At 60.7% G+C, this 48,356-nt stretch carries 38 protein-coding genes and 2 tRNA genes (1 of these 40 cut by a window edge); 28 read left to right on the plus strand and 12 right to left on the minus strand.

Features of this window, described 5'->3' with window-relative positions:
- From AC0Z8Z_RS15735 to AC0Z8Z_RS15750, 4 genes are all read right to left on the minus strand, one after another.
- Positions 1–1,106: the 5' portion of a molecular chaperone gene (locus tag AC0Z8Z_RS15735; protein WP_485619718.1), read on the minus strand. 679 nt of this gene lie to the left of the window's left edge; 1,106 of the gene's 1,785 nt are visible here — the first part of the coding sequence; it begins with the start codon at positions 1,104–1,106; its stop codon lies off the left edge, out of view.
- 280 nt (positions 1,107–1,386) lie between these two features.
- The gene (asd, locus tag AC0Z8Z_RS15740; protein WP_205487205.1) at positions 1,387–2,256 is read right to left on the minus strand and encodes an archaetidylserine decarboxylase; all 870 of its coding nucleotides are present in this window, start codon (positions 2,254–2,256) and stop codon (positions 1,387–1,389) included.
- Positions 2,257–2,309: 53 nt separating this feature from the next.
- The gene (locus tag AC0Z8Z_RS15745) at positions 2,310–3,125 is read right to left on the minus strand and encodes a rhodanese-like domain-containing protein (protein WP_272633090.1); all 816 of its coding nucleotides are present in this window, start codon (positions 3,123–3,125) and stop codon (positions 2,310–2,312) included.
- A gap of 46 nt (positions 3,126–3,171) precedes the next feature.
- Positions 3,172–4,707, minus strand: a complete 1,536-nt coding sequence (locus tag AC0Z8Z_RS15750) for an HDOD domain-containing protein (protein ID WP_485619719.1) — start codon at positions 4,705–4,707, stop codon at positions 3,172–3,174.
- 213 nt (positions 4,708–4,920) lie between these two features.
- On the opposite strand from AC0Z8Z_RS15750, the gene motA reads away from it, so the two are divergent.
- The gene (gene motA, locus AC0Z8Z_RS15755) at positions 4,921–5,772 is read left to right on the plus strand and encodes a flagellar motor stator protein MotA (protein ID WP_037015764.1); all 852 of its coding nucleotides are present in this window, start codon (positions 4,921–4,923) and stop codon (positions 5,770–5,772) included.
- Between the two features lie 3 nt (positions 5,773–5,775).
- Positions 5,776–6,831, plus strand: coding sequence for a flagellar motor protein MotB (motB, locus tag AC0Z8Z_RS15760; RefSeq protein ID WP_485619720.1), 1,056 nt, complete (start codon positions 5,776–5,778; stop codon positions 6,829–6,831).
- A gap of 133 nt (positions 6,832–6,964) precedes the next feature.
- On the opposite strand, the gene rsgA is transcribed toward motB, so the two are convergent.
- Positions 6,965–7,996: a small ribosomal subunit biogenesis GTPase RsgA gene (rsgA, locus tag AC0Z8Z_RS15765; protein WP_485619721.1), complete on the minus strand. Its 1,032-nt coding sequence runs from the start codon at positions 7,994–7,996 to the stop codon at positions 6,965–6,967.
- A gap of 113 nt (positions 7,997–8,109) precedes the next feature.
- Here rsgA and orn point away from each other — a divergent pair, with 113 nt between their 5' ends.
- Together orn and AC0Z8Z_RS15775 are read left to right on the plus strand one after the other, a co-directional pair.
- Positions 8,110–8,646, plus strand: coding sequence for an oligoribonuclease (gene orn / locus AC0Z8Z_RS15770; protein WP_065987811.1), 537 nt, complete (start codon positions 8,110–8,112; stop codon positions 8,644–8,646).
- 117 nt (positions 8,647–8,763) lie between these two features.
- On the plus strand, positions 8,764–9,375 hold the full coding sequence (locus AC0Z8Z_RS15775; protein ID WP_122533826.1) for a trimeric intracellular cation channel family protein: 612 nt from the start codon (positions 8,764–8,766) through the stop codon (positions 9,373–9,375).
- Between the two features lie 9 nt (positions 9,376–9,384).
- Here the strand turns inward: AC0Z8Z_RS15775 and queG are convergent, their stop codons facing one another.
- Complete coding sequence (queG, locus tag AC0Z8Z_RS15780; RefSeq protein ID WP_485619722.1) at positions 9,385–10,506, minus strand: tRNA epoxyqueuosine(34) reductase QueG; 1,122 nt, start codon at positions 10,504–10,506, stop codon at positions 9,385–9,387.
- 62 nt (positions 10,507–10,568) lie between these two features.
- Here queG and AC0Z8Z_RS15785 point away from each other — a divergent pair, with 62 nt between their 5' ends.
- The 12 genes from AC0Z8Z_RS15785 to AC0Z8Z_RS15840 all read left to right on the plus strand — a co-directional run bounded on the left by AC0Z8Z_RS15785 (position 10,569) and on the right by AC0Z8Z_RS15840 (position 25,668).
- Positions 10,569–12,065 carry an NAD(P)H-hydrate dehydratase gene (locus tag AC0Z8Z_RS15785; protein ID WP_485619723.1) on the plus strand — a complete coding sequence of 499 codons (1,497 nt, stop codon included), beginning with the start codon at positions 10,569–10,571 and terminating at the stop codon, positions 12,063–12,065.
- Positions 12,053–12,523, plus strand: a complete 471-nt coding sequence (gene tsaE / locus AC0Z8Z_RS15790) for a tRNA (adenosine(37)-N6)-threonylcarbamoyltransferase complex ATPase subunit type 1 TsaE (RefSeq protein WP_485619724.1) — start codon at positions 12,053–12,055, stop codon at positions 12,521–12,523. The genes AC0Z8Z_RS15785 and tsaE overlap by 13 nt, the downstream gene beginning before the upstream one ends.
- 13 nt (positions 12,524–12,536) lie before the next feature.
- A complete protein-coding gene (locus AC0Z8Z_RS15795) occupies positions 12,537–13,979 on the plus strand; it encodes an N-acetylmuramoyl-L-alanine amidase (RefSeq protein WP_205484910.1) in 1,443 nt (480 codons plus the stop codon).
- A gap of 41 nt (positions 13,980–14,020) precedes the next feature.
- On the plus strand, positions 14,021–15,961 hold the full coding sequence (mutL, locus tag AC0Z8Z_RS15800; RefSeq protein ID WP_485619742.1) for a DNA mismatch repair endonuclease MutL: 1,941 nt from the start codon (positions 14,021–14,023) through the stop codon (positions 15,959–15,961).
- Entirely contained in the window at positions 15,961–16,932 is a 972-nt protein-coding gene (gene miaA / locus AC0Z8Z_RS15805; RefSeq protein WP_485619725.1) for a tRNA (adenosine(37)-N6)-dimethylallyltransferase MiaA, read from the plus strand. The genes mutL and miaA overlap by 1 nt, the downstream gene beginning before the upstream one ends.
- Positions 16,933–17,036: 104 nt before the next feature.
- Positions 17,037–17,297, plus strand: a complete 261-nt coding sequence (hfq, locus tag AC0Z8Z_RS15810) for an RNA chaperone Hfq (protein WP_019691505.1) — start codon at positions 17,037–17,039, stop codon at positions 17,295–17,297.
- Between the two features lie 12 nt (positions 17,298–17,309).
- Entirely contained in the window at positions 17,310–18,611 is a 1,302-nt protein-coding gene (hflX, locus tag AC0Z8Z_RS15815) for a ribosome rescue GTPase HflX (RefSeq protein WP_172610535.1), read from the plus strand.
- 96 nt (positions 18,612–18,707) lie between these two features.
- On the plus strand, positions 18,708–19,889 hold the full coding sequence (gene hflK / locus AC0Z8Z_RS15820) for an FtsH protease activity modulator HflK (protein ID WP_122533819.1): 1,182 nt from the start codon (positions 18,708–18,710) through the stop codon (positions 19,887–19,889).
- On the plus strand, positions 19,889–20,758 hold the full coding sequence (gene hflC / locus AC0Z8Z_RS15825) for a protease modulator HflC (RefSeq protein WP_122533818.1): 870 nt from the start codon (positions 19,889–19,891) through the stop codon (positions 20,756–20,758). The genes hflK and hflC overlap by 1 nt, the downstream gene beginning before the upstream one ends.
- Positions 20,759–21,048: 290 nt before the next feature.
- Positions 21,049–22,236, plus strand: a complete 1,188-nt coding sequence (locus AC0Z8Z_RS15830) for an ATP phosphoribosyltransferase regulatory subunit (RefSeq protein ID WP_122533817.1) — start codon at positions 21,049–21,051, stop codon at positions 22,234–22,236.
- Between the two features lie 54 nt (positions 22,237–22,290).
- Entirely contained in the window at positions 22,291–23,583 is a 1,293-nt protein-coding gene (locus tag AC0Z8Z_RS15835; protein ID WP_485619726.1) for an adenylosuccinate synthase, read from the plus strand.
- A gap of 150 nt (positions 23,584–23,733) precedes the next feature.
- Complete coding sequence (locus AC0Z8Z_RS15840; RefSeq protein ID WP_485619727.1) at positions 23,734–25,668, plus strand: methyl-accepting chemotaxis protein; 1,935 nt, start codon at positions 23,734–23,736, stop codon at positions 25,666–25,668.
- Between the two features lie 75 nt (positions 25,669–25,743).
- Here the strand turns inward: AC0Z8Z_RS15840 and AC0Z8Z_RS15845 are convergent.
- Together AC0Z8Z_RS15845 and AC0Z8Z_RS15850 are read right to left on the minus strand one after the other, a co-directional pair.
- Positions 25,744–25,830: transfer RNA gene (locus AC0Z8Z_RS15845), tRNA-Leu, on the minus strand.
- Positions 25,831–26,024: 194 nt separating this feature from the next.
- Positions 26,025–26,111: transfer RNA gene (locus AC0Z8Z_RS15850), tRNA-Leu, on the minus strand.
- Positions 26,112–26,324: 213 nt separating this feature from the next.
- Here AC0Z8Z_RS15850 and rnr point away from each other — a divergent pair.
- The 11 genes from rnr to AC0Z8Z_RS15905 all read left to right on the plus strand — a co-directional run bounded on the left by rnr (position 26,325) and on the right by AC0Z8Z_RS15905 (position 43,139).
- The gene (gene rnr, locus AC0Z8Z_RS15855; RefSeq protein ID WP_485619728.1) at positions 26,325–28,943 is read left to right on the plus strand and encodes a ribonuclease R; all 2,619 of its coding nucleotides are present in this window, start codon (positions 26,325–26,327) and stop codon (positions 28,941–28,943) included.
- Complete coding sequence (rlmB, locus tag AC0Z8Z_RS15860) at positions 28,940–29,689, plus strand: 23S rRNA (guanosine(2251)-2'-O)-methyltransferase RlmB (protein WP_037015712.1); 750 nt, start codon at positions 28,940–28,942, stop codon at positions 29,687–29,689. The genes rnr and rlmB overlap by 4 nt, the downstream gene beginning before the upstream one ends.
- A 277-nt stretch (positions 29,690–29,966) precedes the next feature.
- Complete coding sequence (rpsF, locus tag AC0Z8Z_RS15865; protein ID WP_037015709.1) at positions 29,967–30,389, plus strand: 30S ribosomal protein S6; 423 nt, start codon at positions 29,967–29,969, stop codon at positions 30,387–30,389.
- A 28-nt stretch (positions 30,390–30,417) separates the two neighbouring features.
- Complete coding sequence (rpsR, locus tag AC0Z8Z_RS15870) at positions 30,418–30,648, plus strand: 30S ribosomal protein S18 (protein WP_037015707.1); 231 nt, start codon at positions 30,418–30,420, stop codon at positions 30,646–30,648.
- A 38-nt stretch (positions 30,649–30,686) separates the two neighbouring features.
- The gene (locus AC0Z8Z_RS15875; RefSeq protein ID WP_172610540.1) at positions 30,687–31,583 is read left to right on the plus strand and encodes a YybS family protein; all 897 of its coding nucleotides are present in this window, start codon (positions 30,687–30,689) and stop codon (positions 31,581–31,583) included.
- Positions 31,584–31,602: 19 nt separating this feature from the next.
- A complete protein-coding gene (gene rplI / locus AC0Z8Z_RS15880) occupies positions 31,603–32,049 on the plus strand; it encodes a 50S ribosomal protein L9 (RefSeq protein WP_122533812.1) in 447 nt (148 codons plus the stop codon).
- 149 nt (positions 32,050–32,198) lie between these two features.
- The gene (gene dnaB / locus AC0Z8Z_RS15885) at positions 32,199–33,596 is read left to right on the plus strand and encodes a replicative DNA helicase (RefSeq protein ID WP_065987793.1); all 1,398 of its coding nucleotides are present in this window, start codon (positions 32,199–32,201) and stop codon (positions 33,594–33,596) included.
- Positions 33,597–33,764: 168 nt separating this feature from the next.
- Positions 33,765–36,065, plus strand: coding sequence for a YgiQ family radical SAM protein (locus AC0Z8Z_RS15890; protein WP_122533811.1), 2,301 nt, complete (start codon positions 33,765–33,767; stop codon positions 36,063–36,065).
- 244 nt (positions 36,066–36,309) lie between these two features.
- A complete protein-coding gene (locus AC0Z8Z_RS15895) occupies positions 36,310–39,603 on the plus strand; it encodes a transglutaminase family protein (RefSeq protein WP_485619729.1) in 3,294 nt (1,097 codons plus the stop codon).
- A gap of 138 nt (positions 39,604–39,741) precedes the next feature.
- Entirely contained in the window at positions 39,742–42,243 is a 2,502-nt protein-coding gene (locus tag AC0Z8Z_RS15900; protein WP_485619730.1) for a circularly permuted type 2 ATP-grasp protein, read from the plus strand.
- Positions 42,243–43,139 (plus strand): transglutaminase family protein, encoded by an 897-nt coding sequence (locus AC0Z8Z_RS15905; protein ID WP_485619731.1) that lies wholly within the window; start codon positions 42,243–42,245, stop codon positions 43,137–43,139. Before AC0Z8Z_RS15900 ends, AC0Z8Z_RS15905 begins: the two co-directional genes overlap by 1 nt.
- Before the next feature lie 146 nt (positions 43,140–43,285).
- Here the strand turns inward: AC0Z8Z_RS15905 and AC0Z8Z_RS15910 are convergent, their stop codons facing one another.
- Entirely contained in the window at positions 43,286–43,498 is a 213-nt protein-coding gene (locus tag AC0Z8Z_RS15910; protein WP_485619732.1) for a hypothetical protein, read from the minus strand.
- Between the two features lie 425 nt (positions 43,499–43,923).
- On the opposite strand from AC0Z8Z_RS15910, the gene azu reads away from it, so the two are divergent.
- Positions 43,924–44,370 (plus strand): azurin, encoded by a 447-nt coding sequence (azu, locus tag AC0Z8Z_RS15915; protein WP_122533806.1) that lies wholly within the window; start codon positions 43,924–43,926, stop codon positions 44,368–44,370.
- Here the strand turns inward: azu and AC0Z8Z_RS15920 are convergent, their stop codons facing one another.
- From AC0Z8Z_RS15920 to pncB, 3 genes are all read right to left on the minus strand, one after another.
- Entirely contained in the window at positions 44,371–45,399 is a 1,029-nt protein-coding gene (locus AC0Z8Z_RS15920) for a 2-oxoadipate dioxygenase/decarboxylase family protein (protein ID WP_485619733.1), read from the minus strand.
- Between the two features lie 164 nt (positions 45,400–45,563).
- Positions 45,564–46,391: an ammonia-dependent NAD(+) synthetase gene (nadE, locus tag AC0Z8Z_RS15925; RefSeq protein ID WP_485619734.1), complete on the minus strand. Its 828-nt coding sequence runs from the start codon at positions 46,389–46,391 to the stop codon at positions 45,564–45,566.
- Positions 46,392–46,451: 60 nt separating this feature from the next.
- On the minus strand, positions 46,452–47,651 hold the full coding sequence (pncB, locus tag AC0Z8Z_RS15930) for a nicotinate phosphoribosyltransferase (protein WP_122533803.1): 1,200 nt from the start codon (positions 47,649–47,651) through the stop codon (positions 46,452–46,454).
- Positions 47,652–48,356: the final 705 nt, after the last annotated feature.

The following is a 48,356-nucleotide window of genomic DNA, read 5'->3' on the forward strand; positions in this document are numbered from 1 at the left end:
TAATCGACGACTCGGGACAGGGTCGACATTTGCAGCAGGTCGCTGAAGGACTGCTGGCCGCCGACGTAATAGTGCAAAGCGCTCATGCCCACGCAAACGGTCAGGGTCCCTTGCCCTGGCGTGCGCTGAAACGCGCGTTCCGACACATCGCCCCAAGCGGCCGCGAGGTGTTGCAAGACGTCGATGGACAACCCTGGCGGCACTTTCAGCGCAGACTTCGATCGCTCTCCGACGGCCGTTTCGGTGTAGCGCTCCAGTGCAGCCGACAGAGGGCGGGGGTCGATGCCGAGCAAATTCGGGCGCTGATTGTCGTCGTACAGTGCGGCGTAGCGCGGCGCCGTGTCCGTGCCGGGCGACACCGCGTACAGGCTGTCGCTGGTCAGCGGCTGCTGCAGCGTGACCATCGCACTCCACGCATCCAGCGCCTCGGCCAGCTTGCCGATGTTGTGCTGGCGCATCTGATTGCAGCGCGAACAGCCCATCAGCAGCGCAACGGTGTACGTCTGTTCAACGCTCATCGCCTGGGTGTTGTGGGCGAGGCTGTCGGCAACCGGCACGTTCTGCAATTGATGCTGGCGGGCGATCTGGTAAATCTGATGCATCTCCAGCCACAGGCCGTCCTGCACCGGGCAGTAAAGCTGGTTGGCGCGGATCAGCGGGCCGTTCAGGCAGCTGAGTGCGCGCTGAAGGGCGGTGGTCAGCAAGCTGATGCGGTCCTTGGTGAGCTTTACGGCGACCCGGGCGATGATCTGTTTGTAGCCAATGGCAAGGTGGTTCTGCAGGGCCTGACACAGGTTCGCGACCTTGCGCGGACGCTCTTCGAGAACGACCGACTGGTTCAGGAAGTGACGCTCCAGGTGCCTGCACACGAAAAAGACTTCCGGGCGAAGCAGTTCAAGGAGCTGCATGCGGTTGTCGCTGGGGGTGAGCAACTGGTTCAGCTCGCCGAGCCCTTGATAGAGCTGGCGTGCCATTTCACCGAGATTGGCCTTGGGCAGCGTAGCGATCCAGCGCTTCATGTCTTTTGGCGTCGCGTCACAGAACGACAGGCTCGACTGCGTCGGCACAGGTGCGCGCAACAACAGTGGGAGGCTTAAATAACTCATGTGACAGGCAAACTCCAACAAACACAGGCCTGAACGGCGGCGTGGAACTCTGGGTCAAGGACCCTCGCCGAGCGAAAAAAGCACGTTTACGTCCACTGAAAGCGAAGTTTCCTACAGCACTGACAGGGGACTCTAGCAGCATCCTGCAACTGTCGCAGTCTGGGGCGGTGTACCCCGGCCAGACGCGTCATCCTGAGTAAGGCGTGAAAACACGACTGTCGATGACAGTTCGCGCCAGAAAAACAGCATCACGCCCCTCAGGTATGAGTTAAGGCAAGAATCAGGCCTGCAATGGCAGCGCGAGGCCCTGACCCATCTGAACGGGCGAACCGGCGGCCAGCAGCTCGGACCATTTCACCTGATTGGGCCCGAACAGCACGATGGCCGTAGAGCCCAGTTTGAAGCGACCCAGCTCGGCGCCTTTTTCCAGGTGAATGGGCGCGCGCGCTGCTTCGTCGTAGCGGAAAGTCTTGAGCTCGCGCTTGTACGGCGTGACCAGGCCCGCCCACACGGTTTCGATCGAGGCAACGATCATGGCGCCGACCAGCACGACGGCCATCGGACCGCGCTCGGTGTCGAACAGGCACACGACGCGCTCGTTACGGGCGAACAGTTCCGGCACGTTTTCCGCCGTGGTCTGGTTCACCGAGAACAAGCGGCCTGGTACGTAGACCATTTCGCGCAGGGTGCCGGCGAGCGGCATGTGAACGCGGTGATAATCCTTCGGCGACAGGTAAACCGTCGCGAACTCGCCACCCATGAACGGCGCGGACAGACGCGCATCGCCGCCCAGCAGCTCCAGCACGCTGTAGCTGTGGCCTTTGGCCTGGAAAATTCGGCCGTGTTCGATCGGGCCCAACTGGCTGACCGCACCGTCCGCAGGGCTGAGGATCGCCCCCGGTGTCGGGTCCAGGGGGCGAGCGCCCGGCTTGAGGGCACGGGTGAAGAAGTCATTGAAGTGCTGATATCCGGTGATGTCCTCGACCTGAGCCTGGGACATGTCGACCTGATAGCGGCGCGCAAACCATTGGGTAAACGCGTTTTTGAACCAGCGAACGCGGCATTCGGCCACGCAGCCCGCCAGTTGCGACAGCAAATGATGGGGAAGCAGATACTGGAAAAGGATAAATAGACGCTGTTTCATCAAAATTCCTAAAACGTTTGAAAAAGGGAATACGAATCGACGCAACATGGGCGCCGATTTTATTTTTCGACCGGGGTGTCCGGATGGTTGCCCCACTCGCCCCACGAGCCTGCATAGCCCTTTACCCTCGGGTAACCCAGCGCCTTGGCCACCAGATAGGTGAAGCCCGAGCGATGATGGGTCTGGCAGTGGGTGATGATTTCTTTCTCCGGGGTAATGCCCAGGTTTTCGAGGATCTGCGGCATGTCCTTGCGGATGCGCAGGTTGCGCGCCTGATCCATGCCGGCGGTCCATTCGAAGTTCACGGCACCGGGAATGTGGCCTCCCTTCGCAGCGACGACTTTTTCGCCTGAGTACTCCGTCGGCGCTCGCGCGTCCCAGATCGCCAGGTCAGCGGCGCCCAGGCGGCTTTGCAGGTATTCGCGAGTGGCGGTGGGCTCGTCGTGCAAGGTCAGCGAAACCGGACCGCCGACGGCTTTTGGCACCTCTGTCGACAGTGGCAGGCCCTCGGCTTGCCAGGCGAGCAGGCCGCCGTCGATATAGTGATACTTTTTGTGTCCGATGACGTCCAGCAGCCAGATGAACCGGCCGGCCCAGCCACCGCCTTCGTCGTCGTAGACCACGTACACAGCGTCGGGATTGTGCCCCAGTTCGCCGAACAGCGCTTCGAGCTGCGTGTGCGAGGGCAGCAGCCCCGGCGCAGGCGGCAGGCCCAGTTGCGTACGTTTCGGATCGACGAATCGCGCGCCGGGAATGTGGCCGGCCTCATAGCGGGCCGGGCTGGTCAGGTCGACCAGGATAAGCTCTGGCGCGCTGAGGCGTGCTTGCAGGTCTGCGGGCTCGATGACCAGCGGCAAGCTTGAAAAGGCAGACATCTAGCGTCTCCGGATCGCGAAAAGGTTGCGAATTGTAGCTCAGCCGTCAGCCATTGCGATGGCTAAAGGTGGTGAGTGCTTTCTCGATGCACTGGCCGGTTTTGCCGAAAGCCTGGACGGAAACTTCGGAAAACGGTCCGCCGCCCTGATCGGCCATCACCATCATCACCACGCGGCCATTGCTGGCGAGCGAGCGGATCAACAGGTTTTCGCCGCTGAACAAATTGCGCAGTTGCGCCGGGAGTAACGCAGAAAACTGGGCGTTGTTGGCCGGCGTCAGACGCAACTGCGTAGGCTGGGCTAACAGACGTTGCAACACAGTGCTGTCCTTGTAGGGGACCAGCAGCGCAGCGGCCGACTTGTTTACACCCGCGATCTGATGCACGCGCAGGCTGTCGGTCTTGCGATCGGTCATCAACAGCACCACCCGCTGCATGCCTGCTGCCACCAGCGCATCCCGGGCGCAGGTGGTCAGGTGCATCGCGTTGATGAAAATGCCGGGTTCTTTCAGCAGATCGGCGCAGTGTTTGCGCCACAGCTGCAAGGCATCGGGCGATGGCGGCGGGGCGGGCAGCAGGCCTTTATGAACCCGACGGCTATTCCACGGCCAGAGCAACGCCTGGGCCGGGTGCCAGATATCCGGGCCGGAATGCTGGCGAGCGCTGGCCGCCGCGTTCTGATGAACCTGCTGCTGAAGCTCATCGAGCGGCTGCTGCAGGTACAGGCTGGTCAATAGCTGCCAGCGCAGGCTGTGCGGCGTGTCCCAGGCCTGGTGCGCTGATAGCGCGAGACCGTTGGCCAGCAGAATTGTATTGGCGGGCTGGTTCAGCCAGCGGCGCAGCGGGAGGTCGGCGTCGAGTTGCTGTTGCTGCTTGAGCGGATCGTCGCTGCTGTGGGCAATGCGCAGCACGCTTACCAGATTGCGTTGCTGTGAGGTCAGCAGTTCGTAACCCTGGGTCACCCAGACCGGCAGGCGCCAATGCTGTGCCAGCCCCAGGCACAAATCCACCAGCCGCACGCCAAACAGCGTGTTTTCCACAGTCTTCGCGCACTCGCCCTTGTGGATAACCCGCAGTTCCCACGCTTCCAGCAATGTGGGGTGCGCCAGCGCCATCGGCCAGAGCGGCGACAGAAACAGCAGGCTGCCGAGATGGATGTCCTGCCACAGCCGGGCCAGTTGGTTTGCGAACAGGCCGTAAGCCTGTTGCATGGCGTGTTGACTGATCAGCTGTATTTGACGCAACGCCACCGGAATATCCCGTGCATCGACGCAGGGTAGCCGCGCCAGCAGCGCTTCAGTGCGCGCCAGACCCAATCGGTTGATGGCGACTTCCAGACTCTCCGCAGGCTGAGCGGTGGCGGGGCTGTTCAAGTTGGCTTCGCGCAATACATTGAGCACCAGCGCCGGGCTGTCCTGCATGAGGTCGGCGATATCGCGCAGCGAGCGGCGGCTATCGGTCAAGGCCGCCTGCACGCGTTTATACGCCACGGCGGGCACCGGCAAGGCGATGCCGTCGAGCTGCTTTATCCAGGTATCGAGGGTGCGCGGAACAGGGAGCGAAGAAGCTTTATCTGATTGCATTCACAACACCCGTACGGCTGGGAGGTTTTGATCAATGTAGGGTACTGGCATCATGCTGGCCCTCATGGGCGCAACGTCCTGGGCCATGCATCGATCAGCATTTTCCTGTGATCTGACTATAGTCTGGCGCATTCATGCCGATAAGCAGGACAAGAGTTTCAAGCGCTTCTCGCACAATGACCATGAACCCGACTCAGTAAGTATTTTCTACCTATGGCAAAAATTATCGGCATCATCGTCGTTTTCGCGAGCGTTCTCGGCGGATACGTACTGTCCCACGGTCAGATCGCTGCGTTGATCCAGCCTTTCGAGGTCATGATCATCGGCGGTGCGGCGTTGGGTGCATTCCTGCAAGCCAACCCGGGCTATATGACCATGCTGGTCATCAAGAAGTCTTTGAAGATGTTCAGCACCCGGTTCACCCATGGCTACTACCTCGAAGTGCTGGGCCTGGTCTACGAGATCCTCAACAAAAGTCGTCGCGAAGGCATGATGGCCATCGAGGGCGACATCGAAGAGCCCGAGAACAGCCCGATCTTCGCTAAATACCCTGGCGTGCTCAAAGATACCCGCATGATCGCCTTCATCTGCGATTACCTGCGCATCATGTCCTCCGGCAACATGGCGCCCCACGAGCTGGAAGGTTTGTTCGACATGGAATTGCTGAGCATGAAAGAAGAGCTCGAGCATCCTTCCCACGCAGTGACCGGTGTAGCCGATGCCATGCCAGGCTTCGGTATCGTTGCTGCAGTATTGGGTATCGTCGTGACCATGGCCTCCCTGGGTTCCGGCGACAAGGCAGCGATCGGCATGCACGTTGGTGCGGCGCTGGTGGGTACGTTCTTCGGTATTCTCGCGGCGTACGGTTTCTTTGGCCCGTTGGCCACTTCCCTGGCCCACGACGCCAAGGAAGAAATGAACGTCTATGAATCGATCAAGGCGTCGCTCGTAGCGTCGGCGTCCGGCGTGCCGCCTTCGCTGGCCGTGGAGTTCGGTCGCAAGGTTCTCTATCCGGCCCATCGCCCCAGCTTCAGCGAGCTGGAACAAGCTGTTCGCGGTCGTTGATCCATGGAAAATAATCAGCCAATCATCATCAAGCGCGTAAAGCGCTACGGCGGAGGGCATCACGGCGGCGCCTGGAAAATCGCATTTGCCGACTTCGCGACGGCGATGATGGCGTTCTTCCTGGTGCTGTGGCTGATGTCGTCGGCCACGCCCGAACAATTGATCGCCATCGCCGGCTATTTCAAGGACCCTGTGGGGTTCTCCGACAGTGGCTCGCCCTATGTGATTGATCTGGGGGGGTCGCCGGAAATGTCCCCTGACCAGACGCTGAACCCGGAGGTGAAATCCACGCCTGCGCCGGATCGCGTGCCGGTCGACGCTGATCAGCAGGACGCCGCCGCCGAGCAGGTTGAGCAGGACCGTCTGGAGATGCTGTTGCAAGAGTTGCAGACCAAGATCAACGAGAATCCGCAACTGGCAAAATTCAAAGACCAGATTCTGTTCGAGATCACTCAGGACGGCTTGCGTATCCAGATCACGGACGCCGAAAACCGCCCGATGTTCGACATCGGCAGTGCGAAGCTCAAACCGTATTTTGAAGACATCTTGCTGGCCATGGCCGACACCATTAAAGCGGTGCCTAACAAAGTCAGCATCAGTGGTCACACCGACGCGACGCCTTTTGTCGGCAACAACGGCTTCGGCAACTGGGAGCTGTCGTCGGGTCGAGCGAACGCCGCTCGCCGGGCGTTGCTCGCGGGAGGGTATCCGGATCAGCAGGTGGCGCGCGTAGTGGGCTATGCGTCTTCGGCACTGTATGACAAGGAGCACCCGCAAAATCCGGTCAATCGTCGCATCGACATTGTGGTGATGACCAAGAAAGCGCAGCAGCGTATCGAGGGTGCGCAGAATTCAGGTGAAGCACCGCAAACGCCGGATGCACCGGGAGCCGCTTCGCCAGCGCCTGTGCCTGGCGCTGCCGGACCGGCCAACCAGCCGGGGGCACCGACCTCCACACCTGCCGTTGATCCGCAGGCTTACGCCCAGCCCCACGAGATTCGGCAGAAGCTGAACATCTTCGATCAGGGCCAGCTGAAGATCGACGAAACAAAGAACTGATACTGGGTTGCAGACACGAAAACGCCGCGATGATCGCGGCGTTTTTGTTTGCGCAGTTCAAGCGCTGGGACTGCAGTCAGTAGGACCGGCTTCAGCCGGGAAGGCCTAAATCGGATTGGCCACTACCGCTGAATCAGTAACTGCTTTCCGGCAAGCTCGCGATGATCGAGCGATAGCTGTTCATGCGCTGCTGTTGCACGCGGCCGTCTGCAAGGCCCTGCAACAAGGCACAACCGGGTTCGCGGTCATGTTTGCAGTCGCGGAAGCGGCACCGGCCGAGCAGGTTGTTGAATTCGATAAAGCCCGCTTCGACGTCGGCACGGCTGACGTGGCCGAGGCCGAATTCACGAATCCCCGGTGAGTCGATCAGGTCGCCGCCGCGCGGGAAGTGGAACAGCCGCGCAGTGGTGGTGGTGTGCGTGCCTTGGCCCGAATATTCCGACAGCGGCCCGACGCGGGTGCCGACTTCTGGCAGCAGGCTGTTGACCAGCGAGGATTTGCCGACGCCAGACTGACCGACGAACACGCTGATGTGGCCATCCAACTGGTCCTGCAATTGCTGCATGCCGTCGCCGTGGTGGGCCGACACTTCCAGCACCGGATAACCCAGCGTGCGATAAACGGCCAGTAGCGCATTCAGCGCAGGCGCGTTTTGATCGTCGATAAGGTCAAACTTGTTCAGCAGCAGCAACGGCCGAATACCCGCGTGCTCAGCGGCAACCAGATAACGATCAATCAGGTTGGCGTGGGGTTCGGGCATCGGTGCGAAAACGATGACGATCAAATCAACGTTGGCGGCGACCGGCTTCAACTGGCCTCGGCTGTCCGGGCGGCTCAGCTCGGTATCGCGGGGCAACTGCGCAACGATGACGCCGATGCCCTGATTGCCGGCGCGCCAGACGACGCGGTCGCCGGTGACCAGCGCCGGCAGGTTGGCGCGCAGGTGGCAGCGGAAAACCTGACCCTGCAGCTCGCCGTCCTGCGCTTCGACTTCTACCTGCACGCCAAAATGCGCGATGACCAGACCCGTTTGCTCGGGACCGAGATCGCCGCCTTCCAGCGTTTCGAGAGCGGTTGATTCACGTTTGGCGGCACGCGCTGCGCGTTCGCCCTGAATCTTTTCGATGCGCCAGTTCTGGCGGCGATTGAGTTGGCGTTTGGCCATGGGTGTTCAGTGTTCCGTTTGAAGACGCATAAAGGTGCTGATTTGATAAAGCGCGGGCGAGTCTAGCACGCCCGGGTGGGCTAAACTGCGCGCCAACGCTGAGGAGCCGACATATGCAGAACAAACAGAATCTGATCTGGATCGACCTGGAAATGACCGGTCTGGACCCTGATAACGACGTCATCATCGAGATGGCAACGATCATCACCGACAGCGAGCTCAACACCCTGGCCGAAGGCCCGGTCATCGCGGTTCACCAGAGCGACGAGCTTCTGAACGGCATGGACGAGTGGAACACCCGTCAGCACGGTGGCTCCGGCCTGACTCAGCGCGTGCGCGAAAGCAAAATCTCCAACGACGAAGCCGAGGCCATGACGCTTGAGTTCATCAAACAGTGGGTGCCCGAGCGCAGTTCGCCCATCTGCGGCAACAGCATCTGTCAGGACCGTCGCTTCTTGTACAAGCGCATGCCGACGCTGGAAAACTACTTTCACTACCGCAACCTCGACGTCTCAACCCTCAAGGAACTGGCCGCACGCTGGTCGCCGGATCTCAAGTTCAAGAAGGGCAGCACGCACCTGGCGCTGGACGATATCCGTGAGTCGATTGCCGAACTGCGCTTTTACCGCGAGCATTTCATCAAGTCCTGATGACAGGCCGTTGGCGGCCGAGCACGGTCGCCTGGAGAGGGCGCAGGGCTAAACGCTCTCTTTTGGTGCCCGGGTCGAGTGGTTAGACTGCGCCCCTTTCTCGCAGGGACTGCCGCCATGTTGTTGATGCTCTACTTGATCGCTATTACGGCCGAAGCCATGACCGGCGCGCTGTCCGCCGGCCGTCGCGGCATGGACTGGTTCGGCGTGGTGCTGATCGCGTGCATCACGGCGTTGGGCGGCGGGTCGGTTCGCGACGTGCTGCTGGGGCATTACCCGCTGACGTGGGTCAAGCACCCGGAGTATCTGATCCTCACCAGCGTCGCGGCGCTGGTGACCATTTTCATCGCTCCGCTGATGCGTCATCTGCGCTCACTGTTTCTGGTGCTCGATGCATTGGGCTTGGTCGCTTTTACGCTAATCGGCTGCATGACCGCCTTGGACATGGGCTTGAGCATGACCGTCGCCGCCGTCAGCGGGGTGATTACGGGCGTGTTTGGCGGGATCCTGCGGGATATCTTCTGCAACGACATCCCCCTCATCTTCCGCCGTGAGCTGTACGCCAGCGTGTCGTTTGCCGCCGCGTGGTGCTTTTTGCTGTGTCAGTACGCCGGCTTGCCGGTGGAGCAGGGCACGCTGATCACGCTGTTTGGTGGGTTGTTGCTGCGGTTGCTGGCGATTCGGTTTCGCTGGGAAATGCCCAAGTTTGTTTACAAGGACGGGCATTGAGCCGGCGCGCTATGACGGCAAACGCGCTGCGGACCTGGCTTCATGTTGCCGCAACGCCCATTCCACATGTTCACGCACCATCTCTGACGGGTGCTCCAGCCGTGCCTTCAGCGCTTCGATCACCGGAATGGTAGACGGCGCGTTGCCCAGTCCCACAGCCAGATTTCTCAACCAACGCTCATACCCGGCACGCCGCAACGGTGAGCCTTCGGTGTTACTGAGAAATGTCGTTTCATCCCACAAAAACAACGTGGTCAGTTCCGCGTTATCAAGGCCGTGGCGGGGTTTGAAGTCTGTTTGATCGGTCGGACGGGCGAAGCGGTTCCACGGACAGACGATCTGACAGTCATCACAGCCGAACACCCGATTGCCGATTAATGCACGCAAGTCTTCGGGGATCGACGTCTTCAGCTCGATGGTCAGGTAGGAAATGCACTTGCGCGCATCCAGCACGTAGGGCCCGACGAACGCATTGGTCGGGCATACGTCCAGGCACGCCGTGCAGCGCCCGCAATGCTCGGTGGCGTGTGGCGCGTCTACCGGCAGCGGCAGGTCGACGAACAGCTCGCTGAGGAAGAAATAACTGCCGGCCTTGCGGTTGAGTACCAGGGTGTTCTTGCCGATCCAGCCCAGCCCGGCCTGCTCGGCAATGGCTTTCTCCAACACCGGTGCGCTGTCGACGAACGCGCGAAACCCGAAGGGCCCGATCGCCTGCTGAATGCGCTCCGCCAGTTGCTGCACGCGCTTGCGAATCAACTTGTGGTAATCACGGCCAAGCGCGTATCGGGACACGTAGGCTTTCTCGGGCTGCCCCAGTAACTGAGCCATCTGCGTGTCGCCGGGCAGATAGTCCATGCGCAACGACACCACACGCAGCGTTCCTGGCACCAGCTCGTCCGGGTGCGAACGTTTGCTGCCATGCGCTGCCATATAGTCCATCTCACCGTGATACCCGGCGTCGAGCCAGCGCTCCAGGTGCTGCTCGTGCTCGGCCAGGTCCAGTCCCGAGATCCCGACTTGCTGAAAGCCGAGCTCGCGCCCCCATGCCTTGATCGATTGGGCAAGGTCTGTCAGCCCGGCTGCCGTTAAAGGCACTGAGGCTGTGGATGGATCTACAGTTATCGCGGACATGCAAAGAGGACACCGGGGCGCAGGTGCGTATAATTCTGCCAGACATCGGAGCCCAAAGACGCATGTTGCACAGCAAACCCTCATTTCCCGACGCACTGTACAGCGCTGCCCAAGTGCGCGACCTCGACGCGCGCCTCATTGCCGCCGGCACGCCCGGCTTCGAGCTGATGCAACGTGCCGCCCATGCGGCATGGCGGGCAATACGTCGCCGCTGGCCCGAGGGTAAACAACTGACGGTGATGGCCGGTCGCGGCAACAACGCCGGCGATGGCTATCTCATCGCTGCGCTGGCCCGGCGCGCCGGTTGGCAGGCTAACGTGCTGGCCGTGGGTGATAGCGGCGCGCTGGCCGGCGATGCCCGATCCGCCTATGAAGAAGCGGTTGCCGCCAACGTCGATATTCAGCCCTGGCAACAGCAGGCGCTGGTTGGCATCGTTGTCGACGCGCTACTGGGCACAGGGCTGACCGGTGACGTGCGCGCGCCTTACGCGGCGGCCATTGACGCCATCAACGACAGTGGATTGCCCGTCGTGGCCGTCGATCTACCTTCGGGACTGTGCGCAGATACGGGGCGAACCCTCGGCTGTGCAGTCCGCGCTGATCTGACCGTCACCTTCATCGGCCTCAAGATCGGGCTGTTCACCGGCGATGCGCCCGAGCGGGTGGGCGAGTTGGTGTTCGATGACTTGCAGGCGGACGCCGAGCTCATTCGGCAGACCCCCATCAGCGTCAAACGGCTGGACATCTTCAACCTGCCCACTCTGGCTCCTCGCTCACGCACGGCGCACAAGGGCATGTTCGGCCGCGTGCTGGTGGTGGGCGGCGATCGGGGCTTCGGCGGCGCTGCGTTGCTTGCCACCGAAAGCACGCTGCGCACCGGCGCCGGTATGGTCACGCTGGCCACGCGGCCGGAACATGTCAGCGCCGCGCTGACGCGATTCCCTGAAGTCATGAGCGCCGGCATCAGCTCGGCCAATCAGCTCCGCGCGTTGATCGAGCCCGCGTCGGTACTGGTCGTCGGTCCGGGCCTCGGCCAGCACAGTTGGGGGAAAAGCCTGTTGTCCGCGGCTGCCAACGCACCGTTGCCGCAGGTATGGGATGCCGACGCGTTGAATGAGCTGGCGACCGGCGCGGTGCAATTGCCCGAGGGCTGCGTGATCACCCCGCATCCTGGCGAGGCCGCGCGGCTGCTGGGCTCCGACACCAAGCACATTCAGGCCGATCGTCCGGCCGCAGCGCGGGCGCTGGCTACAAAATTCAATGCCGTGTGCGTTTTAAAAGGCAGCGGCAGCCTGATCGCCAACCCTGCCGGTGACCTCGCACTGGCCGATCACGGCCATCCGGCGATGGCAACCGGTGGGCTGGGCGATGTGCTGTCCGGTGTCATCGGCGCGCTGATGGCGCAAAAGATGAGTGCCTACGACGCCGCCTGTCTGGGTGTCTGGCTGCACGCCCTCGCCGGTGAGCAATGCGGCGCCAGCGGGCGAGGGCTCGCTGCCGCTGATCTGATTCCTGTTATTCGCCAGCTTCTGGAGGAACACCAACCGTGTCTGAGCTAACCCTGGAGCTCATGGGTGAAGAGGCCATGACCCACTTCGGCGCACGCATAGCCCAAGTAACTGAAAGCAATGGAATTATTTTTCTGGAGGGCGATTTGGGGGCAGGTAAGACCACGCTGTCCCGAGGGATCATTCGCGGCCTTGGGCATACCGGCGCGGTAAAAAGTCCGACGTTTACGCTGGTAGAACCTTACGAAATTGGGAGAAACCGCGCGTATCACTTTGATCTCTACCGACTTGTTGACCCAGAAGAGCTAGAATTCCTCGGCATCCGGGACTATTTCGAAGGCGATGCCCTTTGTCTCATCGAATGGCCCAATCTGGGTGCAGGCTTTTTGCCAAAGCCTGACCTGATCATTACCATAAGGCCGCTCGATGAAGGTCGAGCGTTGACGCTGAGCCCAAAAAGCTCGCGTGGCGAGATGTGGTGTGCAGCGTTGGCGCCTTCGTTTAAATAGACATTCAATAGATATGGGGTTTGGTATGCGCATGCGCGCGCTGGTTACTGTGATTGGACTGCTGCTGGCGACACTGGCTGTCGACGCGTTGGCCGCTTCACAGGTACGAAGTGTCCGCTTATGGCGTGCTCCGGATAACACTCGACTGGTTTTCGACCTGTCTGGCCCCGTTCAGCACAGTGTCTTCACGCTGCAGTCCCCTGATCGTCTGGTCATCGACATCAACGGCGCCACCCTGGGCGGCGCATTGAATGTTCCGACGGCCAACACGCCGATCACCAGCATGCGCTCGGCGCAACGCACGCCTGACGACCTGCGCGTGGTCATCGACCTGAAAAAGGCGGTGACGCCCAAGAGCTTCACCCTCGCGCCGAACCAGCAATACGGCAACCGCCTGGTGGTCGACCTGTACGACAACGCTGCCGATGCCAACCCGCCGCCGTCTGTTGCCGATACCCCGGCCACCGCCGCGCCTGCGACGCCCGCGGTGGTGCCGATCAGCCCGTCCAAGCCTGAGATCAAACTCACCCCTGTGCCAAACGGCAAGCGCGACATCGTCGTCGTTATTGATGCCGGTCACGGCGGTGAAGACCCGGGTGCGTCCGGCGGCCGTGGTGAGAAAGAAAAGAACGTGGTGCTCGCGATTGCCAAAGAGCTGCAGCGCCAGATCAACGGCGAGAAGGGCTATCGCGCTGAATTGACCCGTACCGGCGATTACTTCATTCCGCTGCGTAAGCGCACGGAAATCGCGCGCGCCAAGGGTGCTGACCTGTTCGTGTCCATCCATGCCGACGCCGCGCCTTCATCGGCGGCCTTCGGGGCTTCTGTGTTTGCCTTGTCCGAGCGCGGCGCAACCTCGGAGACTGCACGCTGGCTGGCGGACAGTGAAAACCGTTCCGACTTGATCGGTGGCGCCGGGGCCGTGAGCCTTGATGACAAAGACCGCATGCTCGCTGGCGTACTGCTTGATCTGTCGATGACTGCGTCGCTGACCTCAAGCCTGAACGTCGGCCAGAAGGTGCTGACCAACATCGGCCGCGTGACCTCGCTGCACAAGTCTCGCGTCGAGCAAGCGGGCTTTATGGTGCTGAAGTCGCCGGATATTCCGTCGATTCTGGTTGAGACCGGTTTTATCTCCAACGCGGCGGAAGCGAACAAGCTGGAAGGCGCAAGTCACCAGCAGGCGTTGGCGCGCTCCATCACCGCGGGCGTGAAGCAGTTCTTCCAGCAGAATCCCCCCCAAGGCACCTATATCGCCTGGTTGCGGGACAACGGCAAGCTGGCCATGGGTGCCCGCGAGCACACGGTCCGCCCCGGCGAATCGCTCAGCATGATCGCGGCGCGCTACGACATGACCATGCCGATGCTCCGTACAGCCAATCATCTAAGTTCCGACGAATTGAAAGTCGGCCAGCAATTGAGAATCCCCAGCGCAGAACTGGCAGGTGAGCCGTGACTGACCTGTTGCTCGGTGATCAGGAACTGGATGTCAGCGTAATCTCCGATTTACCTGCGGCAGAAGCCGCGCGTATCCAGCTGCTGAGCCCGCGGCTTGCCAACCAGATTGCGGCGGGCGAGGTCGTCGAACGGCCGGCGTCGGTGATCAAGGAGCTGCTCGAGAACAGCCTCGATTCCGGCGCGCGTCGCATCGATGTCGACGTCGAACAGGCCGGCATCAAGCTGCTACGTGTTCGCGACGACGGCGGCGGCATTTCTTCGGATGACCTGCCCCTGGCGCTGGCTCGACATGCCACCAGCAAGATCCGCGATCTGGAAGACCTTGAGCGAGTCATGAGCCTTGGCTTTCGGGGCGAGGCGCTGGCGTCGATCAGCTCGGTGGCCCGTTTGACCCTGACATCGCGCACCCGCGACGCTGATCAGGCGTGGCAGGTCGAGACCGAAGGCCGCGACATGGCTTCTCGTGTTCAGCCCGCTGCGCACCCGGTCGGCACCTCCGTGGAAGTCCGCGACCTGTTCTTCAACACCCCGGCGCGACGCAAGTTTCTCAAAGCCGAGAAAACCGAGTTCGATCATCTCCAGGAAGTGATCAAGCGCATGGCGCTGGCGCGTTTCGACGTGGCCTTTCATTTGCGCCACAACGGCAAGACCGTCCTGAGCCTGCATGAAGCCCGCGATGACGTCGCGCGCGCGCGTCGGGTTTCGGCTATCTGCGGCCCCGGGTTTCTGGAGCAGGCGCTGCCGATCGAGGTCGAGCGCAACGGGCTGAGGTTGTGGGGCTGGGTCGGTCTGCCGACGTTCTCCCGCAGTCAGGCCGATCTGCAGTATTTCTTCGTCAATGGCCGTGCAGTGCGCGACAAGCTGGTGGCCCACGCCGTGCGTCAGGCTTACCGCGACGTGCTGTTCAATGGCCGGCATCCGACCTTCGTGCTGTTTTTCGAAGTCGATCCGGCGGTTGTCGACGTTAACGTCCATCCGACCAAGCACGAAGTGCGGTTCCGCGACGGACGCATGGTCCACGATTTCCTCTACGGCACCCTGCATCGGGCCCTCGGTGATGTGCGACCTGAAGATCAGCTCGCTGGCACCACATTGGTCACCGCGCTGGTGCGCCCAACTGGCCCGGATGCCGGCGAGTTCGGGCCGCAGGGCGAGATGCGTCTGGCCAATAACGTGCTGGAAACGCCACAAGGTCAGGCCTGGAGTCCGCCCGCAGGATCTGCGCCCGGCTCTGGCAGTGGTGCGGGTTACCAATATCAATACACGCCGCGGCCGTCGTCGGTGCTTCCGGCTGAAGAAGCGCGTGCCGCTTACACCGAATTCTTTGCCCCGCTGCCCGGCGCGCAGTCTCCGTCGGGCGCAGGCATGGTTTCGTTGCCCGAATCTCAGGGCGACGTTCCGCCGCTGGGTTATGCCCTCGCTCAGCTCAAGGGCATTTATATCCTCGCGGAAAACGCCCACGGCCTGGTGCTGGTGGACATGCACGCGGCCCATGAGCGAATCATGTATGAGCGCTTGAAAATAGCCATGGCCAGCGAAGGCCTGAGCGGTCAGCCGCTGCTGGTGCCGGAGTCCATTGCGGTCAGCCAGCGCGAGGCCGACTGCGCAGAGGAACACATGGTGACCTTCCAGCAACTGGGCTTCGAATTGCAGCGCCTTGGGCCCGAAATTCTCGCGATCCGTCAGATCCCCGCGCTGCTCAAGCAGGCTGAGGCGAATCGACTGGTGCACGACGTGCTGGGCGATCTGATGGAGTACGGCACCAGCGATCGCGTTCAGGCGCACATGAATGAACTGCTCGGTACCATGGCGTGCCACGGCGCGATTCGCGCCAATCGCCGGCTCGCCATTCCGGAAATGAACGGCCTGCTGCGTGACATGGAAAACACTGAGCGCAGCGGTCAATGCAACCACGGACGTCCCACTTGGACCCAACTGGGTCTGGATGATCTGGACAAACTGTTCCTGCGCGGTCGCTGATGAGTGCGCTTCCTCCGGCCATCTTTCTGATGGGGCCCACCGCCGCCGGGAAAACCGATCTCGCCATCGAGCTGACCAAAATGCTGCCGTGTGAGCTGATCAGTGTGGATTCCGCGTTGGTTTATCGGGGCATGGACATCGGCACCGCCAAGCCATCAAAGGCGCTGCTGGACGCGTATCCGCACCGTCTCATCGATATCCTCGACCCGAGCCAGAGCTACTCTGCGGCCGATTTTCGAACGGATGCCCTGCAGGCCATGGCGGAAATCACCGCCCGGGGAAAAATTCCCCTGCTGGTGGGCGGCACGATGTTGTATTTCAAGGCTCTACTGGAAGGCCTGGCCGATATGCCTGCGGCCGATGCTGAGGTTCGGGCGCAAATTGAAGCACAGGCAGCCAGTCAGGGTTGGCAGGCATTGCATGATGAGCTGGCGAGCATCGATCCGGTGTCGGCAGCGAGAATTCACCCCAACGATCCTCAGCGGCTGGTTCGCGCGCTGGAAGTCTTTCGGGTGAGCGGAATGAGCATGACCGCGCACCGTGAACAACAAAGTGCGCAAAGTGCTCAAGCGAGCGCTTCGGGGCGTCATCAATTGCCCTATACTGTCGCAAATCTCGCGATCGCACCGACGGATCGCAAGGTGCTCCATGACCGAATTGCTGTGCGTTTCAGGCAAATGCTTGATGAAGGATTCGTTGAAGAAGTCGTAGCGCTACGTTCGAGGGGTGATCTGCACTCGAATTTACCGTCTATAAGAGCTGTAGGGTATCGCCAGGTCTGGGATCATCTGGACGGCAGGCTGACTCGGGATGAAATGCAGGAGCGCGGCATCATTGCCACGCGCCAGCTGGCCAAGAGGCAGTTCACCTGGTTGCGCAGCTGGCAGGATTTGCACTGGTTGGACAGCCTGGCTTGCGACAATCTGCCACGCGCCTTGAAATACCTGGGGTCGGTCTCCATATTGAGCTGAGTCCTTGCAATAGCCGTCTATCCTTGGGGGATAGCCTTCGGGGGGTAGCGGCCCAAGCCAATGTTTTCGAATTTATTCTATTGATCCTTAAAGGAGTGCGGCACATGTCAAAAGGGCATTCGCTACAAGACCCTTACCTGAACACTTTGCGTAAAGAAAAGGTTGGGGTTTCGATCTACCTGGTAAACGGTATCAAGCTGCAAGGCACTATCGAATCCTTTGACCAGTTTGTTATTTTGCTGAAGAACACTGTCAGCCAAATGGTCTACAAACACGCCATCTCGACTGTCGTTCCCGTCCGCCCGATTCGTCTGCCTAGCGCTACCGAATCCGAGCAGGCTGACGCCGAGCCAGGTAACGCCTGATAGGAGTCTGCTTTGTTCTTTGAGCGCCACAGTGGTGGTGAGCGGGCGATCCTCGTTCACTTGGATGGTCAGGACCCTGAGGCGCGCGAAGATCCGCAGGAGTTCAGGGAGCTGGCGCTGTCGGCTGGCGCCGACATTGTCTCGTTCGTCAACGTGCCAAGGCATCGGCCAACGGCCAAGTATCTGGTAGGCAGCGGCAAGGTCGAGGAATTACGCGACCTGGTCAAAACCGAAAAGTCAGATATCGTCATCTTCAATCATGTCCTTACACCCAGTCAGGAACGTAACCTCGAACGTGTTTTCGAGTGTCGCGTGCTTGACCGTACGGGCCTGATTCTCGACATCTTCGCCCAACGGGCACGCACCCATGAAGGCAAGCTGCAGGTCGAATTGGCCCAGCTTGAGCACATGAGTACGCGGCTGGTACGCGGCTGGACTCACCTTGAGCGTCAGGGCGGCGGTATTGGTCTGCGCGGTCCGGGTGAAACCCAGCTCGAAACGGACCGACGCCTATTGCGGGTACGCTTGCGTCAGATCAAGGGCCGGCTTGAAAAAGTCCGCAGTCAGCGTGACCAGGCCCGTCGTGGCCGCTCCCGCGCCGACATCCCTACGGTTTCGATCGTTGGCTACACCAACGCCGGCAAGTCAACGCTGTTCAATGCGGTGACCGACTCCGACGTCTATGCGGCCGATCAGCTCTTCGCGACCCTCGACCCGACCCTGCGCCGCCTTGAACTCAAAGACCTTGGGCCGATTGTGCTGGCTGACACGGTGGGTTTCATCCGCCATTTGCCGCACAAGCTGGTCGAGGCCTTTCGGGCTACGCTCGAAGAGTCGAGCAACTCCGATCTGCTCTTGCATGTGATCGACGCTCATGAGCCCGATCGCCTCGAGCAGATCGAGCAGGTCATGGTGGTGCTGGGCGAGATTGGGGCCCAGGACTTGCCGATGCTCGAGGTGTATAACAAACTCGATCTGCTCGAAGGGGTTGAGCCGCAGATTCAACGCGATGCCGATGGCAAGCCGCAGCGGGTCTGGGTCTCTGCCCGTGACGGGCGCGGTCTGGATTTGCTCAAGCAAGCCATCGCCGAAGTGTTGGGCAATGACCTCTTTGTGGGGACGCTGCGCCTCACGCAGGAGTTCGCCCGGTTGCGTGCCCAGTTTTTCAATCTGGGTGCGGTGCAGAGCGAAGAGCATGACGAAGAAGGCCAGAGTCTTCTGGCTGTACGGTTACCCCGAGTTGAATTCAATCGCCTGGTGAGTCGCGAAGGACTGCAGCCGCTGGAATTCATCGAGCAACACACTTTGCAATAAAAGCCTGACAAAGCGGTTGTACCGCTTCGACGGGCATTCTGTAGCATTGGTCGGCGCGCCGTGGGCGCGTCTTTGCTTTATCAGATGGAGAGCGCTATGGCTTGGAATGAGCCGGGTGGCAACTCGAATAATCAGGATCCTTGGGGTGGTAAGCGCAAGGGCGGCGACCGCAAGGGGCCACCGGATCTCGACGAGGCCTTCCGTAAGCTGCAGGAAAGCCTGAATGGGTTGTTCGGTGGTGGTAAAAAACGCAGTGGCGATGGTGGCGGCAGCGGCGGTGGATCGAGCAAGGGCGGTGGCCTCGGCCTGCTCGGCATCGGTCTGGTCGTACTGCTCGCCATCTGGCTGTACAACGCAATTTATGTGGTCGACGAGCAGGAGCAGGCCGTTGTGCTGCGCTTCGGCAAGTACTACGAAACCGTCGGGCCGGGTCTGAACATCTACTTCCCGCCGTTCGATCGCAAGTACCTCGAAAACGTGACCCGTGAACGTGCGTACAGCAAGCAGGGCCAGATGCTCACCGAAGACGAGAACATCGTCGAAGTGCCACTGACTGTGCAGTACAAGATCACCAATCTGCAGGATTTCGTGCTGAACGTTGATCAGCCCGAAGTCAGCCTCCAGCACGCAACCGAAAGTGCCTTGCGCCATGTGGTCGGTTCGACCGCCATGGATCAGGTGCTGACTGAAGGTCGTGAGTTGATGGCCAGCGAAATCAAGGAGCGGTTGCAGCGCTTCCTCGATACCTATCGCACCGGTATCACCGTTACTCAGGTCAACGTGCAGAGTGCTGCGGCGCCGCGCGAAGTCCAGGAAGCGTTCGATGACGTGATCCGCGCCCGTGAAGACGAGCAGCGCTCACGCAACCAGGCTGAAACCTATGCCAACGGTGTGATCCCGGAAGCACGCGGTCAGGCTCAGCGTATCGTCGAAGACGCCAACGGTTATCGTGACGAAGTGGTCTCTCGGGCCAAGGGTGAGGCGGATCGCTTTACCAAGCTGGTTGCCGAGTACCGCAAAGCACCGGAAGTCACGCGTGAGCGTCTGTATCTGGACACCATGCAGGAAGTCTTCAGCAACACCAGCAAGGTGCTCGTGACTGGCGAGAAAGGTCAGAACAACCTTCTTTACTTGCCGTTGGACAAAATGATCGATAGCAGCCGTAACGGTTCCAGCTCGTCTGCCACTGGCGGCGCTGCCGCTGCACCGGCAGATCCGGGCTCGCGGGCAGCGGACATGCAACAACAACGCGACACGCGCACTAGGGAGACTCGCTGATGAGCAATAAATCTCTGGTTGCCCTGATTGTCTGCGTCGTGTTGGCCGTGGTCGCATGGAACAGCTTTTACATCGTCGCTCAGACCGAGCGCGCGGTGCTGCTGCAATTCGGTCGCGTGGTTCAAGCGGATGTTTCGCCGGGCCTGCACGTGAAGATTCCTTACGTGAATCAGGTGCGCAAGTTCGATGGTCGGTTGATGACCCTGGATGCGCCGACTCAGCGTTTCCTGACGCTGGAAAAGAAAGCCGTGATGGTTGATGCCTATGCCAAGTGGCGCGTGAAGGACGCTGAGCGTTTCTACACCGCGACATCAGGCCTGAAGCAGATCGCCGATGAGCGTCTCTCCCGTCGTCTCGAGTCCGGTCTGCGTGACCAGTTCGGTAAGCGCACGCTGCACGAGGTGGTTTCGGGTGAGCGTGACGCGTTGATGGCTGACATCACTGCGTCGCTGAACACCATGGCTGGCAAGGAGCTGGGCATCGAAGTTGTCGATGTTCGGGTCAAGGCCATCGACCTGCCGAAGGAAGTGAACCGCAGCGTGTTCGAGCGCATGAGCACCGAACGTGAGCGTGAAGCCCGTGAGCACCGCGCCAAGGGTAACGAGTTGGCGGAGGGCATCCGTGCCGACGCCGATCGTCAGCGTCGCGTTCTGTTGGCTGAAGCCTATCGCGAGTCTGAAGAGGCGCGCGGTGACGGGGATGCTCAAGCGTCTGCGATCTACTCCAAGGCCTACGGTCAGGATCAGGAGTTCTACGCGTTCTACCGTAGCCTGCGCGCCTACCGTGAAAGCTTCGCAAACAAAAGCGACGTGATGGTGCTGGACCCAGGCAGCGAGTTCTTCCGCTACCTGCAAAAATCCAAGCCGTAATCGCATCGGCACCTGATCACTCCGCCGGGCGGCAAAACAGCCCGTCGGGGTGATCGCGCGACAAAACGTGTGTATGATGCGGCAGCCGGGAAATTCCCGGCTTTTTTGCGTCTGCACGATTGATTGGCCGTGGCGTGTTCCGTGCGCGGCAGTTTTTTCGAGGACGGTGTTCACGATGGTGCGGCGCATCGGGCAGGGGGCATTCCCTTGCACTGCGTCCGCAGAATGCTGTCTGCTTCACTCAAGGCTTGCCCAAGGGCCGGCCGCCCGGATCATAGGGGAAAGGCGTAATGGCAACGGTTGACCGCTGGCTGCTGCCGGATGGCATCGAAGAAGTACTGCCGCCGGAAGCTGCGCGCATTGAAGTCGCGCGTCGTCAGGTGCTGGATCTGTTTCAGAGCTGGGGCTACGAGTTTGTCGTGACCCCGCACATCGAATACCTCGAATCACTGCTCACCGGTGCGGGCCAGGATCTGGATCTGCGCACCTTTAAAGTGGTCGACCCGCAATCGGGGCGGCAGATGGGTTTCCGTGCGGACATCACGCCGCAGGTCGCCCGCATCGACGCCCACACCCTGCGTCGCGAAGGCCCAAGCCGTCTCTGCTACGCTGGCAGCGTGCTGCATGCCCAGCCGCGTGCGCTTTCGTCCTCGCGCAGCCCGATCCAGCTGGGCGCCGAGCTGTACGGCGACGCAAGCCCAAGCAGCGACGTCGAAGTCATCAGCCTCATGCTGGCAATGCTGCAACTGGCTGATGTGCCGGACGTCCATATGGACCTTGGCCACGTCGGGATTTACCGCGGTCTTGCCCGCGCTGCCGGGTTGTCCGGTGAAGTCGAGCAACAGCTGTTTGATGCACTGCAGCGCAAAGCCATCGACGAGGTCATAGCCTTGACCGAAGGTCTGCCGGCCGATCTGGCCAGCATGCTGCGCGCGCTGGTGGATCTGTGTGGCGACCGTACCGTGTTGGCGCAGGCGCGCGACCGCCTGGCGAATGCGCCGGCGCCGGTCATCGAAGCGCTGGACGATCTGCTGGAAATCGCCGAACGTCTGTCGGCCCGGTTTCCTGAGCTACCGTTGTATTTTGACCTCGGTGAATTGCGCGGCTACCACTACCACACGGGTGTGGTGTTTGCGGTTTTCGTTCCGGGTGTTGGTCAGTCGATTGCCCAGGGCGGTCGGTACGATGACATTGGTGCCGACTTCGGTCGCGCGCGCCCGGCGACGGGGTTTTCCACCGATTTGAAAACCCTGGTGACACGCGGTCAGGCGCAGATCGAGCTACCGTCTGGCGGTATCTGGATGCCGGACAGCACTGATGCAGCGCTGTGGCAAAAGGTCTGTCAGCTGCGCGCAGAAGGTCAGCGTGTTGTTCAGGCCTTGCCAGGCCAACCGGTTTCAGCGGCGCAAGACGCTGACTGCGATCGGCAATTGATTCAGCAGGGCGAGCGTTGGCAGGTAATGCCGCTGGCCTCTTGAGTTTCCCCGCCGGCCGCTGCCGGCACCAAGTTTGCGCGAATGAGGACAAGTGTTATGGGTAAGAATGTCGTAGTCCTGGGCACCCAATGGGGTGATGAGGGCAAAGGCAAGATCGTTGATCTGCTGACCGAACATGCAACCGCGGTAGTGCGCTATCAAGGTGGCCACAACGCTGGCCACACACTGGTGATCGACGGCGAAAAAACCGTCCTGCACCTGATTCCGTCCGGTGTCCTGCGCGAAGGCGTGCAGTGCCTGATTGGCAACGGTGTGGTCGTCGCGCCTGATGCACTGATGCGCGAAATCACCAAGCTGGAAGAGAAGGGCATTCCGGTGCGCGAGCGTCTGCGCATCAGCCCGTCCTGCCCACTGATCCTGTCCTATCACGTGGCCCTTGATCAGGCCCGCGAAAAAGCCCGTGGCGAGCACAAGATCGGCACGACCGGTCGCGGCATCGGCCCGGCTTACGAAGACAAGGTTGCGCGTCGTGGCCTGCGCATTGGTGATCTGCTCCACCGCGAGCGCTTCGCCGCCAAGCTGGGCGAACTGCTGGATTACCACAACTTCGTCCTGGTCAATTACTACAAAGAGCCAGCGATCGACTTCCAGAAGACACTCGACGAGTGCATGGAATACGCCGAGCTGCTCAAGCCGATGATGCTCGACGTGACCGCCACGCTGCACGAAATGCGTCGCGCCGGCAAAGACATCATGTTCGAAGGTGCCCAGGGTTCGCTGCTGGACATCGACCACGGTACCTACCCGTACGTCACCAGTTCGAACACTACTGCGGGCGGCATCGCCACGGGTTCGGGCATGGGTCCGATGTACCTGGATTACATCCTCGGCATCACCAAGGCCTACACCACTCGCGTAGGTTCGGGTCCGTTTCCGACTGAGCTGTTCGACGACGTCGGCGCGTTCCTGGCCAAGCGTGGTCACGAGTTCGGTGCAACTACCGGGCGTGCGCGTCGCTGTGGCTGGTTCGACGCCGTTATCCTGCGTCGCGCCATCGACGTCAACAGCATCTCGGGCATCTGCCTGACCAAGCTGGACGTGCTTGACGGTCTCGAGACCATCAACATCTGTGTGGGCTACAAGAACGAGAACGGTGCAGTGATCGACGCCCCGACCGACGCCGACAGCTACATCGGCCTGGAGCCGGTGTACGAAGAAGTGCCGGGCTGGTCCGAGTCGACCCTGGGTGCCAAGACCCTGGAAGAGCTGCCTGCCAACGCTCGGGCTTACATCAAGCGCCTTGAAGAACTGGTCGGCGCACCGATCGACATTATTTCGACGGGCCCTGACCGCAACGAGACGATCGTTCTGCGTCATCCGTTCGATTGATAAGTCGTTGAAACACAAACAAAGGGTCGCCTCGGCGGCCCTTTGTTTTGCCCCCTGAAAGCTGCCGAGCACTGCGGCACGACCCTTGCTGTGATTCCACGTATAAAACGATGCCATCATTTTAATGGCGTGTGTTGTGGGGGAATTCCTGTGTCGGCTGTTACTTCTCTTCTACGCAGTCGCTTGCTGCGACCCGTATTCATTGCTCTTGGTATCGCCCTTCTGGTGCAGGTGCTGGTTGCCGTCGCCCTCACTCGGAGCACCGTCACTGCGCTTGAGGCTGAGCTGGCGGCGCGGCTGAGTGTAGATTCGCAACACTTGACAGGCGAGCTGGAGCAGGCGAGCCGCGACGTAACGTCCAGCCTGGACAGTCTTTCGCAAAATACACGTCAGCGCCTGAGCGCCGGCCTGTCGACGCGTCTGAAAGATGAGCAGAAGCAACTGCGTGCGACGCTGGAGAAGGACCTTCAGGATTCAGCGACCGACATGGCCGAGCTGCTGGCTGCGGTCGCGCCACGGGCGATGTGGGATGGCGATACGCCGACGCTGTCGGAGTTCGCGCGCCGTGCGCAACGCAATCCGAATGTGCTGTTCGTGGTCTACGACGACGCTCAAGGCGAGCACTTGACGCGTTATCTGAATCGCGAGAACGAATCCATCAAAGCTCTGCTGGCGAAAGGCGAGGGTGAGCGCGCCATGGACAAGGTCCTGAATGCGGCGCAGAAAGACCCATCGGTGTATTACGTAGAAGCATCGATCAGCCCCAATGGCGTCGAGATCGGCAAAGTCCGCATGGGTGTGTCGACCACCTCTGTGGAAGAGAATCTGGCAGCGCTGGACAAGCGCTTTATTGCGTTGATCGGCAGCGGTGATCAGCTGGTTTCGGAAAGCCTGGGCGGCGCTGCGGCCGAGAGTTCTGCCGCGTTGCGCTCGCGTCTGCAGACGGCTCAATCGTCGGCCACTGCGATGGCGACCAATACCAGCTCCGCTGTCCAGGAGGCCGCGACCACGCTGCGCTGGAGAATCGGTGTCGGGCTGTCTCTGGTGGGGCTCGGTGTGCTGGTGGTGTTGGCCATCGTGCTGGGGCGCCGCGTCGTGTTGCGCTTGCAGCTGCTCAATCGTGCGCTGGATGATCTGGCAGCAGGCGAAGGCGATTTGACCAAGCGCGTCAAACTCAACAGCAACGATGAGATAGGCGACATGGCCGCGGCCGTAAACCGCTTCGTCGACAAGTTGCAGCCGATCGTTCGAGAGGCGGGGGATGTGGCGCAGCAGACTGGCGTCGAGATTGGCGCCATGAGCAAGCGCAACGCGGGCGCCGGCGCTGCGGCCGAATTGCAGCGCGATGAGGTGGCTGCCAGCCTTCAAGCGCTGGCACAGATGGCAGACGAGGCCCAGGCCGAGAGCCAGGCGATGCAGGCAGCATTGCGGCAGGTCGTGGACATTCGCCAGGCAACGGATGAAAACACGCGCACCTCCAATCAGGTGGGCAGTTTGATCGAGGCACTGGCCGGGCAGGTGGAGACGGGTGCCCAGGTCATCGAGCGGCTGGCGCAGCAAAGCCAGCAGATCGAAGTGGTGCTGGAAGTGATCCATGGCATCGCCGAGCAAACCAACCTGCTTGCCCTCAACGCTGCCATTGAAGCAGCGCGCGCCGGCGAAACCGGTCGGGGTTTCGCGGTTGTCGCCGATGAGGTGCGGGCGTTGGCGAGCAAGACGCAAAGTTCAACGGGGGACATCCAGGAACACATCGCCAAGCTGCAGTCCGGGGCGCGCGAAGCCGTGGCGACGATTGGTCTCGCAGGGCGTCAGGCCAAAGAAGGGCTTGCGGTGCTGAAAGACAGCGCGCGACTGCAGCAGTCTGTGCAGGTGTCTGTCGAGCAGGTTCATGCGGCGATTGGTCTGGCCACTCGGGCCGCAGAACATCAGGCTCAGGGCGCGCAAGCGGTGCGGGGGCGTGTAGAAGTCATTCACGCTCAAGCCGAGAAGGCTGCCCAGGCCGTGGTCGAGACGACCGCCAGCGGCAAGACGCTGGACAGGCTCGCCGCCCAGCTCAAGGCCAGTCTGGGGCAGTTCCGCGCCTAGTCACCTGCACGGATGGGGGTTATTGCAGCCCCCAAGAAAACAAAAAACCGAGCACTTGGCTCGGTTTTGTTTGTTTGGTGCCCAGAAGAAGACTCGAACTTCCACGACCTTGCGGTCACCAGCACCTGAAGCTGGCGTGTCTACCAATTTCACCATCTGGGCATGGCGCTGATTTAATTAGATTTTTCGCGAGAGTGCAACTGAATTTTTGAATTTGTTGGAGGCACGGCGGGGGATGCACTTGCAGCGAGGGGCAGGGCGCAAGACGTGATCTACGCTAACGGATATTTTTACTACGCTTGACTTTTCAAACCGCAAAATGCACAAAACCGAGCCTAAGCTCGGTTTCGTTGAATTGGTGCCCAGAAGAAGACTCGAACTTCCACGACCTTGCGGTCACCAGCACCTGAAGCTGGCGTGTCTACCAATTTCACCATCTGGGCAGTTCGTTGATTTCATTCGATATTTCGTTTGATTTCAACTACAACTTGGCAGTGCCGTCGTTGTGGGGCGCATCTTACGGAGGAGATTGAGGGCTGTAAAGCCCCCGTGCGAAAATAATTTGAAATAGCGAAAAGCCCCAGCAAATGCTGTCTTCGCGTTTCAATCTGGTATATGCCAAACTAATTACATACAGATAAGGTGAATTCATTCTAATGGCCGATTGGCAGTCCCTCGATCCCGAGGCCGCTCGTGAAGCGGAAAAATACGAAAACCCCATCCCTAGCCGTGAGCTGATTCTGGCGCACCTCTCCGAGCGCGGTTCGCCTGCTGCCCGGGAGCAGTTGGTGGAAGAGTTTGGCCTGACGACTGAAGATCAGATCGAAGCCTTGCGGCGTCGGCTCCGTGCCATGGAGCGCGATGCCCAATTGATTTACACCCGCCGTGGCACGTACGCACCGGTCGACAAGCTGGACCTCATCCTGGGTCGCATCAGCGGTCACCGTGACGGCTTCGGTTTCCTGGTCCCGGATGATGGCTCCGACGACCTGTTCATGAGCCCTGCGCAGATGCGTCTGGTGTTCGACGGTGACCGCGCACTGGCGCGCGTCTCGGGTCTGGACCGTCGCGGTCGACGCGAAGGCGTGATTGTCGAAGTCATTTCCCGCGCGCACGAAACCGTAGTGGGTCGCTATTTCGAAGAAAGCGGCATCGGTTTCGTTCAGCCGGACAACCCAAAAATCCAGCAAGAAGTGCTGATCACCCCTGGCCGTAACAACGGCGCCAAGGTCGGTCAGTTCGTCGAGGTGAAAATCACCCACTGGCCGACTCCGCGTTTCCAGCCGCAGGGCGACGTGGTTGAGGTGGTGGGCAATTACATGGCGCCCGGCATGGAGATCGATGTCGCGCTGCGTACCTACGACATCCCTCACGTCTGGCCCGAGGCGGTGCTCAAGGAGGCCGCGAAGCTGAAGCCGGAAGTAGAGGAGAAGGACAAGGAAAACCGCGTCGATCTGCGTCACCTTCCATTCGTCACCATCGACGGTGAAGACGCCCGCGACTTCGACGACGCCGTTTTTTGCGAAGCCAAGCCCGGCAAGCTGCGCCTGTTCTCCGGCGGCTGGAAGCTCTATGTGGCGATCGCCGACGTATCAAGCTACGTGAAGCTCGGCTCGGCGCTCGACGCTGAGTCTCAGGTGCGCGGCAACTCCGTGTATTTCCCTGAGCGCGTGATCCCGATGCTTCCTGAGCAGCTGTCCAACGGGCTGTGCTCGCTGAATCCGCTGGTTGATCGTCTGGCAATGGTTTGCGAGATGACTATCTCCAAAGCCGGCGAGATGACCGACTACGTTTTCTACGAAGCCGTGATCCACTCCCATGCACGCCTGACCTACAACAAGGTCAGCTCGATGCTGGAGCATCCCAAAGCCGCCGAAGCCAAGCAGCTGCGCGAGCAGTATGGCGACGTCGTGCCGCACCTGAAGCAGCTTTATGCGCTGTACAAAGTGCTGTTGGGCGCTCGGCATGTCCGCGGTGCCATCGATTTTGAAACTCAGGAAACCCGGATCATTTTCGGCACTGAGCGCAAAATCGCCGAGATCCGTCCGACCACTCGAAACGATGCGCACAAGCTGATTGAAGAATGCATGCTCGCTGCGAACGTGGCGACTGCTGCGTTTCTCAAGAAGCATGAGATCCCTGCCCTGTATCGCGTGCACGACGGTCCGCCGCCTGAGCGCCTGGAAAAGCTGCGTGCCTTCCTCGGCGAGTTGGGTCTTTCCCTGCACAAGGGCAAAGACGGCCCGACGCCGAAGGACTATCAGGCGCTGCTCGAAACCATCAAGGACCGTCCGGATTACCACCTTATCCAGACCGTTATGCTGCGTTCGTTGAGCCAGGCGGTGTACAGCTCGGATAACCATGGCCACTTTGGTTTGAATTACGAGGCGTACACCCACTTTACCTCGCCGATTCGTCGCTACCCGGACTTGCTGACTCACCGCGCGATCCGCAGTGTGATCCGCTCCAAGCAGGAAACGCCGCACGTTCGCCGTGCCGGTGCTCCGGTCATTCCGAAGGCCCGTATTTACCCGTACGACGAAGCGATGCTCGAGCAACTGGGCGAACAGTGCTCGATGAGCGAGCGCCGTGCCGATGAGGCAACCCGCGACGTGACGAACTGGCTGAAATGCGAGTTCATGAAAGACCGCGTTGGCGAGTCGTTCCCGGGCGTGATCACGGCTGTCACCGGCTTTGGTCTGTTCGTCGAGCTGACCGATATCTACGTCGAAGGCCTGGTGCACGTCACCGCATTGCCGGGTGACTACTACCACTTCGATCCGGTCCATCATCGCCTGGCCGGCGAGCGTACAGGCCGTAGTTTCCGCCTGGGCGACACCGTTGAAGTGCGCGTCATGCGTGTTGATCTGGACGAGCGCAAGATCGATTTCGAAATGTCCGAGAAAACCACCAGCGCGCCGATCGGCCGGAAGCGTCGGACGTCCGAGCCTGCCGCGGCAGAGAAGGTCAAGGATTCCAAGGAATCGTCGTCTGCCTCCAAGTCCGGTCGCCGCACTGCGAAAGAGCCTGTTGCCGAGGCCTATCGGCCAAGTGATGCGGCTGCCAAGAATGCAGAAGTGCGCAAAAGCCGTGAAATGAAAAAAGCCCTGCTGACTGAAGCCAAGGGTGGTAGCAAGGCATCGTCGGGAAAGTCGACGAGTGATTCTGCTGGGGCTTCCGGTAAAACCAGCAAGCATCGCAAAGGCTCGTCCAAGTCGGGTTCGGCCTCTGCTTCAGGCGGTGGCAGCGTGCGCAAACCTAAGGCCAAGTCATGAGTCAGCTGGAAAAAATCTACGGCGTTCATGCTGTGGAGGCGCTGTTGCGTCATCACCCCAAGCGGGTCAAGCAGATCTGGCTGGCTGAAGGCCGCAGCGACCCGCGGGTTCAAGTGCTCATCGAACTCGCTGCGCAAAACCGCGTGTCGGTGGGGCAAGCCGAGCGCCGCGAAATGGATGCCTGGGTAGAAGGTGTACACCAGGGCGTGGTAGCGGATGTCAGCCCGAGCCAGGTCTGGGGCGAGGCGATGCTCGACGAGCTGCTCGACCGCACTGAAGGTCCGCCACTGATCCTGGTTCTGGATGGCGTCACCGACCCCCATAACCTCGGCGCATGTCTACGGACGGCCGATGCAGCCGGTGCTCTGGCGGTGATCGTGCCCAAGGACAAGTCTGCGACGTTGACGCCGACCGTTCGGAAAGTGGCATGCGGTGCAGCGGAGGTCATTCCTCTCGTCGCCGTGACCAACCTGGCTCGCACGCTGGAAAAACTCCAGCAACGTGGGCTGTGGGTCGTCGGCACTGCGGGCGAGGCCGAGCAGGAGTTGTATCAGCAGGATCTGACGGGCCCGACCATCCTGATCATGGGCGCCGAAGGCAAAGGCATGCGCCGCCTGACCCGCGAGCATTGCGACTACCTGGTGCGCCTGCCAATGGCTGGCAGCGTCAGCAGCCTCAACGTTTCGGTCGCGACAGGCGTCTGCCTGTTTGAAGCCCTGCGTCAGCGCGCCGCTGCCAAGAAGTAGTCAGTCAAAAGCGGCAAGCTCCAAGCTTCAAGCTGCAAGCCGGTCACGCTCAGGCTTGTAGCTTGTAGCTTGTAGCTTGTAGCTTGTAGCTTGTAGCTTGTAGCCATTGTTCAAATATTCACCAATCTCCTTGCGCCCCTCCGACCCCTTCTCTACAATTGCGCCCCTTGCTGTCATGGCAGGCGCTCATGTGCCTGTCCCTGTGCAAGATAAACCAGTGTTATTCACTCCTTGTCTGACCGCTTTGGCGGCAGGCTACAACCCGTAAGGAGCATTCATGCGTCATTACGAAATCATCTTTCTGGTTCACCCGGACCAGAGCGAGCAAGTCGGCGGCATGGTAGAGCGTTACACCAAGCTGATCGAAGAAGACGGCGGCAAGATCCACCGTCTGGAAGATTGGGGCCGTCGTCAACTGGCCTATGCAATCAACAATGTTCACAAGGCTCACTACGTGATGCTGAACGTTGAGTGCACTGGCAAGGCTCTGGCCGAGCTGGAAGACAACTTCCGTTACAACGATGCCGTGATCCGTAACCTTGTCATCCGTCGCGACGAAGCTGTTACTGGCCAGTCCGAAATGCTCAAGGCTGAAGAAAACCGCAGTGAGCGCCGTGAGCGTCGCGACCGTCCTGAGCACTCCGACGCCGAAGGCGTTGATGGTGATGACAGCGACAACAGCGATAACGCTGACGAGTAATCCACGGACCTTTTGAGGAGCCCATTACATGGCACGTTTCTTCCGTCGTCGTAAATTCTGCCGCTTCACAGCTGAAAATGTGAAGGAGATCGATTACAAAGATCTCAACACCCTGAAAGCCTACGTATCTGAAACCGGCAAGATCGTTCCTAGCCGCATTACTGGTACCAAAGCTCGTTATCAGCGTCAGCTGGCTACCGCTATCAAGCGCGCCCGCTTCCTGGCCCTGTTGGCCTACACCGACAGCCACGGCCGCTGAGACCAGGTAGTCGACAAACGCAGTAAGGGATAGATCGCATGCGCGCCATGGCTGAATTCATCATGCGCGGCCGCATGCAGGCCACTCTCGTAGTGGTTGGATGTGCGGCATTGCCGCTGTTGTTCTGGTTGAGTGCTGCTGCAGGTTGCCTTGTGCTCCTGCGACGCGGGATCAGTGACGCGTTAGGCGTCCTTGCCTGGGCTCTGCTGCCGGCTTTGGTCTGGTGGTATTTCGGTGAACCTCGCACCCTGATGGTGTTGCTGGGTTCCTGGGGGCTGGCCGCCGTGTTGCGTGCCAGCGAGTCTTGGGTCCGCGTGCTGCTGGTCAGCGTGGCGGTTGGATTGTTGTATGCAGTGGTTCTGGGCGCGGTGTTTCGCGAGCCCATCGAAGCCATGGCGGGGGAGCTGCAAAAGCTCCTGCCCCACGTCTTCGGTGATGTCTACCAGCAGATGTCGGTAGAAGAGCGAGCGCGTTTGGGGGCACTGATTACGCCAGTCCTCAATGGCCTGATTGCAGCGTTGTTGCAGATCGTCAGCGTGGTATGCCTGCTCCTTGGGCGGTACTGGCAGGCGTTGTTGTATAACCCGGGCGGTTTCGGACGCGAATTTCGCAGCCTGAAACTCCCGCGGGCACCGATGCTGGTGCTGCTGGTGTGCATGTTGGTGGGGCCGAATTTCGGTCCTCAACTGGCGATGCTGACACCGTTGTGCAGCGTGCCGCTCATGTTCGCGGGGCTGGCCCTGATTCACGGTCTGGTGGCTGCAAAGCGCCTGACACGGTTCTGGCTGGTAGGGTTGTACGTCACGCTATTGCTGTTCATGCAGCTGATCTATCCGTTGCTGGTGGTGTTTGCCATTGTCGACAGCCTGATTGATTTTCGCGGCCGTCTGGCGTCGAAAGACGCCGATAACGGTTCTGCGAACGGTGAAGGTTAAAGTTAAGAGGTTTTACCAAATGGAACTCATCCTGCTGGAAAAAGTCGCCAACCTGGGCAACCTGGGCGATAAAGTAAACGTTAAGGCTGGCTACGGTCGTAACTTCCTGCTGCCTTTCGGCAAAGCAACCGCTGCAACCGCTGCCAACGTGGCCGCGTTTGAAGAGCGTCGTGCAGAGCTGGAAAAAGCTGCCGCCGAGAAGAAAGCTTCTGCTGAAACTCGTGCTGCTCAACTGGCAGAGCTGGAAGTGACTATCACTGCCACCGCTGGTGACGAAGGCAAGCTGTTCGGTTCGATCGGTACTCACGACATCGCTGACGCACTGACCGCCTCTGGCGTTGAAGTGGCCAAGTCTGAAGTTCGTCTGCCGAACGGCACCATCCGTAACGTTGGCGAATACGACGTAGCCGTGCACCTGCACAGCGACGTTGAAGCTACCGTTCGCGTTGTTGTTGTAGCTGCTTAAGCAGTATGGTTTCTGCGCTTCGGTGCGGAAGTCTGATTGGCTGATGACTCGCTCCTCGGTCGGTTAGCATTGGGCACGTTCCTGTTCGCAGGTCGTGCCCTTTGTCATTTCTGAGTATCCTGATTCAACCCCCTGATTTCCGTGTGGCCATGAACGACATCTCCGCTCCCGAGCAATATGACCTGCAAACCGCTGCCCTGAAGGTGCCGCCGCATTCCATCGAGGCCGAACAGGCCGTGCTCGGTGGTCTGATGCTGGACAACAACGCCTGGGAGCGCGTGCTTGATCAGGTGTCGGATGGCGATTTCTATCGTCATGACCACCGTCTGATATTCCGCGCCATTGCCAAGCTGGCGGATCAGAACCAGCCGATCGACGTCGTGACCCTGGCAGAGCAGCTCGACAAGGAGGGCCAGACCTCGCAAGTCGGTGGCCTGGGTTACCTGTCGGAACTCGCGAAGAACATTCCGTCTGTCGCGAACATCAAGGCCTATGCCCAGATCGTTCGTCAGCGCGCGACGCTGCGCCAATTGATCGGCATCAGTACCGAGATCGCTGACAGTGCGTTCAACCCGGAAGGGCGTACCGCCGAAGAGATTCTCGACGAGGCCGAACGGCAGATCTTCCAGATCGCCGAGGCGCGGCCCAAGACAGGCGGGCCGGTTAGCGTCAACGACCTGCTTACCCGGGCGATTGACCGCATCGATACGCTGTTCAACATCGGCGACGGCATCACCGGTCTTTCCACGGGCTACGCTGATCTTGATGAAAAAACCAGTGGTCTGCAGCAGTCAGACCTGATCATTGTCGCCGGCCGTCCGTCGATGGGTAAGACCACCTTCGCGATGAATCTCGTGGAAAACGCGGTGCTGCGCAGCGACAAAGTGGTGCTGGTCTACTCGCTGGAGATGCCAGGCGAATCGCTGATCATGCGTATGCTGTCGTCGCTGGGCCGTATCGACCAGACCAAGGTGCGTTCCGGTCAGCTCGATGACGATGACTGGCCGCGCCTCACATCGGCGGTCAATCTGCTCAACGATCGCAAGCTGTTCATCGACGACACGGCCGGCATCAGCCCGTCGGAGATGCGAGCGCGTACGCGGCGCCTGGTCCGCGAGCACGGCGATATCGGCCTGATCATGATCGACTACCTGCAATTGATGCAGATTCCTGGCTCCAGTGGCGATAACCGGACGAACGAGATTTCCGAAATCTCCCGTTCCCTGAAAGCGCTCGCCAAGGAATTCAATTGCCCGGTGGTTGCGCTTTCTCAGCTCAACCGCTCCCTCGAGCAACGTCCCAATAAGCGCCCGGTGAACTCCGACTTGCGGGAATCCGGAGCGATCGAGCAGGACGCCGACGTCATCATGTTCGTGTACCGGGATGAGGTGTATCACCCCGAGACCGAACACAAGGGCATCGCTGAAATCATCATCGGCAAGCAGCGTAACGGCCCGATCGGGTTTATCCGGCTGGCGTTTATCGGCAAATACACCCGCTTCGAGAACCTCGCGCCGGGCAGTTACAACTTTGATGATGATGAATAAGTAGGGCTCTGGACCGGGACTTTGATGCCGGAAGGGCACCAGAGTCCAGAGTCATGCCGATCACTTATCCGACTACTGTCGTCGGACTTGATCAAAATTTGTGCTATTCTCCGCGCCCGCGAATTTCCAAGCGAAAATCGCCCCCAGACACGAACACTGGTCATCGATATGCAAGCAGCCAAGCCGTTATTTGACTATCCGAAGTACTGGGCCGAATGTTTCGGCCCAGCGCCTTTCCTGCCAATGAGCCGGGAAGAAATGGATCAGCTTGGCTGGGATTCCTGCGACATCATTATTGTCACGGGTGATGCCTACGTCGATCACCCTTCTTTTGGCATGGCGATCATCGGCCGGCTGCTGGAGTCCCAAGGCTTCCGCGTCGGGATCATTGCGCAGCCCGACTGGAAGTCAAAAGACGACTTCATGAAGCTCGGCGAGCCGAACCTGTTCTTCGGCGTCGCGGCCGGCAACATGGATTCGATGATCAACCGCTACACCGCCGACAAAAAGATCCGCTCCGATGACGCCTACACCCCAGGCGGCATGGCGGGCAAGCGTCCAGACCGTGCGAGTCTGGTCTACAGCCAGCGCTGCAAGGAAGCCTACAAGAACGTGCCGATCGTTCTGGGTGGCATCGAAGCATCGCTGCGCCGCATCGCTCACTATGACTACTGGCAGGACAAGGTTCGCAACTCGATCCTGATCGACGCCTGCGCTGACATCCTGCTGTACGGCAACGCCGAGCGGGCTATCGTCGAAGTGGCGACTCGCCTGTCCTATGGCGAAACGATCGAAAGCATCACCGACGTGCGCGGCACGGCATTCATTCGTCGTGATACGCCGGAGGGCTGGTACGAAGTCGACTCAACGCGCATTGACCGTCCAGGCAAGATCGACAAGATCATCAACCCGTACGTGAACACTCAAGACACCCAGGCCTGTGCCATTGAGCAGGAAAAGGGTGACGTCGAGGATCCGAACGAAGCGAAGGTCGTGCAGATCCTGGCGAGCCCTCGCATGACCCGCGACAAGACGGTCATACGTCTGCCGTCGATGGAGAAAGTGCGCGGCGACGCGGTGCTCTATGCCCACGCCAACCGCGTATTGCACCTGGAAACCAACCCGGGCAACGCCCGCGCGCTGGTCCAGAAGCATGGCGAGGTGGACGTCTGGTTCAATCCGCCGCCCATTCCGATGACCACCGAAGAAATGGACTACGTGTTCGGCATGCCATACGCGCGCATTCCGCACCCGGTGTACGGCAAGGAGAAGATTCCGGCCTACGACATGATCCGTTTCTCGGTGAACATCATGCGCGGCTGCTTCGGCGGCTGCACGTTCTGCTCCATCACCGAGCATGAAGGCCGGATCATTCAGAACCGTTCCCATGATTCGATCATCCGCGAGATCGAAGAAATCCGTGACAAGGTCCCCGGCTTCACCGGCGTGATCTCCGACCTTGGCGGTCCGACGGCGAACATGTATCGCATCGCCTGCAAGAGCCCGGAAATCGAGTCCGCGTGCCGTAAGCCGTCCTGCGTGTTCCCGGGAATCTGCCCGAACCTGAACACCGATCACTCGGCATTGATTCAGCTGTACCGCAGCGCCCGTGAACTGCCCGGCGTGAAGAAGATTCTGATCGCGTCCGGTCTGCGTTACGACCTGGCGGTGGAATCGCCCGAGTACGTCAAGGAACTGGTGACCCACCACGTCGGCGGTTACCTGAAGATTGCGCCTGAGCACACCGAAGAAGGTCCGCTCAACCAGATGATGAAACCGGGCATTGGCAGCTACGACAAGTTCAAGCGCATGTTCGAGAAGTACTCCAAGGAAGCGGGCAAAGAGCAGTACCTGATTCCTTACTTCATCGCGGCTCACCCGGGCACGACCGACGAAGACATGATGAACCTCGCGCTGTGGCTCAAGGGCAACGGCTTCCGCGCGGATCAGGTACAGGCGTTCTACCCGTCACCGATGGCCAGTGCGACGGCCATGTATCACTCTGGCAAGAACCCGCTGCGCAAGGTCACGTACAAGAGCGATTCGGTCACCATCGTCAAGAGCGAAGAGCAACGCCGTCTGCACAAGGCGTTCCTGCGCTATCACGATCCGAAGGGCTGGCCGATGCTGCGTGAGGCACTGGAGCGTATGGGCCGTGCCGATCTGATCGGGCCGGGCAAGCATCAGCTGATCCCGCTGCATCAGCCGGAAACCGACACCTATCAGAGCGCGCGCCGCAAGAACTCGACGCCGGCTGGTAGCCACAAGGTTGCCAGGACCACCAAGATCCTGACGCAGCACACCGGCTTGCCTCAGCGCGCAAGCGACGGCAGCAAGCCTTGGGACAAGCGCGAAGAGGCTAAGGCTGCGGCGGCTGCTCGTAACAAGCAGGCAGCCAAGGATCGTTCGGATGCCGCCAAACCCGGCAAAGGCAAGAAGCCTTCGCGCCAGCCGGTTTTCCCACGGTAAGGTCCCGCGCTAGGCGATACCGAACAACAAAACGCCAGCTTTCGAGCTGGCGTTTTGCATTCTAGTGCAAATAACCCCACCCGCCTCATTTCCGTGCGACCCTTGCACCATTCGTTGAAGCGGGCGCGATTTTGGTGCTGTGCTTGGCTGAACATGCTACCTCCAGGCCGGAGGCGCCTGATTTGCCGGGGTGGCATAAGTCTTGCGCAGCTCCGTTACCGTCCAGGCTCGCAGGAGGCACGCCGTGTCGATTCACATTGCCTTGCACCACGTCACGCATTACCGCTACGAACGCGCGGTAGAGCTGGGGCCGCAAATCGTCCGCTTGCGCCCGGCGGCTCATAGCCGTACGCGGGTATTGTCGTATTCGCTGAAAGTCCTTCCTGAAAACCACTTCATCAACTGGCAGCAGGACCCGCAGGGTAATTATCTGGCGCGGTTGGTGTTCCCGGAAAAGACCAGCGAGCTGCGCATCGAAGTGGACCTGGTCGCCGAAATGGCAGTGTTCAATCCCTTCGACTTCTTCCTTGAGCCCTACGCCGAGAAGATCCCGTTCACCTATGCCCGCGAAGAGCATCACGAGCTGCAGCCCTATCTGGAAAAGCTGCCGCTGACCCCAAGGTTTCAGGCGTACCTGGACAGCATCGACCGCACGCCGATTCCGGCGATCGACTTTTTGGTCGGCCTTAATCAGCGTCTGGCCAACGATATCGGTTACCTGATCCGCATGGAACCGGGCATTCAGACGCCTGAATACACCCTCGAAAACGCTTCTGGTTCCTGCCGTGATTCGGCGTGGCTGCTCGTGCAGTTGCTGCGTCATCTGGGGCTGGCTGCGCGGTTTGTGTCCGGGTATTTGATTCAGCTCAAGGCTGATGTCAAAGCGCTGGATGGACCCTCCGGCACCGACGTCGATTTCACTGACTTGCACGCCTGGTGTGAGGTGTATCTGCCCGGTGCCGGCTGGGTGGGCCTTGACGCGACGTCCGGCCTGTTTGCCGGTGAGGGTCACATTCCGCTGGCCTGCAGTCCCGAACCATCTTCAGCGGCGCCCATCAGTGGCATGGTCGAGCCCTGCAACACCGAGTTCACCCACGAGATGTCGGTGCAGCGCATCTGGGAGGCGCCGCGCGTCACCAAGCCGTATACCGAAGAGCAGTGGCAGGATATTCAGGCGCTGGGACGTCAGATCGATAACGATCTGGTCGCCCACGACGTACGCCTGACCATGGGCGGCGAGCCCACGTTTGTCTCCATCGACGACCGTGACGGCGATGAATGGAACACCGCCGCGCTGGGCCCGAAGAAGCGTCTGCTCTCCGCCGAGTTGTACCAGCGCATGCGCAACCATTACGCGCCCCAGGGCATCGTTCATTTCGGTCAGGGCAAGTGGTACCCCGGCGAGCAACTGCCGCGCTGGTCACTGAACTGCTTCTGGCGCCGAGATGGGCAGCCCGTGTGGCGCAACAATGCGCTGGTCGCTGACGAGACCCGGGACTACGGCGCCGACAGCGAGATGGCGGGCAGTTTCCTGCGCAGCGTCGCCGAGCGGCTGAAGCTGCCGGCGCGTTACGTTTTCCCGGCCTACGAAGACCGTTTCTATTACCTGTGGCGTGAGGGCGCGCTGCCCAAAAACGTCAGCGCCGACGCTTCGCGCCTTGAGGACCCCCTCGAACGTGCGCGCCTGCGCAACGTGTTTTCCCAAGGGCTGGACACCATCATTGGCCACGTTCTGCCACTGGCGCGAACCGCTGCCGACGATCAATGGCAGAGTGGTCGCTGGTACCTGCGCGACGAGCATTGCCGCCTGGTGCCCGGAGATTCTGCCCTCGGCTATCGCTTGCCGCTGGCCTCGCAGCCGTGGGTCAAAGCGGCCGAGTACCCCTACATCCATCCGACCGACCACAACCAGGCATTTGCCGAGTTGCCCGACCGAGACGAGGTTGAGTCGCGACTGGACAGCCTGGCAGAGCAGGGCGACCCCAGCGTCGACCGCGAACCCGAGATCGACGAGTCCGCCGATTGGCTGACCCGCACCGCATTGAGCGCCGAAGCGCGGGGCGGACGGTTGTATCTGTTCATGCCGCCGCTGCAATCCCTTGAGGCCTACCTGGAACTGGTCGCCGCCATCGAAGCGACGGCTGAAGACATGCGCTGCCCGGTGTTACTGGAAGGATACGAACCGCCGAGCGATCCGCGTCTGGCGAACTTCCGCATCACCCCGGATCCGGGTGTGATCGAAGTGAACGTACAGCCCTCGTCCACCTGGGATGAACTGGTGGAACGCACCGAGTTTCTCTACGAGCAAGCGCGCCTGACCCGACTGACCACCGAGAAATTCATGATCGACGGGCGCCACACCGGCACCGGCGGTGGCAACCATTTTGTCCTCGGTGGCGCGACGCCGGGCGATTCGCCCTTCCTGCGCCGGCCGGATCTGCTGCGCAGCCTGTTGAGCTACTGGCATAACCACCCGTCGCTGTCCTACCTGTTCTCCGGATTGTTCATCGGGCCGACTTCGCAGGCGCCGCGGGTCGACGAAGCGCGTAACGACTCGTTGTACGAGCTGGAAATCGCCTTTTCACAAATGCCCAAGCCGGGCGAAGAATGCGCGCCGTGGCTGGTGGACCGGCTGCTGCGCAACCTGCTGATCGACGTGACCGGCAACACCCACCGCGCAGAATTCTGCATCGACAAACTGTATTCGCCTGACGGTGCTACTGGCCGGTTGGGCCTGCTGGAGCTGCGCGCGTTCGAGATGCCGCCGCACGCCCGGATGAGCCTGGCGCAACAGCTGTTGCTGCGGGCACTGGTCGCGCGTTTCTGGCGCGAGCCTTATGCACCGGCGAAACTGGCGCGCTGGGGCACCGAGCTGCACGACCGCTTCATGCTGCCGCATTTCATCCAGCAGGATTTCGATGACGTCATCGCCGAGCTCAACAGCGCCGGTTATCCCGTACGCGCCGAGTGGTTCGCGGCGCATCTGGAGTTTCGCTTCCCGAAGGTTGGCGACTACGCCGTCAGCGGCATCGAGCTGGAACTGCGTCAAGCGCTGGAGCCGTGGCACGTGCTGGGTGAGGAGGGTGCAGCGGGTGGCGCGGTTCGGTATGTGGACTCGTCGCTTGAGCGCTTGCAGCTGAAGGTCACCGGCCTGCCGCCGCAGCGTTACATGCTCACCTGCAACGGCGTGCCGGTACCCCTGCGACCGACCGGGCGCGTAGGGGAATTCGTCGCAGGGGTACGTTTCCGCGCCTGGCAGCCGACCAATGCCTTGCAGCCGACGATCCCGGTCCATGCGCCGCTGGTCTTCGACATCCTCGACACCTGGATGCAGCGCTCGCTGGGGGGCTGCGAGTACCATGTCGCCCACCCTGGGGGGCGCAATTACGAAACCCTGCCGGTGAACGCCAATGAGGCGGAAAGCCGACGTCTGGCGCGGTTCTTCCGGGTCGGCCACAGCCCCGGCAAACTGCAGGTTCCTGCACTGACCCTCAACGATGAACTGCCGATGACCCTGGATTTACGCCTGCATCGGTAGCCGCGCCGGCGACCTGACGTGAGATCAGGTCGCCGTGCCGCACGTATAAAACGTGGAAAGCGGCGCCTGCGTGTCATGTTGTCTGCGCTAGTCTGAGCGCAGTTGATTCGAGTCCCTTTGTTGTCTGCCGAGCCTTCCATGCCTGACCTGCTTGACCACTATCCGCTCACCCCGGGTACCTACCACGAGATGCTGGATGCCAGCGGCGCCGTTCGGCCCCATTGGCAGCGTTTGTACGAGCATCTCCAGCGCAGCACACCTGCGCAGCTGATCCAGCGTCAGGCGCTGCTCGCCCGGCAGATTCAGGAAAACGGCGTCACCTACAACGTCTACGCCGACCCCAAGGGTGCCGATCGGCCCTGGGAACTGGACATGCTGCCCCATGTGATTCCAATGGAAGAATGGCAGCCATTGGCGGCCGGCATCGCCCAGCGCGCGCGTCTGCTCAATGCCGTGCTGGCCGATCTCTACGGCCCGCAGGAACTGATCGCCGAAGGTCTGCTGCCATCGGAACTGGTGTTCGGCCACAACAATTTTCTCTGGCCATGCCAGGGCGTAAAACCGCCTGAAGGCACTTTTCTGCATGTGTACGCGGTTGACCTGGCGCGCACGCCCGATGGCCGCTGGTGGGTGACCGCCGACCGGACTCAGGCGCCGTCGGGTGCCGGTTATGCGCTGGAAAGCCGTCTGATCGTGTCGCGGGCATTCCCCGAGCTGTACCGGGATCTGCAGGTCCAGCACCTCTCGAATTTCTTTCGGTCGCTGCAGGAAACCCTCGCGCGTCAGGCACCGACCAGCCACGAAGCCCCGTTGGTGGTGTTGCTGACGCCCGGGCGTTTCAACGAGAGCTATTTCGAGCATCTTTATCTGGCCGGTCAGTTGGGCTACCCACTGGTGGAAGGCAGCGACCTGACGGTGCGCGACGCCACGGTGTACCTGAAAACCCTCAGCGGCCTGCGTCGTGTACACGCGATCATGCGCCGTCTGGACGACGACTTCTGCGATCCGCTGGAGCTGCGCACCGATTCGGCGCTGGGCGTGCCGGGCCTGCTGCAAGCCGTGCGTCAGGGCCGGGTGCTGGTCGCCAATGCCCTTGGCAGCGGCGTGCTGGAATCGCCGGGGCTGCTCGGGTTTCTGCCAAAGATCAATGAACACCTGTTTGGCGAAGAGCTGCTGCTGCCGTCGATCGCCACGTGGTGGTGCGGCGAGCCGCCGGTGCTGGCCCAAGCCTTGGAGAAGATGCCGGAGCTGCTGATCAAGCCTGCGTTCCCGTCCCAGAGTTTCGCCCCGGTATTCGGCCGTGACCTCAGCGACGAAGAGCGCAAGGCCCTGGCCGCGCGCATGCAGGCCCGGCCCTATGCCTACGTCGCGCAGGAACTGGCGCAGTTGTCCCACGCGCCGGTCTGGCACGGCGAGGAGCGTCAGCTGCAGCCCCGCGCCATCGGTATGCGCGTGTACGCAGTGGCTACGGCCGATGGCTACCGCGTCCTGCCGGGCGGATTGACCCGTGTGGCCGCCGACGCCGACGCCGACGTGGTGTCGATGCAACGGGGCGGCGCAAGTAAAGACACCTGGATTCTCGGTGAACGCCCACTGGGCAGCGAACCGTGGAAAAACCGCCACTCGCTGGGGGTGCACGACCTGATTCGGCGCGACCCGTATCTGCCGTCGCGTGTGGTGGAAAACCTGTTCTGGTTCGGCCGCTACTGCGAGCGCTGCGACAACAGCGCGCGCCTGCTGCGGATCATGCTCACGCGCTATGTCGACGGCGATGACCCCGTCGCCCTGCAAGCAGCGGTCGAGCTGGCCGAGCGACTTAATCTTCTGCCGCTCCAGGACGAAGAGGAGCCGCGCGAGCTACATGAACGTTTGCTTGAAGCTTTGCTGGGTGACGACTGGCCGTTCAGCCTGCGCTCCAACTTGCAGCGCTTGCAATGGGCGGCGTCCCAGGTGCGCGGCAAGTTGTCCCGCGAGAACTGGCAGGCGCTGGTGGAATTGCAGCGCGAAGCCATGAATCTAGAAACCGAGAGCCCTGATTTCGGCGAGCTGCTGGACTTTCTCAACCGCCTGGTGATGTCACTGGCGGCGCTGTCCGGTTTCGCACTGGACGACATGACTCGCGACGAGGGCTGGCGCTTCTTGATGATCGGGCGGCGCATCGAGCGCTTGCAGTTTCTCTGTACGACGCTGGCAGCATTCCTGCGCAGCGAGGCAGTGTTTCATCAGGACGCCCTGGACGGGCTCCTGGAACTGGGCAACAGCGGCATCACTTACCGCTCGCGTTATCTGGCCCTGCCGCAGCTGATCCCGGTGCTCGACCTGTTGGTGCTGGACGATCAGAACCCCCACGCGGTGTTGTTTCAGCTCAAGCTGGTGGCCCGCTCCGTGAAACGCATGAATGAGGATTTCGGCGTGCCTCAGGACAACGGCTTCACGGCGCTCATTCAGCGGCTGGCGGTGTTCGATCTGGGTTGCCTGGAAGAAGGGCTGTTCGGTGAGAGCAGCGTCAAGGCAGCGCTGGACGGCTTGGCGGATCTGCTGCAGACCATCGGTGACACCAGCGGCCATGTTTCTGACCGGCTTGCGCTGCGTCATTTTGCCCACGTCGACGATGTCAGTCAGCGCACGGTGTCTGTCTGATGAACAGTGCCCATTATCAGATCCTCCACGACACGCACTACAAGTACGACAGCCCGGTTTCCCTCGCCCAGCAGCTTGCGCATTTATGGCCGCGGCGCAGTCCCTGGCAGCGTTGCCTGGAGCAGCACCTGATCATCATCCCGACGCCCACCACGCGTCGCGATGAGCTGGACGTGTTTGGCAATCCGCTGACGCGCCTGGCATTCGAGCGCCCGCACGATGAGCTGCAGGTCAACGCGCGCCTGCGTGTTGAGGTGCTGGAACGGCCGCGGCTGGATTTCAATGTTTCCGCTTCCTGGGATGAGGCGCAGCATCGGCTGACCTACAGCGCGTCCAGAATGGCGCCGGACATCCTTGAGGCCTGTCGCTATCGCTTCGAATCCCCGTACGTTCACTTGAAGCAGACGTTCGTCGAGTTTTCCGCCAGCTGCTTTCCCGCCGGGCGGCCGCTGCTGCTGTGCGCGCAGGCGCTGATGGAGAAGATATTCGAAGAATTCACCTTTGATGGCGAGGCGACTCAAGTGGCCACGCCGCTGCTGGAAGTGCTGGAAACCCGCCGTGGCGTCTGTCAGGACTTCGCTCATCTGATGCTGGCGTGCGTACGCTCGCGCGGTCTGGCGGCGCGGTATGTCAGCGGCTATCTGCTCACCCAGCCGCCGCCAGGGCAGCCGCGGCTGATTGGCGCCGATGCCTCACACGCATGGGTGTCGGTGTTCTGTCCGGTGCTGGGTTGGGTGGATTTCGATCCGACCAACAACGTTCAGCCTGCGCTTGAGCACATCAGTCTGGCGTGGGGGAGGGATTTTTCGGACGTGTCGCCGTTGCGTGGGGTGATTCTGGGAGGCGGGAGCCACGACCCGGAAGTGCGCGTGACGGTAATGCCGATTGTGGGGTAGGTGGGCGTTGCTGTCGACGGGGCTGTGAGCGTACTGGCGATCAGGGGGTGTCAGCCAATGGATGGATCATGGCGAAAATCCCATCGCGAGCAAGCTCACTCCTACAGGTTTCGCGTTCATCCATCCCATTGCGCTGAATCAGACGATCACTCAGCGGGCTTTGCTTCGGCGGAGCCTTCAGCATCGGTAGAGTGTTCGGCTTCGGAAGAGCCTTCGGCGTTTTCGCCGTCTACGGCTGTACCTTCTCCAGCCTCTGCTTCAGCCTTCTCGGCCTGCTTGCGCTGTGCTTTTTCCTCTTTCTTTTGCTCTTTTGCCAGATCACGTTGGCGTTTGGCGAAGGAATAGTTGGGTTTGGCCATGGGCAGTCCTCGAGGCAGACGATAAGTCAGCACATTCTGCCTGAGAATGGTGCAAAACCGGCGTGGTATTTTTCCTCACCCGGTCATCGATGCCGGTCAGTCCCCCGGCATTACAGGTCTCAGCCGTTGGAAACAGCGCGTTGATAGACGCCGTAAGCCTGGCTGACGCGGTCGTAACTACCCGATGCGCCACAGGCGTAAGCGGCAAGCAGGCTGCGGAAAATGCTGGAAAGTTGCATGGGATCGTCCTGAAGGTGGGTGACAGGGCGATCTTATGCAGCCATCTTAGCGCTGACTGTTTGATTGTCTCGATGGCCCTGATAGAGGCCTCGCAGAGATGACCGGCAATAACGGTTGTTGAATTGTTCTAATTCAGGGCTGTCTTTGTATACGAAATCAAAGGCCACCCCACCAGGAGACGCACCATGATTCGCAAGCTTGTCGCTGCATCCGTTCTGACTTTGGCCAGTGGGCACCTGCTGGCGGCCGAATGCTCGGTCGAGGTCGATTCCACCGATCAGATGACGTTCACCACCAAGGCCATTGAAATCGATAAGAGCTGCAAGCAGTTCACCGTCAACCTGAAACACTCCGGCAGCCTGCCGAAGGCCGTCATGGGCCACAACGTGGTCATCAGCAAATACGATGACATGTCGCAGATCGCCACTGACGGCATGAGCGTTGGCATCGATAAGGATTATCTGAAGGACGGTGACACGCGCGTCATTGCCCACACCAAAGTCATCGGCGGAGGCGAGTCGGATTCGGTCACCTTCGACGTCTCCAAACTGGACCCGGCGGAGAAATACGGCTTCTTCTGCTCCTTCCCCGGCCACATCGGCATGATGAAAGGCACTGTCACGCTGAAGTGATCACTGGGCCTGCTTCGAGTCTGTCATCTTGAAGATGCCCTGGGCGTTGCTGCTGTCGAAGTTGAGATCGATCTTGCCGTTGTCAGGGTCGATCTTGCGCTGAATGAATTCGACGAATGAGCCCGGCACCTTGTGCGCCACGACGACACCCTCGGCATTCAGCAGCCCTCGGCTCACCGTGCACGCCTTGTACGCGGTCTGCATGACCCTTCCCGAACCTGACACCTCGATGCTGTCCTTCATCGGCCGCTCGCGCCGATTCTGTTCAGCGACCGTCGCTTCCAGATCCACCACCCGATCGGTCAGGTGATTGAAGCTATTGCCTTCGGTGGCGATCCACGCCATTTCCGCGCTTTCGCTGAGCAACTGGCGATAGTCATCTTCCCGAACAACGCCATGCTGGCGGCCAAACGCGCGATACAGCGCCGGTAGCAGCTGCATGGCTTCCATGAGGCTGCAATGCCGGGTCGTGCGGAGGCGACTCAGAACGCTCAAGTTTTCAGGACTCAACGGGTCGCGGCTCGAACCGACGACACGGCTGACCGCCTCTTGAAACGACTGACTGAGTCGGCCGGGGTGCAATTCGGAAACGAAGAACTGCGCGATGTCTTCCGGCAGGTCCATCTGGCGATAGCCCCAGCCGGTCATATTCAGTTTGGTCAGCGGGTAAGTGCGCACATCGGTGAAGCCCAGCGGCTCCAGCAGGCGCGAGAAGGCCTGACGCCCGCGCGGTAATTCACCGTTGTCTGCCCAATCGACGGTGCGAATGGCGCCATGGTCGAACACCACCTTGCGGCCGCCCTCGAATTGCTCGTCCACATAGCGAAGGCCAGCGGGCACGGCCTCTACCAGCTTGTGGAACAGGCAGAGGTTTAACGCTTCGGCCAGCCAGGCCCGATGGACCGCCTCGTCAGACCAGGAGAAACCACCCAATGCTTGTGGCACCTCGACGCGATGTTCGAGCCACGCCGCAGCGGGCTGGCCAACGGTGGACGCTACGAGGGTGAAGAGGCCTTGGAAAGGAGTCATGGATAGCGGCTCTGGGCGGGGAAGTCAAAGCGCTATGTAAGCCGTGATGACGAGCGCCATCAAGCGAAAAGAAATAACGGGTTCATTCCGTTTTTGAATGCAGCGCGTTTGCCGCCCGATGAATTTTTTATGCAAAACCCATCGGGCGCATTCATTGCTACTCGTTATGGCGCGTACGGCAGATCCCGTTTGTGCTGGGTCTTGCGGTAGGTGCTGACAATAATCTCGGCGGTTTCCTGCTTTACCGGCTCGCCGTGGAGGAAGGCGTCGATCTCGGCGTAGCTGATGCCGTGGGCCGCTTCGTCGGGTTTGCCGGGGACCAGTTCTTCGAGGTCGGCGGTTGGGACTTTCTCGACCAGGTTGTGCGGCGCGCCGAAGCTGCGCGCGATGGCGCGGACCTGGTTCTTCACCAGACCGCTCAACGGCGCCAGGTCGCACGCGCCGTCGCCGAACTTGGTGTAGAACCCCATGACCGCTTCAGCCGCATGGTCGGTGCCGATGACCAGACCGCCTCTTACGCCGGCAATGGCGTACTGCGCGACCATCCGCGCACGGGCCTTGATGTTGCCCTTGACGAAATCCACGGCACTGGCGGCCTGGCCTTCGAAGGCTTTGATCTGATCAACCAGCCCTTTCACCGAGGGCGCGATGTCCACCGTGTGGCGCTCGTCCGGGTTGATGAAATCCACCGATGCCGTGGCTTCATGTTCGTCGTGCTGGATGTGATACGGCAGGCGCACGGCGATGAAGGTGTAAGCATCGTCGCCTGTACTTTCACGCAGCTCGCGGATGGCGCGCTGGGCCATCAAACCCGCTGTCAGCGAATCCACGCCGCCACTGATGCCCAGTACAAGCACTTTCAGGCGGGCGTTATTCAGGCAGTCCTTGATGAATTGCACGCGGCGGCTGACTTCCGCCTGCAGCGCTTCGTCATTGGCGAAAGGCGGTTGGACGTTGAGCTGCCGGGCGATCTCGCGCTGTACGTCTTGCATGGTTGACTCCTTGAGCAAAAAAGGAATGGCATGGAAAAGGGGCGGCGGTCGGTGCTCGACTCAGGATGGCACCTTGAATACGTGGAGCAGGTAGGACACGAACTCCGGGTCCTTGCACTGGGTTTTGCCGGGCTCGTCGGAAATCTTGGCGACGGGCTGGCCGGCGCAGGCGGTCATTTTCAGCACGATGCTCATCGGCTGGATCCCCGGGATGTCGGCGGTCAGGTTGGTGCCGATCCCGAAACTGACGTTGATGCGACCACGCAGCGCGCGGAATATTTCCAGCGCCTTGGGCAGATTCAGGCCATCGGAGAACACCAGCGTCTTGCTCATCGGCTCAATGCCCAGCTTCTGATAGTGCCGGATGCATTTTTCGGCCCACTGCACAGGATCGCCCGAGTCGTGGCGCAGGCCGTCGAAGAGCTTGGCGAAGAACAGGTCGAAGTCGCCGAGGAAGGCATCGGTGGTGATGCAGTCTGTCAGCGCGATACCCAGCAGGCCGCGGTATTCGCGCACCCAGCAATCGAGCGCGGCAATCTGGCTGTCAATCAGGCGCGGGCCAAGTTGCTGATGGGCCATGATCCATTCGTGGGCCATCGTGCCGAGGGGTTTAAGGTCGAATTTGCGCGCCAGGTGCACGTTGCTGGTGCCGACGAACTGGCCGGGGAAATCCTTTTTCAACACCGAAACGACGTCCTCCTGCACCGCGTAGGAGAAGCGCCGGCGCGTGCCGAAGTCAGCCACTTTCAATTCCGCCAGTTCGTCGGCAGTGGCGGTTGCATTCAGCCAGTCGAATTTGCGATACAGCTGGTCGCGGGCCTGGCTGAGCAGGGTTTCGGGGTTGCGATGGCGATTGCGGACTTCGCTGACGATGGCCAGGACAGGCACTTCGAAGAGGATCACGTGCAGCCAAGGGCCTGAAAGGCGGATGCACAGTTCGTCGTTTTCGATGGTGGTCTGGACGTAGCGCAGGTTGAAGCGGAACAGCCCGAGGAAACGCAGGAAGTCGGGCTTCATGAAGTTGATGCGTTCGAGGAAACCGGTCTCCTCGACGCTCAGCGACAGTTCGCAGAGCTGCTCGATCTGATGGCGGATTTCGGTCAGGTACGGCCGGAGATCTTCACCGTTGCGGCAGCGAAACTCCCACTCCACTTCCACGTTGGGGTAGTTGTGCAGCACGGCCTGCATCATGCTCAGCTTATAGAGGTCGGTATCGAGCAGGTTCTGCACGATGCGGTCCGCGAAAGCGCTCTCACTCATTGTGTCGCTCCAGCCAGCAGCGGCCGCCAAGGTGCGGCCCGGGATTCAATTGGGTGTCGCATACAACCTTGCGGTAGCGCTGTGGCGGTACGTCCGGTTTGTTATTGACGATGGCCGACATAATGCCAGTCGTCGTGGAAGAGGGGCAGAAATGTTTCAGCGACTGACCATGTGCATTCCGTTGGAACGGCTGGAACTCCAACTGTAGGGACTGGCCTGAACTCCAATTGTGGGACAGGCTTTAGCCGGTCGGTGGTCACGCCGCAGATGTGATGGTGAGCGTACGGGCCTCTTCCCGGCTGAAGCCGGTCCTACGAACATCGCGTGTACCCAGTGGGGCTGGCTAGACCCCAATCGTGGGATCGCGTGCACTTGTAGGACTGGCTTTAGCTGGGAATGCGTCGGTGGTCACACCGCAGAGTGATGGTGAGCAACCGGGCCTCTTCCCGGCTGAGGCCGGTCCCACTAAAAGTATCGCGTTTATCCAATGGGAGTGTCTGGACCCCAATCCTGGGATCGCGTGCACTTGTAGGACTGGCTTTAGCCGGGAAGGCTTCAGTCGTCACACCGCAGAGTTGATGGTGGGCAAACTGGCCTCTTCCCGGCTGAAGCCGGTCCCACTAAAAGTATCGCGTTTATCCAATGGGAGTGTCTGGACCCCAATCCTGGGATCGCGTGCACTTGTAGGACTGGCTTTAGCCGGGA

Source organism: Pseudomonas sp. 1L-C-7-B-C1, from assembly GCF_057291635.1.

What these genes read in the sequence shown, in the direction of transcription:
- AC0Z8Z_RS15920 (WP_485619733.1), bottom strand. Translation starts at nt 45,399, where the DNA reads ATGACTCCTTTCCAAGGCCTCTTCACCCTCGTAGCGTCCACCGTTGGC.
- queG (WP_485619722.1), bottom strand. Translation starts at nt 10,506, where the DNA reads ATGTCCGCGATAACTGTAGATCCATCCACAGCCTCAGTGCCTTTAACG.
- miaA (WP_485619725.1), top strand. Translation starts at nt 15,961, where the DNA reads ATGAGTGCGCTTCCTCCGGCCATCTTTCTGATGGGGCCCACCGCCGCC.
- dnaB (WP_065987793.1), top strand. Translation starts at nt 32,199, where the DNA reads ATGAACGACATCTCCGCTCCCGAGCAATATGACCTGCAAACCGCTGCC.
- AC0Z8Z_RS15835 (WP_485619726.1), top strand. Translation starts at nt 22,291, where the DNA reads ATGGGTAAGAATGTCGTAGTCCTGGGCACCCAATGGGGTGATGAGGGC.
- rsgA (WP_485619721.1), bottom strand. Translation starts at nt 7,996, where the DNA reads ATGGCCAAACGCCAACTCAATCGCCGCCAGAACTGGCGCATCGAAAAG.
- rpsR (WP_037015707.1), top strand. Translation starts at nt 30,418, where the DNA reads ATGGCACGTTTCTTCCGTCGTCGTAAATTCTGCCGCTTCACAGCTGAA.
- hflK (WP_122533819.1), top strand. Translation starts at nt 18,708, where the DNA reads ATGGCTTGGAATGAGCCGGGTGGCAACTCGAATAATCAGGATCCTTGG.
- AC0Z8Z_RS15830 (WP_122533817.1), top strand. Translation starts at nt 21,049, where the DNA reads ATGGCAACGGTTGACCGCTGGCTGCTGCCGGATGGCATCGAAGAAGTA.
- AC0Z8Z_RS15795 (WP_205484910.1), top strand. Translation starts at nt 12,537, where the DNA reads ATGGGGTTTGGTATGCGCATGCGCGCGCTGGTTACTGTGATTGGACTG.
- AC0Z8Z_RS15910 (WP_485619732.1), bottom strand. Translation starts at nt 43,498, where the DNA reads ATGGCCAAACCCAACTATTCCTTCGCCAAACGCCAACGTGATCTGGCA.
- rlmB (WP_037015712.1), top strand. Translation starts at nt 28,940, where the DNA reads ATGAGTCAGCTGGAAAAAATCTACGGCGTTCATGCTGTGGAGGCGCTG.
- AC0Z8Z_RS15785 (WP_485619723.1), top strand. Translation starts at nt 10,569, where the DNA reads ATGTTGCACAGCAAACCCTCATTTCCCGACGCACTGTACAGCGCTGCC.
- pncB (WP_122533803.1), bottom strand. Translation starts at nt 47,651, where the DNA reads ATGAGTGAGAGCGCTTTCGCGGACCGCATCGTGCAGAACCTGCTCGAT.
- AC0Z8Z_RS15750 (WP_485619719.1), bottom strand. Translation starts at nt 4,707, where the DNA reads ATGCAATCAGATAAAGCTTCTTCGCTCCCTGTTCCGCGCACCCTCGAT.
- nadE (WP_485619734.1), bottom strand. Translation starts at nt 46,391, where the DNA reads ATGCAAGACGTACAGCGCGAGATCGCCCGGCAGCTCAACGTCCAACCG.
- azu (WP_122533806.1), top strand. Translation starts at nt 43,924, where the DNA reads ATGATTCGCAAGCTTGTCGCTGCATCCGTTCTGACTTTGGCCAGTGGG.
- AC0Z8Z_RS15905 (WP_485619731.1), top strand. Translation starts at nt 42,243, where the DNA reads ATGAACAGTGCCCATTATCAGATCCTCCACGACACGCACTACAAGTAC.
- rpsF (WP_037015709.1), top strand. Translation starts at nt 29,967, where the DNA reads ATGCGTCATTACGAAATCATCTTTCTGGTTCACCCGGACCAGAGCGAG.
- AC0Z8Z_RS15890 (WP_122533811.1), top strand. Translation starts at nt 33,765, where the DNA reads ATGCAAGCAGCCAAGCCGTTATTTGACTATCCGAAGTACTGGGCCGAA.
- AC0Z8Z_RS15900 (WP_485619730.1), top strand. Translation starts at nt 39,742, where the DNA reads ATGCCTGACCTGCTTGACCACTATCCGCTCACCCCGGGTACCTACCAC.
- orn (WP_065987811.1), top strand. Translation starts at nt 8,110, where the DNA reads ATGCAGAACAAACAGAATCTGATCTGGATCGACCTGGAAATGACCGGT.
- AC0Z8Z_RS15775 (WP_122533826.1), top strand. Translation starts at nt 8,764, where the DNA reads ATGTTGTTGATGCTCTACTTGATCGCTATTACGGCCGAAGCCATGACC.
- motA (WP_037015764.1), top strand. Translation starts at nt 4,921, where the DNA reads ATGGCAAAAATTATCGGCATCATCGTCGTTTTCGCGAGCGTTCTCGGC.
- rnr (WP_485619728.1), top strand. Translation starts at nt 26,325, where the DNA reads ATGGCCGATTGGCAGTCCCTCGATCCCGAGGCCGCTCGTGAAGCGGAA.
- AC0Z8Z_RS15875 (WP_172610540.1), top strand. Translation starts at nt 30,687, where the DNA reads ATGCGCGCCATGGCTGAATTCATCATGCGCGGCCGCATGCAGGCCACT.
- AC0Z8Z_RS15745 (WP_272633090.1), bottom strand. Translation starts at nt 3,125, where the DNA reads ATGTCTGCCTTTTCAAGCTTGCCGCTGGTCATCGAGCCCGCAGACCTG.
- motB (WP_485619720.1), top strand. Translation starts at nt 5,776, where the DNA reads ATGGAAAATAATCAGCCAATCATCATCAAGCGCGTAAAGCGCTACGGC.
- hflC (WP_122533818.1), top strand. Translation starts at nt 19,889, where the DNA reads ATGAGCAATAAATCTCTGGTTGCCCTGATTGTCTGCGTCGTGTTGGCC.
- rplI (WP_122533812.1), top strand. Translation starts at nt 31,603, where the DNA reads ATGGAACTCATCCTGCTGGAAAAAGTCGCCAACCTGGGCAACCTGGGC.
- hfq (WP_019691505.1), top strand. Translation starts at nt 17,037, where the DNA reads ATGTCAAAAGGGCATTCGCTACAAGACCCTTACCTGAACACTTTGCGT.